Annotated in this window: 51 protein-coding genes and 2 tRNA genes (1 of these 53 running past the window's edge); 33 read left to right on the top strand and 20 right to left on the bottom strand. The window is 63.7% G+C overall.

Going from position 1 to position 57,671, the window contains the following annotated elements:
- Positions 1-1,096, top strand: the 3' portion of a protein-coding gene (locus ASF61_RS20550; RefSeq protein WP_056160404.1) for an AMP-binding protein. The gene continues 275 nt to the left of window position 1, outside the view; the window shows 1,096 of its 1,371 coding nt (coding positions 276-1,371); its start codon lies off the left edge, out of view; it ends in the stop codon at positions 1,094-1,096.
- Complete coding sequence (locus tag ASF61_RS20545; RefSeq protein ID WP_056160402.1) at positions 1,093-2,100, top strand: AAA family ATPase; 1,008 nt, start codon at positions 1,093-1,095, stop codon at positions 2,098-2,100. The genes ASF61_RS20550 and ASF61_RS20545 overlap by 4 nt, the downstream gene beginning before the upstream one ends.
- Before the next feature lie 99 nt (positions 2,101-2,199).
- On the opposite strand, the gene ASF61_RS20540 is transcribed toward ASF61_RS20545, so the two are convergent.
- The 13 genes from ASF61_RS20540 to ASF61_RS20475 form a co-directional block, all read right to left on the bottom strand.
- Complete coding sequence (locus tag ASF61_RS20540; protein WP_082491859.1) at positions 2,200-3,750, bottom strand: methyl-accepting chemotaxis protein; 1,551 nt, start codon at positions 3,748-3,750, stop codon at positions 2,200-2,202.
- Between the two features lie 155 nt (positions 3,751-3,905).
- A tRNA-Sec gene (locus tag ASF61_RS20535) sits at positions 3,906-3,998 on the bottom strand.
- A gap of 10 nt (positions 3,999-4,008) precedes the next feature.
- Complete coding sequence (selB, locus tag ASF61_RS20530; protein WP_056160400.1) at positions 4,009-5,910, bottom strand: selenocysteine-specific translation elongation factor; 1,902 nt, start codon at positions 5,908-5,910, stop codon at positions 4,009-4,011.
- Positions 5,907-7,466 carry an L-seryl-tRNA(Sec) selenium transferase gene (selA, locus tag ASF61_RS20525; RefSeq protein WP_082491858.1) on the bottom strand — a complete coding sequence of 520 codons (1,560 nt, stop codon included), beginning with the start codon at positions 7,464-7,466 and terminating at the stop codon, positions 5,907-5,909. Before selA ends, selB begins: the two co-directional genes overlap by 4 nt.
- A complete protein-coding gene (gene fdhE, locus ASF61_RS20520) occupies positions 7,463-8,476 on the bottom strand; it encodes a formate dehydrogenase accessory protein FdhE (protein ID WP_056160398.1) in 1,014 nt (337 codons plus the stop codon). The genes selA and fdhE overlap by 4 nt, the downstream gene beginning before the upstream one ends.
- A 154-nt stretch (positions 8,477-8,630) precedes the next feature.
- On the bottom strand, positions 8,631-9,311 hold the full coding sequence (locus ASF61_RS20515) for a formate dehydrogenase subunit gamma (RefSeq protein WP_056160396.1): 681 nt from the start codon (positions 9,309-9,311) through the stop codon (positions 8,631-8,633).
- Entirely contained in the window at positions 9,298-10,221 is a 924-nt protein-coding gene (gene fdxH / locus ASF61_RS20510) for a formate dehydrogenase subunit beta (protein ID WP_056160395.1), read from the bottom strand. Before fdxH ends, ASF61_RS20515 begins: the two co-directional genes overlap by 14 nt.
- Positions 10,222-10,242: 21 nt before the next feature.
- Complete coding sequence (gene fdnG, locus ASF61_RS20505; RefSeq protein ID WP_156369670.1) at positions 10,243-13,314, bottom strand: formate dehydrogenase-N subunit alpha; 3,072 nt, start codon at positions 13,312-13,314, stop codon at positions 10,243-10,245.
- Between the two features lie 185 nt (positions 13,315-13,499).
- Positions 13,500-14,978 (bottom strand): histidine-type phosphatase, encoded by a 1,479-nt coding sequence (locus tag ASF61_RS20495; protein ID WP_056160387.1) that lies wholly within the window; start codon positions 14,976-14,978, stop codon positions 13,500-13,502.
- A 2-nt stretch (positions 14,979-14,980) separates the two neighbouring features.
- Entirely contained in the window at positions 14,981-17,083 is a 2,103-nt protein-coding gene (locus ASF61_RS20490; RefSeq protein ID WP_056160385.1) for a TonB-dependent siderophore receptor, read from the bottom strand.
- 137 nt (positions 17,084-17,220) lie between these two features.
- A complete protein-coding gene (locus tag ASF61_RS20485; protein ID WP_056160382.1) occupies positions 17,221-18,126 on the bottom strand; it encodes a carbohydrate kinase in 906 nt (301 codons plus the stop codon).
- Between the two features lie 2 nt (positions 18,127-18,128).
- Positions 18,129-19,340: an AGE family epimerase/isomerase gene (locus ASF61_RS20480; protein ID WP_056160380.1), complete on the bottom strand. Its 1,212-nt coding sequence runs from the start codon at positions 19,338-19,340 to the stop codon at positions 18,129-18,131.
- A complete protein-coding gene (locus ASF61_RS20475) occupies positions 19,337-20,488 on the bottom strand; it encodes a LacI family DNA-binding transcriptional regulator (protein WP_056160378.1) in 1,152 nt (383 codons plus the stop codon). Before ASF61_RS20475 ends, ASF61_RS20480 begins: the two co-directional genes overlap by 4 nt.
- Before the next feature lie 277 nt (positions 20,489-20,765).
- On the opposite strand from ASF61_RS20475, the gene ASF61_RS20470 reads away from it, so the two are divergent.
- From ASF61_RS20470 to axe2C, 4 genes are read left to right on the top strand one after another with little or no spacing between them, the layout of a single operon-like run.
- Positions 20,766-22,124 carry a cellulase family glycosylhydrolase gene (locus ASF61_RS20470; protein WP_056160376.1) on the top strand — a complete coding sequence of 453 codons (1,359 nt, stop codon included), beginning with the start codon at positions 20,766-20,768 and terminating at the stop codon, positions 22,122-22,124.
- 11 nt (positions 22,125-22,135) lie between these two features.
- Positions 22,136-23,368: a glycoside hydrolase family 27 protein gene (locus tag ASF61_RS20465; RefSeq protein ID WP_229205953.1), complete on the top strand. Its 1,233-nt coding sequence runs from the start codon at positions 22,136-22,138 to the stop codon at positions 23,366-23,368.
- Between the two features lie 37 nt (positions 23,369-23,405).
- A complete protein-coding gene (locus ASF61_RS20460; protein WP_056160372.1) occupies positions 23,406-24,173 on the top strand; it encodes a GDSL-type esterase/lipase family protein in 768 nt (255 codons plus the stop codon).
- A 1-nt stretch (position 24,174) separates the two neighbouring features.
- Positions 24,175-25,257, top strand: a complete 1,083-nt coding sequence (axe2C, locus tag ASF61_RS20455; protein ID WP_056160371.1) for a bifunctional acetylxylan esterase/glucomannan deacetylase AxeC2 — start codon at positions 24,175-24,177, stop codon at positions 25,255-25,257.
- Between the two features lie 6 nt (positions 25,258-25,263).
- Here axe2C and ASF61_RS20450 read toward each other — a convergent pair whose 3' ends face one another.
- Positions 25,264-25,941 carry an LrgB family protein gene (locus ASF61_RS20450; RefSeq protein WP_056160369.1) on the bottom strand — a complete coding sequence of 226 codons (678 nt, stop codon included), beginning with the start codon at positions 25,939-25,941 and terminating at the stop codon, positions 25,264-25,266.
- Entirely contained in the window at positions 25,938-26,396 is a 459-nt protein-coding gene (locus ASF61_RS20445; protein ID WP_056160367.1) for a CidA/LrgA family protein, read from the bottom strand. Before ASF61_RS20445 ends, ASF61_RS20450 begins: the two co-directional genes overlap by 4 nt.
- Positions 26,397-26,473: 77 nt before the next feature.
- Between ASF61_RS20445 and ASF61_RS20440 the strand changes: the two genes are divergently transcribed.
- The 3 genes from ASF61_RS20440 to ASF61_RS20430 all read left to right on the top strand — a co-directional run bounded on the left by ASF61_RS20440 (position 26,474) and on the right by ASF61_RS20430 (position 28,985).
- A complete protein-coding gene (locus ASF61_RS20440) occupies positions 26,474-27,430 on the top strand; it encodes a LysR substrate-binding domain-containing protein (RefSeq protein WP_082491857.1) in 957 nt (318 codons plus the stop codon).
- 144 nt (positions 27,431-27,574) lie between these two features.
- On the top strand, positions 27,575-28,348 hold the full coding sequence (locus tag ASF61_RS20435; RefSeq protein WP_056160365.1) for a GIN domain-containing protein: 774 nt from the start codon (positions 27,575-27,577) through the stop codon (positions 28,346-28,348).
- 28 nt (positions 28,349-28,376) lie between these two features.
- Positions 28,377-28,985: a tetratricopeptide repeat protein gene (locus tag ASF61_RS20430; protein WP_056160363.1), complete on the top strand. Its 609-nt coding sequence runs from the start codon at positions 28,377-28,379 to the stop codon at positions 28,983-28,985.
- Positions 28,986-29,002: 17 nt separating this feature from the next.
- On the opposite strand, the gene ASF61_RS20425 is transcribed toward ASF61_RS20430, so the two are convergent.
- Positions 29,003-31,333, bottom strand: a complete 2,331-nt coding sequence (locus ASF61_RS20425) for a TonB-dependent receptor (RefSeq protein ID WP_056160361.1) — start codon at positions 31,331-31,333, stop codon at positions 29,003-29,005.
- Between the two features lie 213 nt (positions 31,334-31,546).
- Here ASF61_RS20425 and ASF61_RS20420 point away from each other — a divergent pair, with 213 nt between their 5' ends.
- From ASF61_RS20420 to ASF61_RS20305, 24 genes are all read left to right on the top strand, one after another.
- Positions 31,547-32,527, top strand: a complete 981-nt coding sequence (locus ASF61_RS20420; protein ID WP_056160360.1) for an NAD(P)H-quinone oxidoreductase — start codon at positions 31,547-31,549, stop codon at positions 32,525-32,527.
- 181 nt (positions 32,528-32,708) lie between these two features.
- Positions 32,709-33,458 (top strand): triose-phosphate isomerase, encoded by a 750-nt coding sequence (gene tpiA, locus ASF61_RS20415; RefSeq protein WP_056160357.1) that lies wholly within the window; start codon positions 32,709-32,711, stop codon positions 33,456-33,458.
- Between the two features lie 167 nt (positions 33,459-33,625).
- Entirely contained in the window at positions 33,626-34,066 is a 441-nt protein-coding gene (secG, locus tag ASF61_RS20410; protein WP_056160355.1) for a preprotein translocase subunit SecG, read from the top strand.
- Between the two features lie 250 nt (positions 34,067-34,316).
- Positions 34,317-34,401 (top strand) — tRNA-Leu (locus ASF61_RS20405).
- Between the two features lie 164 nt (positions 34,402-34,565).
- Positions 34,566-34,925, top strand: a complete 360-nt coding sequence (locus tag ASF61_RS20400; protein WP_056160353.1) for an NADH-quinone oxidoreductase subunit A — start codon at positions 34,566-34,568, stop codon at positions 34,923-34,925.
- 3 nt (positions 34,926-34,928) lie between these two features.
- Entirely contained in the window at positions 34,929-35,405 is a 477-nt protein-coding gene (locus ASF61_RS20395; RefSeq protein ID WP_019920332.1) for an NADH-quinone oxidoreductase subunit B family protein, read from the top strand.
- Positions 35,402-35,995, top strand: a complete 594-nt coding sequence (locus tag ASF61_RS20390) for an NADH-quinone oxidoreductase subunit C (RefSeq protein ID WP_056160352.1) — start codon at positions 35,402-35,404, stop codon at positions 35,993-35,995. The genes ASF61_RS20395 and ASF61_RS20390 overlap by 4 nt, the downstream gene beginning before the upstream one ends.
- Positions 35,995-37,248 carry an NADH-quinone oxidoreductase subunit D gene (locus tag ASF61_RS20385; RefSeq protein WP_056160350.1) on the top strand — a complete coding sequence of 418 codons (1,254 nt, stop codon included), beginning with the start codon at positions 35,995-35,997 and terminating at the stop codon, positions 37,246-37,248. Before ASF61_RS20390 ends, ASF61_RS20385 begins: the two co-directional genes overlap by 1 nt.
- Before the next feature lie 12 nt (positions 37,249-37,260).
- Positions 37,261-37,749, top strand: a complete 489-nt coding sequence (nuoE, locus tag ASF61_RS20380) for an NADH-quinone oxidoreductase subunit NuoE (protein ID WP_056160348.1) — start codon at positions 37,261-37,263, stop codon at positions 37,747-37,749.
- A complete protein-coding gene (gene nuoF, locus ASF61_RS20375) occupies positions 37,746-39,041 on the top strand; it encodes an NADH-quinone oxidoreductase subunit NuoF (RefSeq protein WP_056160346.1) in 1,296 nt (431 codons plus the stop codon). Before nuoE ends, nuoF begins: the two co-directional genes overlap by 4 nt.
- Positions 39,042-39,058: 17 nt before the next feature.
- Positions 39,059-41,392, top strand: coding sequence for an NADH-quinone oxidoreductase subunit NuoG (gene nuoG / locus ASF61_RS20370; protein ID WP_056160345.1), 2,334 nt, complete (start codon positions 39,059-39,061; stop codon positions 41,390-41,392).
- Positions 41,392-42,477: an NADH-quinone oxidoreductase subunit NuoH gene (gene nuoH / locus ASF61_RS20365; protein ID WP_056160343.1), complete on the top strand. Its 1,086-nt coding sequence runs from the start codon at positions 41,392-41,394 to the stop codon at positions 42,475-42,477. Before nuoG ends, nuoH begins: the two co-directional genes overlap by 1 nt.
- A 13-nt stretch (positions 42,478-42,490) precedes the next feature.
- The gene (nuoI, locus tag ASF61_RS20360; protein ID WP_019920325.1) at positions 42,491-42,979 is read left to right on the top strand and encodes an NADH-quinone oxidoreductase subunit NuoI; all 489 of its coding nucleotides are present in this window, start codon (positions 42,491-42,493) and stop codon (positions 42,977-42,979) included.
- Between the two features lie 80 nt (positions 42,980-43,059).
- The gene (locus tag ASF61_RS20355; RefSeq protein ID WP_056160342.1) at positions 43,060-43,698 is read left to right on the top strand and encodes an NADH-quinone oxidoreductase subunit J; all 639 of its coding nucleotides are present in this window, start codon (positions 43,060-43,062) and stop codon (positions 43,696-43,698) included.
- Positions 43,695-44,003, top strand: coding sequence for an NADH-quinone oxidoreductase subunit NuoK (gene nuoK / locus ASF61_RS20350; protein WP_019920323.1), 309 nt, complete (start codon positions 43,695-43,697; stop codon positions 44,001-44,003). Before ASF61_RS20355 ends, nuoK begins: the two co-directional genes overlap by 4 nt.
- A gap of 47 nt (positions 44,004-44,050) precedes the next feature.
- Positions 44,051-46,165: an NADH-quinone oxidoreductase subunit L gene (gene nuoL, locus ASF61_RS20345; protein WP_056160340.1), complete on the top strand. Its 2,115-nt coding sequence runs from the start codon at positions 44,051-44,053 to the stop codon at positions 46,163-46,165.
- A 31-nt stretch (positions 46,166-46,196) separates the two neighbouring features.
- Positions 46,197-47,696, top strand: coding sequence for an NADH-quinone oxidoreductase subunit M (locus ASF61_RS20340; protein ID WP_056160338.1), 1,500 nt, complete (start codon positions 46,197-46,199; stop codon positions 47,694-47,696).
- 36 nt (positions 47,697-47,732) lie between these two features.
- Complete coding sequence (gene nuoN, locus ASF61_RS20335; RefSeq protein ID WP_056160334.1) at positions 47,733-49,238, top strand: NADH-quinone oxidoreductase subunit NuoN; 1,506 nt, start codon at positions 47,733-47,735, stop codon at positions 49,236-49,238.
- A complete protein-coding gene (locus ASF61_RS20330) occupies positions 49,238-49,549 on the top strand; it encodes a DUF2818 family protein (protein ID WP_056160332.1) in 312 nt (103 codons plus the stop codon). Before nuoN ends, ASF61_RS20330 begins: the two co-directional genes overlap by 1 nt.
- 47 nt (positions 49,550-49,596) lie before the next feature.
- Positions 49,597-50,148 carry an NUDIX domain-containing protein gene (locus ASF61_RS20325; protein ID WP_056160330.1) on the top strand — a complete coding sequence of 184 codons (552 nt, stop codon included), beginning with the start codon at positions 49,597-49,599 and terminating at the stop codon, positions 50,146-50,148.
- Positions 50,149-50,171: 23 nt separating this feature from the next.
- Positions 50,172-50,846 (top strand): hypothetical protein, encoded by a 675-nt coding sequence (locus ASF61_RS20320; protein ID WP_229205952.1) that lies wholly within the window; start codon positions 50,172-50,174, stop codon positions 50,844-50,846.
- A 5-nt stretch (positions 50,847-50,851) separates the two neighbouring features.
- Positions 50,852-51,550 (top strand): 2-C-methyl-D-erythritol 4-phosphate cytidylyltransferase, encoded by a 699-nt coding sequence (gene ispD / locus ASF61_RS20315; RefSeq protein WP_056160325.1) that lies wholly within the window; start codon positions 50,852-50,854, stop codon positions 51,548-51,550.
- Between the two features lie 16 nt (positions 51,551-51,566).
- Complete coding sequence (gene ispF / locus ASF61_RS20310) at positions 51,567-52,061, top strand: 2-C-methyl-D-erythritol 2,4-cyclodiphosphate synthase (RefSeq protein WP_056160322.1); 495 nt, start codon at positions 51,567-51,569, stop codon at positions 52,059-52,061.
- Positions 52,061-52,363: a hypothetical protein gene (locus tag ASF61_RS20305; protein WP_056160320.1), complete on the top strand. Its 303-nt coding sequence runs from the start codon at positions 52,061-52,063 to the stop codon at positions 52,361-52,363. The genes ispF and ASF61_RS20305 overlap by 1 nt, the downstream gene beginning before the upstream one ends.
- 216 nt (positions 52,364-52,579) lie before the next feature.
- Here ASF61_RS20305 and ASF61_RS20300 read toward each other — a convergent pair whose 3' ends face one another.
- From ASF61_RS20300 to ASF61_RS20290, 4 genes are all read right to left on the bottom strand, one after another.
- Positions 52,580-54,715 carry a DUF2235 domain-containing protein gene (locus ASF61_RS20300; RefSeq protein ID WP_082491856.1) on the bottom strand — a complete coding sequence of 712 codons (2,136 nt, stop codon included), beginning with the start codon at positions 54,713-54,715 and terminating at the stop codon, positions 52,580-52,582.
- Positions 54,712-55,470, bottom strand: a complete 759-nt coding sequence (locus ASF61_RS23000; protein ID WP_156369669.1) for a DUF3304 domain-containing protein — start codon at positions 55,468-55,470, stop codon at positions 54,712-54,714. Before ASF61_RS23000 ends, ASF61_RS20300 begins: the two co-directional genes overlap by 4 nt.
- Positions 55,471-55,484: 14 nt before the next feature.
- Positions 55,485-56,306 carry a DUF4123 domain-containing protein gene (locus ASF61_RS20295; RefSeq protein ID WP_082491854.1) on the bottom strand — a complete coding sequence of 274 codons (822 nt, stop codon included), beginning with the start codon at positions 56,304-56,306 and terminating at the stop codon, positions 55,485-55,487.
- 3 nt (positions 56,307-56,309) lie between these two features.
- Positions 56,310-57,671 (bottom strand): type VI secretion system Vgr family protein (locus ASF61_RS20290; RefSeq protein ID WP_156369668.1); only part of this gene is annotated, 1,362 nt, incomplete at its 5' end.

The raw sequence follows: 57,671 nt of genomic DNA, 5'->3' as shown, positions 1-57,671 counted from the left end.
GGCCTCGGGCGCCGTGCCCGCGCAATGGTCGCAGATCGCGCCGGTCAGCCGCGCCGACCTGGCTGCCGACATTGCCGCCTTCGTGCCGGACCACGCCGACATCGCGCGCATGATCAACTTCCGCACCACCGGCACCACCGGCCATCCGCTGGTGATCGCCTCGCACCCGGTGGTGGCGGCGCGCTACCTGGCGTTCCACAAGCGCGCGCTGCGCCGCTTCGGCGTGACCTTGACGCACGGCGCCGGGCAGGTGGGCGTGGTGCTGCTGGGCTTCCAGCAGCGCTGCTTCACCTACGTGTCGGTCACGCCCACCATGGGCGAATCGGGACTGGCCAAGATCAACCTGCACCCGGACGAATGGCGCACGCCGCAGGACCGCGCCGCCTACCTGGACGCGCTGGCACCCGAGGTGGTGGCAGGCGATCCGATCTCGTTTACAGAACTGCTCGCGCTGCCGGTGACGATGCGGCCGCGCGCCTTGCTGTCGGTGTCGATGCTGCTGCTGCCGGCGCTGCGCGCGCAGCTCGAAGCCCGCTTCGGCTGCCCGGTGCTCGATCTCTACTCGCTCAACGAAGTGGGGCCGGTGGCGGTGTACGACGCCCGCGCCGGCGGCCACGTGCTGCTGCAACCGCAGCTGTACGTGGAGCTGCTCGACGCCGATGGCCATCCGGTGGCGCAGGGAGAGCGCGGCGAGATCACGGTATCGGGCGGCTTCAATTTCTGTTTGCCGCTGCTGCGCTACCGCACCGGCGACCATGCGTCGCTCGCGCTGCGGCGCGAAGGGGCGGTCGCCGTGCCCGTGCTGGTCGGCCTGTCGGGCCGCTCGCCGGTGCGCTATCGGACGCCGGGCAGGTGGATCAACAATATCGATGTTACCCACGCCTTGCAGCATTTGCCGATACCGCACTTCGGCGTGCACCAGCAGGCCGACGGCAAGGTCGTGCTGCGGCTGGCGCAGGCGATGTCGCCGCTCGGCGACCAGGCGCGGGCAGCGCTGGAAACGCTGTTCGGCGCCGGCAGCGTCACGCTTGCCGTCCTGGGCGCCGACGACAAGACCGTGCAGTACACGTCGGACCTGGCAGGAGCGCGCGCATGAAGCCATTCCATACCGGCCTGGTGGTCGGCAAATTCAGTCCGCTGCATCTTGGGCACGAGCTGTTGATCGGGCGGGCCATGGCGGCCTGCGAACAGGTGGTCATCATCGCGTATTCGCAACCGGAGCTGCCAGGCTGCAGCTCCTATCTGCGCGAACAGTGGCTGCGCACGCGCTTCCCGCACGCCACCGTGCTGGTGCTGCACAACGACCGCCACGATCTGCCCGACAACGACGCCGACGCCACCGTGCACCGGCGCCTGATGGGATGGGCATGCCTGCACCTGCTCGGTCGCCCGGTCGATGCGGTCTTTACCAGCGAAGACTACGGCGACGGTTTCGCGGCCGAACTCACGCGCTATTTTGCCAGGCACGGCCACCGGCGCGCGCCGGTACGGCACGTGCTGGTGGACCAGGCGCGCCGCCTCGTCCCTGTGTCGGGCACGGCGATCCGGCAGGATCCGCATGCCCATCGGGCGTTCTTGTCGGCCCCGGTGTATGCCAGCTACGTGCAGACCGTCTGCTTCCTCGGCGGCGAGTCGAGCGGCAAGAGCACGCTGGCCCAGGCCATGGCAGCCGCGTGCCGGACGGTATGGGCGCCCGAGTATGGCCGCGAACTGTGGGAGGCCCGGGGAGGCGAACTGGCCTACGAGGACCTGCTGCACATCGCGCAGGTCCAGCAGCAGCGCGAAGACGACCTGCGGCCCCTGGCCACGCGCTATCTGTTCTGCGACACCTCGACCCTGACCACGCTGTTCTACTCGCGCGAGATGTTCGGCCGCGCCGAGCCGGAACTGGAACACCGGGCTGGGCGCCAGTACGATCACGTGTTCGTGTGCGTCCCGGACTTTGCGTTCGTCCAGGACGGCACCCGACGCGACGACAGCTTCCGGCTTCACCAGCACGCCTGGTACATCACCGAACTCCAGCGCCGCAACATCGCCTACACCTTGCTCATTGGCCCGCCGCCCCAGCGCATCGCCACCGTGCTGCAGCACTTAAGTTAAAGTCATAAGTTCGAGCAGAACTTGGGTACCCGCCTTCGCGGGTACGACGGAGATGAAGAGGATAACTCAACGGCATGAGGCCAGAGCCGGCATGCGGGCTTACAGTTTGAAGACGCTGACCAGCTGCGCCAGGTGCGATGACTGGTTCTGCAGCGATTCGGCGGCGGCTGCTGCCTGTTCGACCAGGGCGGCGTTTTGCTGGGTCACGCCGTCCATCTCGCCGATGGCCTGGTTGATCTGGTCGATCCCGGCTTCCTGTTCCTGGCTGGCGGTGGCGATCTGCTCCATGATGTCGCTCACGCTGCGCACGCTGTTGACGATCTCGGTCATCGTGTGGCCGGCCTGCTCCACCAGTACGGCGCCGGTCGAGATTTTTTCCACCGAGTCGCCGATCAGTTCCTTGATGTCTTTGGCGGCGCTGGCCGAGCGCTGGGCCAGGTTGCGCACCTCCGACGCAACGACCGCGAAGCCGCGCCCCTGTTCGCCGGCGCGCGCCGCTTCCACGGCCGCGTTCAGGGCCAGGATATTGGTCTGGAAAGCGATGCCGTCGATGACGCCGATGATGTCGACCACGCGGCGGGACGAGGTGCTGATCGATTCCATCGTGGTCACCACCTCGGCCACCACGCCGCCGCCGCGCACGGCCACGTCGGAAGCGCTGGCGGCCAGCCGGTTGGCCTGGCGCGCGTAGTCGGTATTCTGCTTGACGGTGGACGTCAGTTCTTCCATCGACGACGCGGTTTCTTCCAGCGAGCCGGCCTGCTGCTCGGTACGCGAGGACAGGTCCATATTGCCGCTGGCGATTTCGTCGGAGGCCGTGGCCACCGCCTCGGTAGTGCTGCGCACCTCGCCCACGATGGCGGCCAGGCGGTCGCGCATGGCAGCGATGCTGTGCAGCAGGCTGCTGCGGTCGTTCGGCGCCAGGTCCACGCGCACAGTCAGGTCGCCGGCGGCAATGCGGTCGGTGATGCCGGCCGCGTAGCCGGGTTCGCCGCCGAGCTGGATCAGGACCGACCGTGCGATCCGCCAGCCCAGCAGCAGCGCCAGGGCGATCGAGATCGCTGTCACGATGGCGGTGCGGGTGATCGCCTGCACGCTGCGTTCGTGTACCGCTTTGCCGATTTCATCGATGGCAGTGCGCTGGCGCTCGGCCACGGCGCCGATGCTGGCCACATAGGTGTCGCTGGCCGGCACGAAGCGTTCGGCGATCAGTTTCCTGGTCAGTTCGACGTCGCCGGCATCGCGCGCGTCCATCACGCTCTTGCGCGCCGCCTGATAGAGATCGCGGTCGCGCAGCGCCTGGGCGTACAGCGCCTTGGCGCGGTCGTCCACCAGGCGCTCGGTGAGCAGCCGCTGCACTTCGCCGTTGCGCTGGATGGCGCGCGCCAGGCCGTCCTCGAAGTACTTGCGCTCGGCCGGTTCGGTCAGACGCGCCACTGCCTGCGCGCGCTGCACGTTGCTCTCGATGCTGCCTTTCCATTCGGTGACCAGGCGTTCGGTCTGCAGCTGTTGTTCGACCAGGTTGTCGGTGTCGTCGGTGATGGCGTTGAGCGCGCTGGAGCTGCCGATGGCCACCACCAGCAGCAGGGCCAGCGTGGTGCCGAAGCCCAGCGCCAGGCGTGCGCCCACTTTCATGTCGGAGAGTTTCATGAGGTTTCCTCGATGTACAATTATCTTTAAAGCAAATATATTGCGAATCGGAAATTATATCACCGGATGATGAAAAAGTTCCCTGTGGAAACCCCTTAGCGGGGATTGACGACGATCGCTGCACGATCGCAGAAATTGGGGGAATAAAGGATGGGCGGAAAGCAGTAGGAGTCGAACCTACGGAGGAACGGCTGACGCCCCTCACCGGGTTTGAAGCCCGGCCCCATCACCGGATGAGATTGCCTTCCGCGGACTGCGCTAGCTGCCGCTGTACGACCACGCTGTGCCGGGCCGTACCATGTGAATGTTTCCAACGCGCCGAGTATAGCCGACCCGGTTGAAGAACTCCATGATCTGGATACTTCTTTTGCGTCCGAGACCGGTGGCATCGCGAAACGCTGCTGCCTGCGCTTCCGGCAGTGCGGCCAGCAGGTGGGCCAGTTCGGCCAGCGGCTGCGGATGGTAGAACAGGTCCGGCACGATCTGACTGAGTTCGTCGCTGCGCGCCAGCTTGCGCAGCAGCCGCCGTACGTCCGCCTCGGGCATGGCGTGGGTGCGCGCCAGGTCGCGTACCCACGGCGGGTCGTAGCGCCCCGCCAGCAGCGCCGCCAGCAGCGGCGCCGCCAGCGCCTGTTCGTCCGCGCTGAGCTCCACGCTGTGCTGCGGCAGGTGCAGGCTGCGTCCGCGCTGGGCGATGCGGCCATCGGCCAGCAGTTGTTCGGTCAGGCGGCTCCACAAGCGGTCTTCCATCTCCGGCGCCACGATGCGCTTGAGGCGCCACAGCTCCGGACCGGCGTCGTCGGGCGCGCGTTCGTGGAACTGCGCCAGCGCGGCCAGGATCCGCGCTTCCAGCGCCTGCACCTGGTCGGCGCCGATCAGCAGCGCGTCGCCACCGGCCAGGGCCACGCTGACGGCGCCCGGGGGCGTGGCGATCAGCGACGGCGGCAGCTGCGACAGCCGCACCAGCGCCGACAACCGCAAGCCCAGCGCACTGTGGGCCAGCAGGGCGCCGGTATCGCCCTGTTCGACGAAGGCAGCCAGCGCTGCAAGCCATGCAAGGCGCGCGCTGCTGCGGCGCTTGCGCGCCGGGCCGAACGGATCGAGCACCATGCCACCGCCGACGGTGGCCGTCGCTTGCGCATTGCGGATGACGAAGCGGTCGCCGGGCACCGCATGCACGGGCGCATCGAGCACCAGCTGCACGCGACCGGTCTGGCCGGGCGCCAGCGATTCGCCGTCGAGCAGGACCACGTTGGCGGTGTGGTGCGCTGCGCCCAGGTGCACATGCAGCGGCGACCACGGCTTGAGCGTCAGGCCGCAGTCGGGCATCAGGGTCAGCTCGGCCTCGATCCGCTGCGAGCATTCGGCCAGCTGGGGCGCTACGACCCAGGTGCCGCGCGCGATGTCTTCCTTGGCCACACCGCCCAGGTTGAGCGCCAGCCGCTGGCCGGCGCGGCCCGCTTCCGACGCATGGTTCTGGGCATGGATGCTGCGCACGCGGGCCTGCTGACCGTTCGGCGCCAGCGTCACCGTGTCGCCCACGCGCACGGTGCCGGCCAGCGCGGTGCCGGTAACGATGGTGCCCTGGCCGGCCAGGGTAAATACCCGGTCCACGCCGAGCCGGAACAGGCGCCGGTCGTCACTGGCCGGCAAGGTCGCGGCCAGCTGCGCCAGGTGCACGCGCAGCGCACCGACGCCGGCGTCGTCGGCGTCGGTGGCGTTGGTGCGGAAGATGGCGGCGTCGGCAAAATCGGTGGTCGCCAGCAGCGCCCGGATGTCGGCTTCCACGCGGGCGACCTGCTGCGCATCGGCGCGGTCGATCTTGGTCAGCGCCACCGCGCCGCGCCGCACGCCCAGCAGCCGCAGGATGGCCAGGTGCTCGCGCGTTTGCGGCATGATGCCGTCGTCGGCGGCAATCACCAGCAGGGCGGCGTCGATGCCGGTCACGCCGGCTGCCATGGTGCGGATGAATTTCTCGTGGCCCGGCACATCGATCACGCCCAGCGACTCGCCGCCGGCCAGCGGCGCATACGCGTAACCGAGTTCGATCGAGATGCCGCGCGCCTTTTCTTCCTTCAGGCGGTCGGTGTCGACGCCGGTCAGGGCGCGCGTGAGCGTGGTTTTGCCATGGTCGATATGGCCGGCGGTGCCGATGATCATGCGCGGCCCTGCGCCGGCAGCGGCGCTTGCATTGTTTGCTGCAACTGCTGCAACTGCGCCACGAACTTTTCCTGCTGGGCGTCGTTCAGGCAGCGCAGATCGAGCCACAGCGCGTCGTGCGCGACGCGGCCGATCACCGGCAGCGGCAGTGCGCGCAGGCGCTGTTCGAGCTTGCCCAGCGCGTTGCTGGCCTTGCCGGTCGGACGGATCGCCAGGCCAAAGCTCGGCAACTGGTCCACCGGCAGCGCGCCGCTGCCGATCTGGCTCGTCATCGGCTCGGCGCTGACGGCATAAGCGGCGCCGAGCGCTGCCTGCAGCGGCGCCAGGATCGCTTGCGCCTGGGCGCGCATGGCGCTGGCGGGGCGGGTCAGCAGCTTGAGCGTGGTCAGGCGCTCGGGCAGCAGGTCGGGCGCGCGGTACAGGGCCAGCACCGGCTCCAGCGCGGCCAGCGTCAGCTTGCCCACGCGCAGGGCGCGCTTGAGCGGATTTTTCTTGATCTGCGCGATCAGGTCGGCGCGGCCGACGATGATGCCGCACTGCGGGCCGCCGAGCAGCTTGTCGCCGCTGAAGGTCACCAGGTCGGCGCCGGCCGCAATCGTCTCGCGCACCGTGGTTTCATGCGGCAGGCCGTATTGTTCGAGGTCCACCAGGGTGCCGCTGCCCAGATCGACGGCAGTGGCGATGTTGTGCTGCCTGGCCAGCGGCGCCAGTTCCGGCAGCTCCACGCTCTTGGTAAAACCGGTGATCTCGTAATTGCTGCAATGGACCTTCATCATCAGCGCCGTCTGCGGGCCGGCCGCTTCCGCGTAATCCTTCAGGTGCGTGCGGTTGGTGCTGCCCACTTCGCGCAGCACCGCGCCGGCGCGCGTCATCACGTCCGGGATGCGGAAGGCGCCGCCGATTTCCACCAGTTCGCCGCGCGAGACGATCACCTCGCGCCCCAGCGCCAGCGTGTTGAGCATCAGCAGCACGGCAGCGGCATTGTTGTTGACGATGGTGGCCGCTTCGGCGCCCGTCAATTCCAGCAGCAGCTCTTCGACCAGGTTGTCGCGGTCGCCGCGCGTGCCGGTGTCGATATCCCATTCCAGGTTCATCGGCCAGCGCAGCGCTTCGGCCACGGCCTGCACCGCGCTGTCGGGCAGCAGGGCGCGGCCGAGGTTGGTGTGCAGCACGGTGCCGGTGAGGTTGAACACGGCGCGCAGGTGGGAGCGGTTGGCCTGTTGCAGGCGCTCGGCCAGCATGACCAGCAGCCCGGCGATCTCGGGCGGAGCGCCGGCAGCGGCGCTGCTTCGCGCGACGCTGGCCTCGAAGCCAGCGGTCGCCGTGCTCGCGGGGGCGCCGGCGCCGTCGTCCCTGCGCGCGGCCAGCAGCATGGCCCGCAGTTCGGCCAGCAGCGCGCGTGCCGCGTCCGTCGTCTGCACCCGGCCGTACTGCTCGATCAGCGGCTGGCAGCCGGGATCGGACAGGATCAGGTGCACGGCAGGCAGCCGGATCGCGGGCGGTTTGTCGCCCGTTGCCGGTGCCGCTGCGGCAGGGCTGCTGGCCGGGGCGGTCATGCGGCGTTAAACCACAGCAGGGGGTTGCCGCTGGCGCGCGCGTAGCCGGCTTCGCTCACCAGCACGTCGAGGGTCAGGCTGGCCAGGTCGTCGGCCAGCGGCTCGACGTGGAAGTCGTGCTCCTGGTTGAAGATCTTGCGGTAGGTCTTGCAGTCGTCGCAGGTTTCGGCGCGGGCCACCTTGCTCGGATCGTTGGCCTTGTTCTGCTTTGCATCGGCCGCGCCTTCGACCGGCAGCTTGTCTTCACTGGTTTCCAGGCTCTGGTAGGCGATCTTGCTGGTGTGCTCGCAGCACGAGCACTTCACGCGCACCATGTGCCACTCGCTGGCGCAGCAGCTGCACTGCAGGTAGCGGTAGCCCTGCGACTGGCCGCCGATGCGGATCACGCTGGCCACCGGGTGCGACCCGCACACGGGGCACAGGGTATTGGTGACCAGCGGCTGTACGCGCGGCGAATCGAGCTGGGCGGCGCGCATGGTCCACATCACCTGCAGCGCGGCAGCCACGAACGGCGCGTGCAGCGGGTGCACGCCTTCGGTCAGTTCGGCCAGTACGGCGTCGGCGCAGCCTTCCAGCTGGGCGGTATCGAGCGCGCGCAGTTCGGCCAGCACGGCGTCGATCTGCGGCTGGTCCCTGACTGCTGCCTGCAGGTGGTCGAGCAGGGCGGCAAACACGGTGCGCCATGCTTCCGGGCGCGTACCGTTGACCGGCAGCGGCGGCATATTGTGATCGATGGCCAGCTTGATGTCGGCCGCCGGGGGCAGGCTGAACGTCTCGGCGGGCAGGGCGGCGGCAACCGCGCCTTGCGCGTCCACCACGGCAGCCATCAGTTGCAGGTAGCCCTGCATCGCTTCGCCGACCGGGATGCCCTTGATGTCGTTGTTGGCCAGCTGGCGCAGGCGCGCGGCGCGCGCGGCGAACAGGCTGCGTGCTTCGGGCAGCAGCAGGCGCGGAATGGCGGTGTGATCGAGCGCTTCGATCTGGCCCGGTTCTAGCAAGCGTTGTACCACGGGATTCTCCAGTAGCCGGCGGCAAAAGTGCAGCCGGGCAAAAGTGTATTCTAATCCGAATTCGGAACGTCGGCGCGGGATGGCCGGGGATGCGCTCCGGAGAGCGGGGGGAAGCCGGGCGCGGCGTGGCGCGCCCGGCGTAGAGCTGCTTACATCAAGACTGCTGTCCGTCGCGCTGTTTCCTGACTTCGGACTCGAACCAGCGCGGATGGTGCTTGCGCGCCCACCCATAGGTGACCGTGCCGCGCACCATGGCGCCGATCGAACCCTTGACCCAGAACGCCGCGTAGATGTGCACGACGATCGAGCAGATCAGCACAAACGCGCTGAAGGCGTGCAGCAGCGCCGCAAAGCGCACCACCTCGATCGGGAAGTAGAACGCGAAGTACGCGCGCCAGATCACGATGCCCGACAACAGCAGGCCGACCATGCTGGCGATCAGCACGAAGAACAGGATCTTCTGGCCGGCGTTGTACATGCCGATCTTCGGCAGCCGGTCTTCGCGGTTGTTGAGCACATCGCCGATCTGCTTCATCCACTGCTTGTCCGACTGGTCGATCTGGTTGTGGTGCCAGAAGCGCACCACCAGCACCGCGAACGAGACGAACATCACCACACCGAGGAACGGGTGCAGGATGCGCGTCCACTGGCCGCCGCCGAGGAACACGGCCATCCACGACGTGGCCGGGTGGAACATGGCCAGGCCGGAGACGGCCAGCAGCACGAAGCAGATCGCCGTGATCCAGTGATTGCTGCGGTCATTGGCGGTGTAGCGCTGGATCAGCGGGTGGCCGTCCTTGTCCCGCATGCCGTTCAGATCATCAGATGCGCTCATTGCTGTTCTCCCGGATGCGTTGTGCGTCGTGCAGCGCTTCGGCTTCCTCTTCCTTGCTCACCTCGTTCGGACCGACACGCGAGTAGTGGAAGAAGCCTGCCAGCGCGGTGGCGGCAATGCCGGCCAGCGCCAGCGGCTTGGTCAGCCCCTTCCACAGGCCCACCATCGGGCTGATGGACGGGTTCTGCTTCAGGCCATGGTACAGCGGCGCCTTGTCGGCATGGTGCAGCACATACATCACGTGCGTGCCGCCGACACCGAGCGGGTCGTACAGGCCCGCCTGCGCGAAGCCGCGCGACTTGAGGTCCTCGATGCGCTCCTCGGCGTGCTGCTTCATGTCTTCCTTGGTGCCGAAGACGATGGCGCCGGTCGGGCAGGTCTTCACGCAGGCCGGTTCCTGGCCGACCGCCACGCGGTCCGAGCACAGCGTGCACTTGTAGGCGCGGCTGTCCTGCTTGGAGATGCGCGGCACATCGAACGGGCAGCCGGCAACGCAGTAGCCGCAACCGATGCAGTTCTCCTGGTGGAAATCCACGATGCCGTTGGTGTACTGGACGATGGCGCCCGGCGCCGGGCAGGCTTTCAGGCAGCCCGGATCCTCGCAGTGCATGCAGCCGTCCTTGCGGATCAGCCATTCGAGGTTGCCGTCGGTGTTCTCGTATTCCGAGAACCGCATCACGGTCCACGACTGCGGGGTCAGGTCGATCGGATTGTCGTACACGCCGGTGGTTTCACCCACTTCGTCGCGCAGGTCGTTCCATTCCATGCAGGCTGTCTGGCAGGCCTTGCAGCCGATGCACTTGGAAACGTCGATCAGTTTGGCCACGGTGCCGGTGACCGGGGTGCGGGCCGCCGGCGGCTGCACCGTGGTGGCCGAGAGGCGTTTGATATCTAGCGATTGTAATGACATGTTTTAATCTCCCTCGGGCCGTCAGGCTTTTTCCACTTTCACCAGGAACGACTTGAATTCCGGTGTCTGTGAATTGGCGTCGCCTACCGTCGGCGTCAGTGTGTTGACCAGGTAGCCCGGCTTGGTGAGCCCCTTGAACCCGAAGTTGATCGGCAGTCCGACCTGGTGGGTCTTCTTGCCGTCGATGGTCAGTGCCTTGATGCGCTTGGTCACCACGGCTTTCGCCACGATGTAGCCGCGCCGCGACGAGACACGCACCCTGTCGCCGTGGACCACGCCGATTTCCTTGCCCAGCTCTTCGCCGATTTCGACGAATTGCTCCGGCTGGATGATCGCGTTCAGCCGCGCATGCTTGGTCCAGTAGTGGAAGTGCTCCGTGAGGCGGTAGCTGGTTGCCACGTGCGGATACTCTTCCTTCTTGCCCAGCTTCTTGCGGTCGTTGGCAAACATCCGGGCGGCCGGGTTGTTGAACGCGCGCGGATTGTTCGGGTGCAGCGGGTTGTGCCCGATAGGCGACTCGAACGGCTCGTAGTGCTCGGGGAACGGACCTTCGGCCATGGCGTCGCGCGAGAAGAAGCGCGCCACCCCTTCGGCCAGCATGATGAACGGACCCATGCCGTTTTCCGGCGGTTCGTCCGCCTTGTAGTCCGGCACGTCGGCGCCGCTCCAGGTGGTGCCGTTCCAGGCCACCAGCTTACGGGTCGGGTCGAACGGCTTGCCCTTGGTATCGGCCGAGGCGCGGTTGTACAGCACGCGGCGGTTGGCCGGCCAGGCCCAGGCCCAGTTCAGCGTATTGCCGATGCCGGTCGGGTCGCTGTTGTCGCGGCGGCCCATCTGGTTGCCCTGCGCGGTCCAGGAACCGGCAAAGATCCAGCAGCCGCACGCGGTGCTGCCGTCGTCGCGCAGTTGCGCAAAGCCGGCCAGCTGCTCGTTCTTCTTCAGGACGACCTTGGTCGGATCCTTCGGATCGGTCAGCTCTTTCAACGCCTTGCCATTGAATTCCATGGCGATTTCTTCCGGCGTCGGCGAATGCGGCGTGGCGTAGTTCCAGGTCAGATTGACGATTGGATCGGGGAACTTGCCGCCCTCGGTCTGGTACGCCTTTTTCAGGCGCAGGAAGATGCCCGACATGATATCGAGGTCGCTCCTGGCCTGGCCCGGCGGCTCGGCGCCTTGCCAGTGCCACTGCAGCACGCGCGAAGAACTGACCAGCGAACCGCGTTCCTCGGCGAAGCACGACGTCGGCAGGCTGAATACCTCGGTCTGGATCTTGGTCGGATCGACCTTGTGGAAGTCGCCGTGCGGTTTCCAGAATTCCGACGTTTCGGTCTGCAGCGGGTCCATGATGACCAGGTACTTCAGCTTGGACAGGCTGTCGGTGATCTTCTGCTTGTCCGGGGCCGAGGCCAGGATGTTGAAGCCCTGGCAGATATAGCCGGTCATCTTGCCCTGGTTCATCAGCTCGAACGCCTGCATCATGTCGTACGGCTTGTCCAGCTTGGGCAGGTAGTCGAAGGCGTAGTTGTTCTCTTCGGTCGCAGCGTCACCCCACCACGCTTTCATGAACGAGACCAGGAACTTCTTCGAGTTGCTGTAGTAGCTGAGCTGATTCGGACGCAGCGGCTTGAGCGCGCGCTTGGCCACGTACGCTTCCCAGTCCTGCTCCGCCTCGCCGGGCAGCGTCAGGTAACCTGGCAGCATATTGGTCAGCAGACCGAGGTCGGTCAGACCCTGGATGTTGGAGTGACCGCGCAGCGCATTCATGCCGCCGCCGGCGATGCCCATGTTACCGAGCAGCAGCTGCACCATGGCGCCCGTGCGCAGCGTTTCCGCGCCGGTCGAGTGCTGGGTCCAGCCCAGCGCGTACAGGATGGTCGCGGCCTTGCCCGGCACTGCGGTCGATGCCAGCAGCTCGGCCACCTTGTGGAATTTTTCCGGCGGCACGCCGCAGGCTTTTTCCACCATCTCGGGCGTGTAGCGCGCGTAGTGCTTCTTCATCATCTGGTACACGCAGCGCGGGTGCTCGAGCGTCGGGTCGATCTTGGCATAGCCGTCGTCGCCGATCTCGTAGTTCCAGCTGCTCTTGTCCGTGTACTTGCCGGTCGCCTCGTCGTAGCCCGAGAACAGGCCGTCGTTGAAGGCGAAATCTTCGCGCACGATGAATGGCATGTCCGTGTAGTTACGGACGTATTCGTGCTGGATCTTGTCGTTGGTGAGCAGGTAGTTGATGATACCGCCCAGGAAAACGATGTCCGCACCGGTACGGGTAGGGACGTAATAGTCCGCCACCGAAGCGGTTCGGGTAAAGCGCGGATCGACCACGACCAGCTTGGCGCCGCGATGCGCTTTTGCTTCCGTGACCCATTTAAACCCGCAAGGGTGTGCTTCTGCTGCGTTGCCGCCCATGACCAGGATGACATCTGCGTTCTTGATGTCTACCCAGTGATTCGTCATCGCACCACGTCCAAATGTCGAGGCAAGACCTGCCACCGTCGGACCGTGTCATACACGTGCTTGATTGTCGAATGCCAGCATGCCGAGACTGCGCATGGTTTTATGGGTTAAGTAACCGACTTCGTTCGATGCCGCCGACGCGCACAGCATGCCGGTGGTGGTCCAGCGGTTGACGGTTTTGCCGTCGGCCGATTTTTCGATGAAGTTCGCATCGCGGTCCGCTTTCATCAGCTTGGCGATACGGTTCAACGCCTCATCCCACGACATCGGCGACCATTCGGAAGCGCCCGGTGCGCGGTACTGCGGCGCCAGCAGGCGGTTCGGCGAGTGGATGAAGTCGATCAGGCTGGCGCCTTTCGGGCACAGCGTGCCGCGGTTGACCGGGTGGTCGGCGTCGCCTTCGATGTGGATGATCGAAGCGGTGGCGTTTTTGGCGCCATCGCCCAGGCCATACATCAGGATCCCGCAGCCTACGGAGCAGTAGGGGCAGGTGTTGCGGGTTTCGGTGCTGCGCGCCAGCTTGTATTGCCGGACTTCGGCCATGGCCGTTGCCGGCGCAAAGCCGAGAAGCGCGATGCTCGAACCCGCGATGGTAGCGCCAGTTACCCGAAGGAACTGGCGCCTGGACATCTGGTTCATAGGAAGCCTCTTGGTTGTTGAAAAGGACTCCCCAAGTTTATCACCGGGAAAACATTCGTGTCCGTAATGACCTGTATCAAACAGACGCATTACAGACACTTTATTCCATAATTGCTGATAAAAACGATAATTTTTCGCGGTAAAAAGCTAAATAGACAATATTTTATCGTGGTCTGTGGGGCTTATTACGGCTGGTAACAACGCTTCAATTGTCGATAGTCGTAATAAAAACTGTGCGCGGCGATCCGGGCGCCGTCGCAGGCCGGTTTGAAGGCGGTCTCGCGTTCGTTGTACAGCATGCGCACCAGCGTGCGGCCGGCACGGTTCTGGTACAGGTCCCACGCGATGTTGGCCGCCATCGGCGCCACCTGTGCGCCGCGCCAGCGGCTGTTGGCATAACTGTACGTCGCCGCGCGCGGCAGCTGTTCCGACATGCCGGCCAGGCCCAGGGCGCTGGCCAGGGGGATGACGATTTCGGCGTGGGCAAAACGCAGCTTGGCCGCATGCGCGCGCTTGCCGCTGTCGATGGCGTCGGCCTCGGCAAAGAAATCGGCCAGCAACTTGTCGGCCATGCGCCAGGTGACGTCGCCGTTTTCGGCAATGCCCGGGCCTTTTTCGTAAAAGGCGACGGCGTCTTCGGTCTCGGCATAGACGCGGGCCTGCGCCGGGGCGATGTACTGGCGGAAGTCGACACGCCGTTCGGCCTGCAGTTCGGCTTCCAAGTCGGCGGCGGCGGCGTACAGCTCGTACAGCGCCAGTGCAGCGCCGGTGGCGCTGGCGATCGTGGTGTCGCCGTCGCCGCTGAGGCGATTGGTGAACTTGCCGTCGGCGCTGGTGTAGCTGCGCGTGCCGTGATTGACCGCACGGATCCGGCCCTGGTCCAGCGCGGCGATGAAGGCCGGCTGGAACAGCGCGCCCAGCGTGGTCAGCGCAGCGGCGTGCAACTGTGGCTGGGCGTAAATGGCAGCCTTGCGTGCTGCCAGTTCGTCGCTGCTGTCCCAGCGCTGGTACGCCAGCGTGGCGGGCGGCACCTGCCCGTCCTGCCTGGCGTTGAGCTTGTGAAAATACAGGGTGGTGCGGTCGGTGCCGGTATCGATCAGCGCGGCCAGGCCGGGCTGCGCGGCCGCCAGCGCGCCGCTGAAGTACGCCGCGCTATCGACCGCACGGTCCTTGCCGGAACTGAGCACCACGATGCGGCGCTGCTGCGCTTGCGCATCGCGAAACAGCGCCGGCAGGCGCGCATGCAGGCGTTGCGCCAGGCCGGTATGCTCGCGCACGCCCTGCAAGGTCTCGTTGCCGTACCCCGGCTTGCTGATGCCGTCCACGCCGTAACCGAGCAGCGCGTTCGCCTTCATCATCGCTTCGAGGTCGGCGCCCAGTTGCCGGCCCAGTGGCGTCAGCGCATCCTGCTGCTGCGCCAGCTGCCACAGGTTGTACAGCGCCAGGTCCGTCTTGAAGCTGCTCAGGCCCCGCGAGCCGTGGCGCGCCAGCAGCTCGGTATAGACCGCCGTGTAGCCGGCCGGCGCCGGCTGGTAGCTGGCGCTGTCCTGTTGCGGTGCGTACGGGGTCTTGGTCTGATAAAACTGCCCATGATCGGCATGCGCGTGCGCATGCATCAGCAGCAGGGACAGCGCGGCGCCGGCCGCAAGACGGAATGGTTTCATGGTCAGAAGTCTACGCGAACGTTGACGCTGGCGGTGCGCGGTGCGCCGATGTTCAGATAGCCCTCCTGGTAATAGGTCCAGTATTTGCGGTTGGCGATGTTGGAGATATTGGCGCGCACGCTGATCATCTTGCCGAAGTAGCGGTGACGGTAGTTCAGGCCTGCGTCGAACAGCGTATAGGCTGCCAGGGTATTGATATTGGCCGCGTCCATCGGCAAGTCGCCCAGGTACTGCGACCCGGCGTGCAGCGCCAGGCCCGGGAGCACTTCGCGCCAGGTCGCCTGGATCGATGCCTGGCGGCGCGGCGCACCGACTGCGCGCTTGCCGCTGTAGCCCGGCGCGGCGTTTTCCAGCTTGGCGTCGAGCAGCATGATGCCACCCTCGATCGACAGATTCTTCGCTGCCTGCACCACGCTGTTGAGCTCCATGCCGTTGTATTTGGACTGGCCATCGGACACATAGACGTTGGCGGCATTGGTGTACTGCGCGCCGCGCTCGATGTGGAACAGCGAGGCGGTGGCGTTCCACCAGTTGCGTTCCGTTTTTACCCCGGCTTCGGTCTGCTTGCTCTTGATCGGCGCGAAGGTCTGGTTGGCGTTGGCGGTGCTGGTCGGCGCGCTGGCCGCCTGCTCCAGTGCTTCGACATAGCTGGCATAGAGCGTGGTGGCGGCGGCCGGCTTGAACATCAGCGCCACGGTCGGCGTGGTCTTGTCGGCCGGGTAGCTGGCGGTCAGCGCGCCCTTGGTCGAATAGGCGTTGTCGGTGAAGCGGGTGTGGCGCGCGCCGGCCACCAGCGACCAGGCGTCGTTGAACGTCAGCGTGTCGCTGGCGAACAGCGCTTCCTGGCGCGTGGTCTCGTCGCGGTAGGTGCCGCCGCTGTAGTTGATGGCGGCCGCGCTGTACCGGGTCGGCGCCGACAGATTGCCGGTGCCGACCTTGACCTTCGGCGTCACCACCGACGACGTCGAGACCAGGTTCTGCGACATCAGGCCCAGCACCACTTCATTACCGATGCCGGCCACGGCGAACTGGCCGTTGACGGTGGCCTGCAGCTGGTCGAAATGATAGTCGTGCAGCTCGGCGCTGATGCGGTCGTAGTAGCTGCCGGCGTTGTCGGTCAGGTAGTACTGGTCCTTCTTGTACACGCGGGAAGAGTCCGAGGTGCGGTAGGAAGCGTTGGCGGTCCAGTTCGGCGCCAGGCGGTATTCGATGCCGGTGGTGGCCAGCGAATACTCGACATCGCTGCCGGCGCCGGTGCTATTGAGCCGGGTGTCGCCAGCGAGCGGCGCCGGGATCCTGAAACCCTGCAGGATGATGTCGGTGCCGCCGACGGTGCGGCGGCGCTGGTACAGCGCGTCGTAGGTCAGCGCCAGGTCGTCGGTCACGCGCCATTCCAGATTCAGGCCGGCAGCGTTGCGCTTGAGCGAGCCGCTTTCCTGCTTGACGTCGCCGTCTTCGTGCACCAGGTTCAGGCGATAGCCGAAACCGTCTTTGTCACCGAGGCGCCCGCCGGTATCGATCTGCTCCTTGATCGCGCCGCCTTCCTGGTAACCCATGGCTGCGCTGAAGGTCGTGGCGGTGGTCGGACGCTTGCTCACGTAGTTGATGATGCCGCCCGGCGAACCGAAGCCGTACATATAGCCGGTCAATCCTTTCAGCGCTTCCACGCTCTCGAACATCTCGAGCGGCATTTCGGTGCCGCGGTTGATATTGGCCAGGCCGTTGATCTTGTAGCCGTTCAGGTCATCGAGGCGCAGGCCGCGCATCTGGATCGTGGCCGGGTGGGTGGAGATCGGCGGCGAGATGGCGGTGACGGAGGCGTCGTACTTGAGGACTTCGGAAATGCTGGTGGCCAGGCGGTCCTCGATTTCATCGCTGGAGACTGCCTTGGTGGAAAACGGCGTGTCCAGTGCCGACTTGCGCCCCAGGGCGCCGCTGCTGACGCTGTCGCCGAGTTTTTTCTTTTCGACGGTGGCTCTGACTTCGACCGTGGACAGCACGTCGCCGGCAGGTTCGGCCACGGCGGAGAAGTGGAGCGCGCACAGGCCCGCAGCGGCAAGCGCACAGTGCAGACGGGATGGAGTGAAGGGGTTTTTCGAAGACATGAAGCGCCTGAGGAGGTTGGACAACTGGTGTCGGATAGTGAAGCCCGACATCTTATTGGCCCCATATGACGCCCGTATGACAAGGCCAGACGGGGACAGCCGTTTTTTTTCCTCAGGCGTGAACGGTGTGGGCCGTTCTACAGCAGCCGCTCGATGGCGGCCAGCGATGGCGGCGAGGCGCCTTGGACCAGGCAGGCCGCGGCGCCGGCAGCGACGCAGAAGCGCAGGTGCTGCAGCGGTTGCTCGTGCTGGCGATGCATCATGCTCCACGCCAGCGCGGCGATGCTGGCGTCGCCTGCGCCGACCGTATCGACCACGTCGATCTGCGGCGCCGGCAGCGCCCACGCCGCATCGCCGATGTGCAGCGATGCGCCGGCGCCGCCCTTGGTGTACAAATAGGTCGCGCAGGGATTCCAGCTGCGCAGCGTAGCGAAGGCGGCGGCGATATCGCCGGTGCGGAACAGCCCGGCCAGGTCTTCTTCCGAGACCTTGACCACGTCTGCCAGCTCGGTCATGCGGCGCAGGGTGGTGTCGTAGCGCTCATCCATCAGCAGGCGGTAATTGGGGTCAAAGCTGATGCGCACGCCGTCCGCCTTCAGCTGGCCGGCCAGCGCCACCAGCTTGGTCGCCAGCGGCTGGCGCGCCAGGCTGATGCCGCCGAAATGGGCCCACTTGCAATGGGCGCGCCAGCCTGGCGGCAGGGCTGCCGCGTCGAAGTGCAGGTCGGCGCTGTCGTCGCCGACGAAAAAGTAGGCCGGCGGATCGGTGCGGTGAACGATGGCCAGCAGCGGCGATTTTGGCTGGCGCTGCAGGAAACGCAGGTCGAGGCGCGCCGCGGCGCTGGCCTGCCACAGGGCGTCGCCGAAGACATCGGCGCTGATGGCGCCGGCGAATGCGGTCGGCACGTCCAGCGCTGCCATGGTGCGCGCGACGTTCCAGGTGGAGCCGCCCACCTTGCTGTGCCACTGCTGCGCGCCGGCGTCCTGCACGATCATGTCGGTCAGCGCTTCGCCGGCAGCCACGAAAACGGGGAAATCGGCCATTGTCATGCCTTCACCACGTTCAGCACTTCGTAGCAGGCGCCCATCGTGTGGTAATCGACCTTGCCGGCCGGGCTTTTCTCGTCGGTGAGCTTGGCGTTGTCGGCGCCCAGGATGCGGTACCACGCGCCGTACTGGTGGTCGACGAAATGGCGCCAGCTGTAGTCCCAGATCCTGTCGTACCAGGTCCAGTAGCGCGCCTGGCCGGTGCGGTCACCGAGCAGGGCGGCGGCAGCCAGGCTTTCGGCCTGCACCCAGAAATATTTGAGGTCGTCGCAGATGCTGCCGTCGGGCGCGAACCCGTAGTGGATGCCGCCGTGCTGCGCATCCCAGGCCCGCTCCACTGCCGCGTCGAACAACGCCATCGCGCGCGGCAGCAGCCACTCTGGGCCATGCCCAAGGTGGGCGCCGTGACGTTCGAGCAGCAGCAGCAGCTTGGCCCATTCGGCCAGGTGGCCGGGCTGGTAACCCCACGGACGGAAGATATTGCTCTTGTCGTCGCGGTTATAGTCCCAGTCCACCGACCAGTCGGCGTGGTAGTGCTCCCAGATCAGGTTGTCGGCCAGCGCGGCCTGGCGCAGCGTGATGTGGCGCGCCAGCGTTTCGGCGCGCAGCAGGTAGGCGCGCTCGCCGGTGGCCTCGAACGCGGCGATCAGCGCCTCGCAGGCGTGCATATTGGCGTTCTGGCCACGGTAGCCGTCGAGGTGCGACCAGTCGGGCGAGGCTTCGTCCGCGTACAGCCCGTGTTGCGCATCCCAGAAATGGCGTTCCATCAGCGCGAACGTTTCGGCGATCCATTCCGCCGCCTGGTCCTCGCCGGCCATCAGCGCGTGGCTGTAGGCCAGCAGCACGAAGGCCAGGCCGTAACAGTGGTTGGTGCCGTCGGTGACGTGGGCCACGCCGGCCTTCCAGTCCAGGGTCCAGGCGTAACCGCCCGTGTGCGGATTGCGGTGGGCGTCGCGCACGAAGGCGAGCGCGTGACGCAGCCGCTGCTGGTCGGCGCCGTCGCCGAACTGGCGCCAGGCCATGGCGTAGTTGAAGACGAAGCGGGTGCTGCTGACCAGGTGGCGGGTACGCTGGTCATAGATCGTACCGTCGTCCTTGTAGAAGTGATAGAAGCCGCCGCTGGGATCGACGCAGCGCGCGTCGTAAAAGCGCTTGGTGTGGCGGATGTGGTCGAGCAGCGTGGCGCGGAGATGGAAGTTCGGTGCCGTCATGGTGTGCGTGTCAAGGTGGATGGGCGATCGTTGATCGAAGCGTGGGGCGCGCGCCAGCCGTCGAACACGGTACTGGCGCGCACGATCAGCTCCACCGGTGCAATCTGCTGCACCGGCAGGGCCTGCGGCAGCTGGCCGGCCTGGTGTTGCTGCGGCTGGTCTGCCGGGTTTTTCCGGGCGGCGGCGTGGGCAGTCTGGGCATCGAGCAGCAGCGCCACGCCCATGGCGCCCAGTGCCTTTTTGTCGATGCGCAGCGTGGTCAGCGGCCGGTGGCCCAGCACCGCCGACGAGATATCGTCGAAGCCGACGATGGCCACATCGTGCGGCACCTTCAGGCCCCTGGCCAGGCAGCAGCGCATCGCCACCAGGGCCGCGCTGTCGTTGTAGCAGAACACGGCGTCGGGCGGATGGGGCAGGGCCAGCAGCTGTTCCATCGCTTCCCAGGCGCCGGTCTCGAGATCGACGCCGTCGGGCAGGTTGGCTTCCAGGCGCGGGTCGGCCAGGATGCCTTCCTCGAACAGGGCCTGGCGGTAGCCGCGCGCGCGTTCGCGGATGCTGTAGTGGGCCAGCGGACCGGAGATGAAACCGACGCGGGTGCGGCCGGTGTCGATCAGATGCCGGGTCGCCAGGTAGCCGCCCATCATGTTGTCCGGGTTGACGGAATGGTAGCCGCGCAGCTGCATGTCGATCAGCACCAGCTGCTTGCCGGTCGCGCGCAGCGCCGCCAGGGTTTCGGGCTCGAAGAAGCCGGCGCACAGGATGCCGTCCGGCGCATGCATGCGGATCTGGTCGATCAGGCCATCGGCCGGACCCACTGCCATGAACGACAGCACGATGCCCTGCTTGCGGCAGGCTTCCTCGGCGCCGTGCAGCACCGGCGAATAAAACGGGCTGCTGGCGGCGGTGTTGTGCTGGCGATGCAGCAGAAAGGCCAGGCGGCGCAGGCGCTTGGGCCGCAGCTTGCAGAAGTCGTAGCCGAGCGAGTGGGCCGCAGCCTGCACCATCTGGCGCGTGGCTTCGGTCAGTCCCGGCTCGTTTTTCAGCGCGCGCGACACCGTCCCCGCCGACACGCCCGCTAGCCGGGCGATGTCGCGGATGGTGATGCCCGGCGTTGCCGGGGCGGGTGCGGTGGGGGTGGCGTCGGCCATCTGGTCTCCGTTATGCCGTAATTGTGCCGATCCTGCATCGAGGAAGTCTTGCATGCGCGTCGCGCCGTGGTCAAACGACCACGCTGGTTTGCCCGGCAGTTTAGCGCCATTTACTAAACACCGTCCGCAATGTCGGCGGAAACACGCCAGGGCCAGTGTCCGCCGGCGACGGCTTGTTTAGTGAAGACGGCTAAACTGCGTCGCCTTTTTGCCGATGATTTGACCGCTGCGACAGGTCCATGCAGAATATTTTCACAACATACAACAAGGACGAGACATGAAACAGCTGATCAGATTTTGCGCCGCCGCCATGATGGCCGGCGCCGTCGGCGTCGCCGCTGCCGCCGCTGCCGCCGACGGAGCACCGGCGACCAACGCCGCGAGGCCGGAATTCGTGACCGCGAAACCGACGCACTTCAGCCGCAAGGGCCAGGCCTACTACATCGTGGGCGCCAATTTCTGGTACGGCGGCTATCTCGGTGCGCCGAGCGGCGTAGGCCAGCGCGCGCGCCTGCTCAAGGAACTCGACACCATGAAGTCGATCGGCATCAACAACCTGCGGGTGCTGGCCATCTCGGAAAAAACCGCGATGAAAAGCGCAGTCAGTCCCGCCACGACCGCCAGGCCGGGCGAGTACGACGAAAACCTGCTGGTGGGCCTGGACTTCCTGATGGCCGAAGCGGCCAAGCGCGATATCACGGTGGTGCTTTACCTGAACAACTTCTGGCAATGGTCGGGCGGCATGACGCAGTACCTGAACTGGTTCGAAGGCACGCCGGCGCTCGACCCCAATATCACCAAGGACTACGACGACTTCATGAAGAAGAATGCGCGCTTCTACGTGAACGCCGCTGCGCAAAAAGAATACCGCCAGGCGATCGCCAAGATCGTCAGGCGCGTCAACACCATCACCGGCAAACCGTATGCGGACGATCCACACCTGATGGCGTGGCAGCTGGCCAACGAGCCGCGGCCCGGTAACGGCAAGGCCACGCAGGAAGAAAAAGCGGCTTACGTCAAATGGATCGACGAGACGGCCGGCTACATCCATAGCCTGGACCGCAATCACATGGTCAGCACCGGCAGCGAAGGCCTGGCCGGTTCCGCCCAGGACGCCCAGCTGTTCCTCGACGCCCACCGCAGCAAGCATGTCGATTACCTGACCTACCACCTGTGGCCGAAGAACTGGGAATGGTTCGACTCGCGCAACCCGGACGGCACCTGGGACAACGCCCTGACCAGGAGCCGCGACTATCTGAATGCGCACATCGAGCTGGCGAAACAGCTCGGCAAGCCCATCGTGCTCGAAGAATTCGGCCTCGATCGCGACGGTCCGTCGTTCAGCATCAAGGCCACGACCACGATCCGCGACCGCTTCTACAAGGAGGTGTTCGACGTGGTGGTAAACCGCGCCGCCAAGGGCGATCCGATTGCCGGCTTCAATTTCTGGGCCTGGGGTGGCGCCGGCCGCGCCGCCAATGCCGACTACTGGTGGAAGCCGGGGAACGATTTCATGGGCGATCCGCCGCAGGAAGAGCAGGGTCTGTATTCGGTGTTCGACACCGATACCAGCTCGCTCAAGCTGATCAAGGAGTATGGCGACAAACTCAAGTCCATCAAGCCGGCTGCGCGATGAAGGCGACTTTCGTGACCCAAGCACTCAAACCACTGTGGCTGGCTGCAACCGCGCTGGCGGGTTCGCTGGCGCTGTGGAGCGGCTCGGCCCACGCCCAGAAGTTCGACGGACTGGCGGCGACGCCGCAAATGGGCTGGAACAGCTGGAATACCTTTGCCTGCGACATCAATGAACAACTGATCCGCGACACCGCCGATGCGATGGTGGCGAACGGACTGAAAGACGCCGGCTACGTGTATGTCAATATCGACGACTGCTGGCATGGCAAGCGTGACGACAAGGGCGTGATCCATCCCGACCCCGTGCGCTTTCCGTCCGGGATGAAGGCGCTGGCCGAGTATGTGCATGACCGTGGCCTGAAGCTGGGCATCTATTCCGACGCCGGCGCCACCACCTGCGGCGGCAAGCCGGGTAGCCGTGGCCACGAATACCAGGACGCCATCACCTACGCCGAATGGGGCATCGATTACATCAAGTACGACTGGTGCGACACCAAGGGACTGAACTCGGCGGCCGCCTACACCACCATGCGCGACGCCATCCGCGCGGCCGGCCGGCCCATGTTGTTGAGCATCTGCGAGTGGGGCGACACCAGGCCGTGGGAGTGGGCGAAAGACGTGGGCCACTCGTGGCGCACCACCGGCGACATCTATCCGTGCTGGGACTGCGAATTCAGCCAGGGCTCGTTCTCGGCCTGGGGCGTCACGCGCATCCTCGACAAGCAGGCCGGCCTGCGCCAGCACGCCGGCCCCGGTCACTGGAACGACATGGACATGCTGGTGGTGGGCAAGGGCCTGAGCGAAGACGAGGACCGCGCGCACTTTTCGGCGTGGGCCATGCTGGCGTCGCCGCTCATCCTCGGCAACGACGTCAGGTCGATGCCGGCCACCACCCGCCGCATCCTCACCAACGCCGGCGCGATCGCCGTCAACCAGGACCGCCTGGGCGTGCCGGCCTGGCGCTTCCTGCAGACCGGCGACCTCGAATACTGGGCCAAGCCGCTGGCCGACGGCGACTGGGCGCTGATGGTGCTCAACCGCGGCGCGCAGGCGGCTCCCGTCAGCTTCGACTGGGGCGCGTACCATATCAACGATGACTTCAGCAAGCGCACGGCCGACTTCAAGCGCCAGCCCTATGCGTGGACCGAGGTGTGGAGCGGCAGGCGCGGCGACACCACGCGCAAGCTGTCGGCCCAGTTGCCGTCGCACGGCGTGCTACTGCTGCGCCTGAAATCGAAGACATGAGCTACACTGGGCGCCCGTTCAATCCGAGGTGAAAAAAATGAAGAATAGCCTTCGCCATCAACTTGTCGCGACACTCGTCACCAGCGCCATATTGTCGTTCGCTGCACATGCCGCCGACACCCCCGCCAAGCCCGCTGCCATCGACGGCCGCGCGTGCAGCATCACCCCTGCGCCGCGCACCGTGGAATACCCGTGGATGTCGATCGCGCGCTGGCAAGCCATGTTCCAGGAAGATCTCGAAGTCGCGGAAAGCCGCAAGGTGGATCTGCTGTTCGTCGGCGACTCGATCACCGAGGGCTGGAACAAGAAAGTGTGGGACAAATCGTTCGGCAAATGGAAAACCGCCAATTTCGGCATCGGCGGCGACCATACCGGCAATGTGCTGTGGCGTCTCGATCACGGCCAGGCCGATAAACTGTCGCCCAAGCTGGTGGTGCTGACCATCGGCGTCAACAACTTCTTCCACTGCCAGGCCAATCCGGAACAGGTGTTCGAGGGCGTGAAGGCAGTGGTGACCAAGCTGCGCACCATCTATCCGAACGCGCGCATCCTGCTCAACGCGGTGCTGCCGTACGCGCAGTCGGCGTCGGACCCCAAGCGCGCCGAGGTGATCGAACTCAATCGCATGATCGCCACGCTCGACGATGGCAAGTCCGTCATCTTCAAGGACTACGGCAAGAAGTTCTTGCAGCCCAATGGCGATATGTCGCCGACCATCATGGCCGACTACCTGCATCCGACTGCCAAGGGTTACCAGGTGTGGTCGGACGCCATGCTGCCCGATATCAAGCGGCTCATGAAATAAGATGGCGACGCTTCCGCGCCTGGTGGCGCTGCTGTTGCTGGCATGCGCGCTGCCTGTGACCGGTGGCGCCGGTGCGGCCGGCGCTGCTGCGACGCCCGGCAGCAGCGTTGCCGCCGCCGATCCGCACGTGGCCCGCACCGGCCGCGGCGAGGTCAGGGCCGACGGCGCCGTCCACTTCGCCTATCCGGGCGTGGGCTTTGCGCTGGCCTTCGACGGCACGCGCGCGAGCATGACGGTGGAGGCGGGCAGCGACAACAGTTACATCGATGTGATCGTCGATGGCAGTGCGCGCAAGGTGCACCTGGCGCGCGGCGCGCAAACGCTGGTGCTGGCCGACGGCCTGGCGCGCGGTGCCCACCGCGTGGAAGTGGTCAACCGTTCCGAGGCCTGGCTGGGCAAGGCCACCGTGCAGCGCTTCGACACCGACGGCGCCTGGCTGCCAGCGCCGGCGCTGCCGCAGCGCAAGCTGCTGATCCTGGGCGACTCGGTCACCTGCGGCGAGGCGATCGACCGCGTGCCGGGCACCAAGAAGGATGCCTCGTGGTGGGATGCGCGCGCCTCGTACGGCATGCTGCTCGCGCATGCGCTGCAGGCGCAGGTGCAGCTGGTGTGCGCCGGGGGCAGAGGACTGGTGCGCAGCTGGGACAATCGCACCGACCAGCTCAATCTGCCCGACTATTACCAGCTGACGGTGGCCGACCGGCAGCAGCCGGTCAGGTGGGACCAGCGCTTGTACCATCCGGACCTGATCCTCAGCGCCATCGGCACCAACGATTTCAACGTCGGCATTCCAGAACGCGCGCACTATGTCGACACCTATGTGCGGCTGGTGCGCACGCTGCTGGACGACCATCCGCACGCGAAAATCGTGCTCACCGAAGGCGCGATGCTGAAGGACGAACGCAAGGCGGCGCTGGTGGCGTACATTGCCGAGACGGTGCGCCGCGTGGCCGATCCGCGCGTGCAGGCAGTGCCGTCGCAAACCTATCCGGGCGACGCCCAGGATGCCCATCCCACGCGCGCGCAGCACGCCGCCATGGCGCGCGACCTGGCGCCGCAGATGCGCACCATCGCCGGCTGGTGAAGCCGCTCAGCCGAGGATGCGTCCCAGCAGGGGCGCCAGCAGCACCATCAGCACGCCGCTGAAGATCATCGTCAGGCTGGCGACCGCGCCTTCCTGCGGTCCTATCCGGCGCGCCACGCTCAGGCCGAAGCCGTGGGCGGCGGCGCCGAACGGCGCGCTGCGCGCGACCCGCCTGCGCAGCGGCAGCAGTCCGAGCAGCACCTGGCCCAGCAGGATGCCGAACAGGCCGGTGATCATCACGAACACGCCGGTCAGCTGCGCTTCGCCGCCGAGGTGGCGTGTCACCTCGAGCGCGAACGGCGTGGAGACCGAGCGCGCCAGCAGGCTGTGGGCGGCGCCGCCTTCGATGCCGAGCAGGCGGCACAGCAGCAGCGTGCTGCCCACCGAGACCACGATGCTGGCGCCACTGCCCAGGCTCAGCGCCAGCCAGTGCCGCCTGATCAGCGCGCGCTGCTGGTAGATCGGCAGCGCAAACGCCACCGTGGCAGGGCCGAGCAGCCAGGGCAGCCAGCGCGTCTCGCCGAAGTACTGTGCAAACGGCGTCGCCGTCCATTCGACCACGGCGATCAGGATCGCCGAGGTGGTGATCGCTGGCGTGAGCCAGAAATACGGGTAGCGGCGGTGCAGCGCCTGGTTGGCGTAGAACAGCGCGATGGTGAGCAGTAGGAACAGGAAGGACCTCATGCCGGCAGCTCCCGCGCTGCCCGGTCGTTCTGCCGGCCATGGCGAGCCTGGCGTGCTGCCCGCAGCTTGCGCAGCCGCAGCCGCCGTTCGAATCCGCAGACCCATTCCACCGTGTACGCGGTGGCCAGCAGCACGCACAGGAAGCCGATGCCGATGGCGGCAAACAGCCGCAGTCCCTGGCGTTCGATCAGGGCGGTGAACTGCACCACCGACACGATGAGCGGTATGAAAAACAGCAGCATGTTCGACAGCAGCCACTCGGCGCCTTGGTGGACCACCGACGGGCGCACCACGCCCGTGAGCAGCAGCGTCACCATCACCAGCAGGCCGACCACGCCGCCCGAAAAGGGCAGGTGCAACCAGGCCGCGAGGCGGTCGCAGGCATACCAGATGACAATCAGCAGGGTTATCTGCAGGAGGGTATGGCCGAGGCGGGCAAAGGTGGCTGTGTTCATGAAATCATTTTATCCACGAAGAATGAAAAGATAAAATGAATTAAAATTATCGAAATCATTCGTTCCTGGAATAGATCATGGATCTGCGCTCCCTCCGTTATTTCGTCGCCGTGGTCGATCAGCAGGGCTTCAGCCGTGCCGCCGAGTTTCTGCACGTGACCCAGCCCACCGTGAGCAAGATGATTGCCCAGCTCGAACAGTCGCTGGACCTGGTGCTGCTCGAACGCACCGGCAAGCGCTTCACCTTGACCGACGCCGGCCAGGTGGTGCTCACGCGCGGTCGCGCCATGCTGGCCATGCACGAAGAGCTGCAGGTGGAACTGGCCGACCTGCAGCAACTGCGGCGCGGCGAACTGCGGCTGGGCGTCACCCAGCAGGCGCACCAGGCGCTGGCGCCGCTGCTGGCGGCGTACAACCGCCAGTATCCGGACGTGGAACTGAAGCTGTTCGAGGACGGCACGCAAGCCATCGAAACCAATCTGCGCAACGGTACGCTGGAAATGGGCTCGCTGCTCGACTACGCGGGCAATGCCCACATCTGGACCGAGTTCGACTCGCTGCCGCTGGCCACGTCGCCACTGTGCGTGCTGGCGCCGCTGGACGCGGCGTGGCACGGCCGGCCGGCCGTGGCCCTGCGCGAGCTGGCCGACAGCTCCTTCATCTTCTACGGCGCCTCGTTCGCCCTGAACGAGATCGTCGCCGACGCCTGCGCCAGCGCCGGCTTCAAGCCCCGGATCAGCGGCCGCAGCGGCCAGTGGGATTTCGTCGCCTCGCTGGTGCGGCTCGGTGTCGGCATCGCCGTCCTCCCCAAGCTGTTTTGCGACACCCTGCCGGCCGGCCAGTTCACGATCACCACGCTGACCGACCCCCAGATCGACTGGAAACTGCGCCTGGCCTGGCGCAGCAACAGCCACCTGTCCTTCGCCGCCCGCGCCTGGCTTACCCTGGCGACCTCGCTTCAGGGGCACATGGCGACGCATCGCGCAGAACCTGGGTCTCCGCCTTCGCAGGGACGACGCAGAGGAAGACCTTGACTTGACGGCATCGCGATCTACCCCCGACGTGGAAACTGCCACCGAATTGGACGTTCATGCCGCGATTTGTGCAGTTCGTCGCAATGTGGCCGGTGAGTGCGGTGCGGACGTTATGATTGTGGAATCATCAGCCAGGGACAGATCATGAAGAGGATTTTCCAGTTCGGTTTGCTGTTTGCCGCGACCTGCGCGCTGTTCGGGCGGGCCGTTGCGGCAGACGAGGGCGGCGAGACCCGCACCGTCGACATCGATGCGCGCGTGGTGCGGATCAGGGTCGATGGCATGGTCGATGTCCGGCTGCGCCAGGGACCGGTGCCGTCGCTGACGATCCGCGGCGACAAGCGCTATATGGACCGGCTGACCTCGTCCCAGAGCGGCGACACGCTGCACTTCGACACCGACGGCGGACGCGGCATCAAGCTCGATACGGGCCACGGCGCGCGCGCCGAGATGGTGCTGCCCGACCTGCGCCAGGTCGTGGTGGAAGGGCTGGGTTCGACCGACATCAGCGGCTTTGCCGGCCAGGACCTGGAACTGGTGCTCGACGGGGCCGGCAGCATCAAGGCCAACGTCGATTACAAGTCCGTGCGCGCCAAGCTCGGTGGCGTGGGCAAGATGACGCTGTGGATCAGCGAAAACGAGCGCACCGTGCTCGACCTGGGCGGCGCCGGAAACATCGTGCTCGGCGGACGCGGCAAGCTGCTCAAGGTCGACCTGGGCGGACTTGGCAGCCTGAACGCCCAGCAGTTCAGCGCCGAGAACGTCGAGGTCGATTTGAGTGGACTCGGCAACGCCACCGTCAATGCCAGCGCCAACGCCAAGCTCGGTCTGAGCGGCCTCGGTTCGGTCACCGTGTACGGCAAGCCGCGCAACCGCGACGTCTCGGTCGATGGCCTGGGCAAGGTCAACTGGAAGTAAGTCCGCAACGCGCTCACGCTCAAACAAGATGAAAAAAATCCTACTCGCGATGTGTCTCGCCCTTGGCCTGCAACAGGCCGCGCTGGCCGGCTTCACCGAAGGCGCCACCGCCTACAACAACAAGCATTACGGCACGGCCCTGAAGGAGATCGCGCCGCTGGCCCGCGCCGGCAACGCCGACGCCCAGCACCTGCTGGGCTTGATGTACTACATGGGACGCGGGGTGCCGCAGGATTATCAGCAGGCGTTCGAATGGCACCACAAGGCCGCGCTGCAGGGCAAGGCCGACGCCCAGTACGTGGTCGGCGCCATGTACTACACCGGTAACGCGGTGATCCAGGACCACCGGCAGGCCGTGAGCTGGTTCCGCAAGGCGGCCCAGCAGGGCCATGGCGAAGCGCTGCACACGATGGGGCTGATGTACCGCTACCACATCGGCGGCGTGCCGCAGGATAACGTCATCGCCTACATGTTGTGGAACCTGGCCGCCGCACGCGGCGCGCCGAACGCGGCCGAACAGCGCGCGGCGGTCGTCAAGCAGATGACGCCGGAGCAGATCGAGGAAGGTCAGGCCTTGTCGGCGCGCTGGAAGCCCAACACGCCGTTGCCCGGCAGGTCCGTGACCGGGGCCGAGTAAGCGCCGCGCCGGCAGCGCTACAGCGTCATCGTCAGGCCCACCTGGAATGCGCGACCGGGCAAGGGCGCGATGTACTTCAACGGCGAGTTATGCGGCCGCGCCTCGTCGTCGAGCAGGTTCGAGCCGCTGACGAATACTTCCAGTCCGGTCAGGCGCGGCGTCGGCGACGCGATGGCGCGGCTGAGCTGGAAGCTGACCAGCCGGTAGGCGTCCAGCGGCACTTCCTCGCTCACGCTGCGCCCCAGGTATTTTTGCCTGGCGTAATAGGTACCGGACAGCCATCCCTTCCAGCCGCGGTTCTCCCACAGCACCTTGGCGCCGTAGCGGTTGGTGGGCATATTGGGCAGATACGCGCCATCGTTGCGGGCGCGCAGCGTATCCGGGTGGTCGGCCTTGTTTTTGACCAGGTCGGCAAGTGCAGTCACGGTCACGCTGCCGTAGGCGCCAAGGCCGAACCGCTGCGCGGCATCGACTTCGAAGCCCTCGACCGTGGTGTCGGTCTGCTTCCAGTACTTCAGGGGCAGGCGGTTGCCGGTCTGCAGGCCGGAATAGCCGAGGTAGAGGTAGTTACCGTATTTCATCACATAGCCGGTACCCGACAGCTTGAAGCCGGCAAGGCCGAACAGTACCGTGAGTTCGGTATTGCGCGACCGCTCGGCTTTCAGGTTCTGGTTGCCTTCCTCCTGCGTCATGATCGCGTAGTGGCGGTTGCTCGCGTACAGTTCGTTGATCTCGGGCGCCCGCGCAGACGCGGCGTAGCGCATCGTTGCGCCCCACAGCCGGCCCAGCGCGAAAGCGGCGCCGGCGCTGTAGCTGTTCAGGCTGAAGTCGCGGTCGGCCAGCGCCGTGTTGCTGGCATTGCGCGACGGCTTGAAGCTGCTGGCGCCGACCGCGTGCGCGACGGTTTCGTGACGCGCGCCGGCATCGAAGCTGGCCCAGTCGAGGTCGAGATGTTGCGTGAGGAAGACGGCGCTGGTGGTCGTGGTGACATCGGGCAGATAGCGCTGCGGCCCGTCGCCGGTGACGCCGCGCGTGCGGCGTGCAAAGCCCAGCTGGCCGGTGAGGGCGCCCGCGCGCTGCTGGGTCAGCAGCAGTTCGGCCTGAGTGGTGCCGAAGGCATAGGCGTTGGCCCGGGTCGCACCGATATTTTCTGCCGAGGTATTGTCAAGCCGCGCGACGCGCAGCTCGGCACTTTCCACGTACGGCATAGGCGTGCGCAGCTTGCCCTCGAGCGCGTACTTGTCCTGGCGGATATTGACGCCGACCGGCAATCCGGCGTCATAGTTGGCGCCAAACGGCTGGTTTTCCATCGAAAAGCCCGGCACGCCGTATTTGCTGTCCTTGCTGTCGAGGCTCACGCCCAGGTAGCCGCGGTCGAAGAAATAGGTGCTGCCGACGCCGACATGGGTATTGTTGGCGTAGCTGTTGCCGAGCGCGCCGTGATAGTCGGGCGTGACATCGCGGTTGATGCGGTTCTCGACGGTGCGCGGCGTGCCGGGCACATAGGCCGGGTTGGCCGGATTGACGTAGGTCTTGCCCTGCCATACCGAGGTCGGGTTGTTGGTGTAGAAGGAAAAATCGCCATCGGCCCAGTCGGGGTTGTTCTTGATGAACTGCTCGATGTACGGTTGCGACGACTTGTTGTACACCTGCTGGACGCGCGCTTCCTTCTGGCAGCTGTCGGCCAGGAAGGTGTTGACCCCGCCGCCGGCAGGGAACAGCCCGGTATTGCAAACACTGGCCTTGCTGTTGCCGGGAATGTCGTAATGGCCGATGCGCTGGAACGACAGCTCGATATTGGTCGACACCTTGCGCCCGTCGTTGACGTTCAGGCGCAAGCCCTGGGCGTCGAAGTCGTTGTGGCCCTTGCGCAGCACCAGTTCGAGTTGGTGGTCGCGTTCTTCGAGTTGGCGCGACACCAGGCCGGAATCGACCTCGACGCTGCCGCCGATGGCATGACCGCCATAGCGCACGCTGTTCGACGATTTGCTGACCGTGGCGCTGCGTGCAAACAGCGGATCGAACGGAATGTTGATATCGCCGCTGATGGCGTTCATGCCCATGATCGACTGGCCGTCTTCGAGCAGCTGGACCCGGCTGCCGCCCAGGCTGCGGATCACCGGCGCCCCGGCGTTCGGCCCGAAGGCGCTGCTCTGCACGCCGGAGACCTGGGCCAGCATGTCGCCCAGCGTGCGGTTCTGGGCACGGTCGTTGTGGATGGTGACGAGGTTGTCGCTGGCGGCCGGCTTGTAGGCGCGCACTTCGACGGTCGGGAAGGAAACGTCGTCCGCGGCATGCGCGGCGGTGACGGTAGAGAGAAGGGCAGCTGCGAGGACGTGAGGGCGCATGGTTCCTGGAACGGTGATGAGCGGGATGGTGTGGTGATGCCTTATTGCAATCGGGTTGCAATCATAGCGATTGCCTGCTATTGTTGCAAGTCAATTGCATTAGTGGCTGATTTGTCGGGTTCAGCTGCGTGCGGTCTTGCAGCGGTGCGCCGGCCTGCGCCGCCGCGTGGCCTCGCGTACAATCTTTCCCTTTAATTCACCAAAGGTTCCACCATGCGCGCGATTGAAATTACCCAGCCCGGTACACCGGAAGTGCTCAAGCTGTGCGAGCGCCCCATGCCCGTCGCCAAGACCGGCGAAGTCGTGATCAAGGTGCACGTGGCCGGCGTCAACCGTCCCGATGTGTTCCAGCGCAAGGGCGCGTACGCGCCGCCGCCGGGCGCGTCCGACCTGCCGGGGCTGGAAGTGGCCGGCGAGATCGTCGATGGCGACCTCGACTACTCCACCTTCGATATCGGCGACCATGTCTGCGCACTGGTGCAGGGCGGCGGCTATGCCGAGTACTGCGTGGCGCCGATCGAGCAGGTACTGCCGGTGCCCAAGGGCTGGAGCATGCTGGAAGCAGCCTCGATCCCGGAAAACTACTTCACCGTGTGGAGCAATGTCTTCGACCGTGCCGGCCTGCATGGCGACGAAACCCTGCTGGTGCAGGGCGGCTCGTCCGGTATCGGCGTGACGGCGATCCAGCTGGCCAGCGCCATGGGCCACCGCGTATTTGCCACCGCCGGCAGCGCCGACAAGATCGCCGCCTGCGAAAAGCTGGGCGCCGAGCGCGGCATCAACTACAAGACCGAGGATTTCGTCGAAGTCGTCAAATCGCTGACGGGCGACCGCGGCGTCGACGTGATCCTCGACATGGTGGGCGGCGACTACGTGCCGCGTGAAATGGCGTGCCTGGCCGACGACGGCCGCATCGCGCTGATCGCCACGCTGGGCGGCACCAAGGCCACCGTGGACCTGGGGCAGCTGCTGTTCCGGCGCCTGTCGATCACCGGCACCACGCTGCGGCCGCGCTCGAAGGAATTCAAGGGCGCGATCGCGCAGCAGCTGCTCAAGCGGGTCTGGCCGCTGATGGCCGAGCGCAAGCTCAAGCCGGTCATTCACCAGGTGTTTCCGCTGGAGCAGGCAGCGCAGGCGCATGCCTTGATGGAGGAGAGCTCGCACATCGGCAAGATCATGTTGCAAGTGCTTTAATGCAATTGGATCCCCGCCTGCGCGGGGATGACGGGTCAAGGCCGAGGGCGGCGCGGTGGCGACGGGCCCCTCGGCGTCGGCCATTCCTCCTTGCAACCAAAACAACAAATTCACCGATGCAAGTTTGACCCGCCTTTGGCGGGCGCGGTAAAATCACAGGTTATTGAAAATTTAGGCTACTATGCGACGCAAACTCGTTATCGGCAATTGGAAGATGAACGGCAGCCGCGCCGCCAACGCGGAACTGTTGTCCGGCATCGTCTCCGGCCTCAAGGATGTCAACGACCGCGCCGATTGCGCGGTCTGCGTCCCTGCTCCCTATCTCGCCCAGTGCCAGCAAGAATTGAACGCCACGCCGGTCGCGTGGGGCGGCCAGGATCTGTCGATCCATGCCAGCGGCGCCTACACCGGCGAAGTGGCAGCCTCGATGCTGGTCGATTTCGGCGCCAGCTATGTTTTGGTCGGTCACTCCGAGCGTCGCGCCTACCACGGCGAGACCAGCGAACTGGTCGCGCAAAAAGCCGTGGTGGCGCTCGCTGCCGGCCTGATCCCCGTGATCTGCGTGGGCGAGACGCTGGCAGACCGCGAAGCGGGCAACACCGAAGCTGTCATCTGCGCCCAGCTGCAGGCGGCCCTGGAAGCGATTCCGGCCGACCGGCTGGCGCAGGTGGTGCTGGCTTATGAGCCGGTCTGGGCGATCGGTACCGGCAAGACCGCCACGCCGCAGATGGCGCAGCAAGCGCATCATTTCCTGCGCGGTTGCGTGGCGCAGAAAAGCGCGGACGTGGCCGACAAGATGCGCATCCTCTACGGCGGCAGCATGAAGCCGGACAATGCCGGCGAATTGCTGGCCCAGGCCGATATCGATGGCGGTCTGATCGGTGGCGCGGCGTTGAAGGCTGCAGATTTTCTGGCCATCATCCATGCCTGACACGGCAGCCGCCCTTCAGGCCGATTAAGGGTTTTCCCTTAATCGGTCTGAAGGGGTGTCAATGGGGCAGGTGTGTTGTAAAAGTGTAATGCAATCAGCCGGACACCGGATCGCGTCGGGCTGGAATACAAAACGATACAAAACTATTTAATTTTGAATGGAATATCATGAGCGGCATGTACAACCTGGTAGTCATCATCCAAGTCATTTCGGCAATCGCCATTATCGGCCTGGTCCTGCTGCAGCACGGTAAGGGCGCCGACATGGGCGCGGCCTTCGGCTCCGGCGCCTCGGGCAGCCTGTTCGGCGCCACCGGCTCCTCGAACTTCATGTCCAAGTCCACCGGCGTGGCAGCGGCGATCTTCTTCAGCGCCACCCTGGCCCTGGCCTACATCACCACCCAGCACAACAATGGCACCGTCAGCGGCGGCGTGATGGATAAGGCGCTGCCGACGGCGCCGGCGACGGCGCCAGCCACCGGTTCGGCCGGTATCCCCAATGGACCAGCAGCGGGCCCAGCGGCGGCCCCGGCAGCGCCTGCAGGTCAGCCTGCTGCACCGGCTGCACAAACTCCTGCACAAGCGCCTGCAAATTCGATCCCGAAGTAATATAATAGCGGGCTGGTAATCGCGCCGTAGCAACTGCGCAGTAACATCCGTGGTGATAGGGTGGCCAGGCGCAGCGTTATGCAGTACGTTGCCCAATGTTTTAGCAGTAGCGCGTAGTAAAACGATGCACAGGCGGGGAAAAATCAAGTCCGTGCATCGCGTTGTAAAGATTTATCGTTTTTCTTCTTGTTTTTTCGCAATACGGCATTAACAAGCCGGTAAAAAAGCAGTAGAATAGCGGCCTTAGAATGCCGACGTGGTGAAATTGGTAGACACGCTATCTTGAGGGGGTAGTGGCGCAAGCTGTACGAGTTCGAGTCTCGTCGTCGGCACCAAAAATTTAGAGGCCAGCAAGGGAGTAGTGCCTGAGCTGGCTTTTTTACGAGGATGTGTCGTTCGATCCTGGTCTAAGTTGTACGATTGGGGCGAGCGTCTACAGCACCGCAGAACAACGCAGTGCAGTCCTTCAAACCGAACGTTCAACAAAAGCGCATCGATCGTGAACCTCGAAAATTATCTCCCCGTTCTTCTGTTTATCCTCGTCGGTCTCGGCGTAGGCATCCTTCCCCAGGTACTGGGCCATGTGCTCGGACCAAACAAGCCTGACTTCGCCAAACTGTCCCCGTATGAATGCGGCTTCGAAGCTTTCGAAGATGCGCGCATGAAATTCGACGTGCGTTACTACCTCGTCGCTATCCTCTTTATTTTGTTCGATCTGGAAACGGCATTCTTCTTCCCCTGGGGCGTCTCCGTGCGCGAACTGGGCTGGAACGGCTTCCTGGTGATGCTGAGCTTCATCGCGGAATTCGTGGTCGGTTTTTGGTATATCTGGAAGAAAGGTGCCCTTGATTGGGAATAAGCCATGGCTATTGAAGGCGTATTAAACGAAGGTTTCATCACTACCTCGGCTGACAAGCTGATCAACTGGGCGCGTACCGGGTCGATGTTCCCGATGACGTTCGGTCTGGCCTGCTGTGCGGTTGAAATGATGCACGTGGGCGCGGCCCGTTACGACATGGACCGCTTCGGTGTGGTGTTCCGTCCCTCGCCGCGCCAGTCCGACGTGATGATCGTGGCCGGCACGCTGTGCAACAAGATGGCGCCGGCACTGCGCAAGGTGTACGACCAGATGCCGGAACCGCGCTGGGTGATCTCGATGGGGACCTGCGCCAACGGCGGCGGCTACTACCACTACTCGTATTCGGTCGTGCGCGGCTGCGACCGCATCGTGCCGGTCGATGTCTACGTGCCGGGCTGCCCGCCCACCGCTGAAGCCCTGCTGTACGGCATCATGCAACTGCAGAACAAGATCAAGCGTACCAACACCATCGCACGATGACTATCAAACTAGAACAACTTCAAACCGCCCTCGGCACTGCCCTGGGCGAACGCGTTAGTACGGTCGTGGCGCTGGGCGAGATCACGCTCACCGTCAAGGCGGCCGACTACTACGGCGTGATGCAGACCCTGCGTGACGACCCGAGCCTGGGCTTCGAGCAGGCGATCGACCTGTGCGGCGTCGACTACTCGACCTACGGCGACGGCGCCTGGGACGGCCAGCGTTTCGCGGTCGTGATCCACCTGCTGTCGGTCAAGCACAACTGGCGCGTGCGCGTGCGCTGCTTCGCCGGCGATGATGACATGCCGGTGTTCCCGTCGCTCACGCCGCTGTGGCGCTGCCTGAACTGGTTCGAGCGCGAAGCGTTCGACATGTTCGGCATCCTGTTCGAAAACCACAACGACCTGCGCCGCATCCTGACCGATTACGGCTTCATCGGCCACCCGTTCCGCAAGGACTTCCCGGTGTCGGGCTACGTCGAAATGCGCTACGACCCCGAGCAGAAGCGCGTGATCTACCAGCCGGTCACCATCGAGCCGCGTGAAAACGTGCCGCGCGTGATCCGCGAAGAAAACTACGGGATTAAATAATGGCTGAGATTAAGAATTACACCCTGAACTTCGGTCCGCAGCACCCGGCCGCGCACGGCGTGCTGCGCCTGGTGCTCGAGCTCGACGGTGAGGTGATTCAGCGCGCCGACCCGCACATCGGCCTGCTGCACCGCGGTACCGAGAAGCTGGCCGAGCAGAAGACCTATCTGCAGTCGGTGCCGTACATGGACCGCCTCGACTACGTCTCGATGATGTGCAACGAGCACGCCTACGTGATGGCCATCGAGAAGCTGCTGGGCCTGGAAGTGCCGCTGCGCGCGCAATACATCCGCGTGATGTTCGACGAAATCACCCGCATCCTGAACCACCTGATGTGGCTCGGTGCGCACGCGCTCGACGTCGGCGCCATGGGCCCGTTCCTGTACTGCTTCCGCGACCGCGAAGACCTGTTCGACGTGTACGAAGCCGTCTCTGGCGCGCGCATGCACGCGGCCTACTACCGCCCGGGCGGCGTGTACCGCGACCTGCCGGACGCCATGCCGCAGCACAAGCCGTCGATCATCCGTTCGGCCAAGGCGATTGCCGACCTCAACGAACACCGCCAGGGTTCGGTGCTGGACTTCATCGAAGCATTTACCGCCCGTTTCCCCGGCTACGTGGACGAGTACGAAACCCTGCTGACCGACAACCGCATCTGGAAACAGCGCACGGTCGGCATCGGCGTGGTATCGCCTGAAGACGCGCTGGCGATGGGCTTTACCGGCGCCATGCTGCGCGGTTCGGGCATCCAGTGGGACCTGCGCAAGCACCAGCCGTACGAGGTGTACGACCTGATGGACTTCGACGTGCCGATCGGCACCAACGGCGACTGCTACGACCGCTACCTGGTGCGCGTGGAAGAACTGCGCCAGTCGAACAAGATCATCAAGCAGTGCGTGGAGTGGCTGCGTAACAATCCGGGTCCTGTCATTTCCAGCAACCACAAGGTTGCGCCGCCGAGCCGCGTGGACATGAAGACCAACATGGAATCGCTGATCCACCACTTCAAGCTGTTTACCGAAGGTTTCCACGTGCCGCCGGGCGAGGCCTACGCCGCCGTGGAACACCCGAAAGGCGAGTTCGGCGTGTACCTGCTGTCGGACGGCGCCAACAAGCCCTACCGCATGAAGCTGCGCACGCCCGATTACGTGCACCTGCAGGCGCTGGACGAAATGTCGCGCGGCCACATGATTGCCGACGCCGTGACCATCATCGGTACGCAGGACATCGTGTTCGGCAGTATTGACCGCTAAGAGGCAAAAAGTATGTTGTTATCAGAGCAGTGCTATCAAAAAATCGACCGCGAACTGGCCAAGTATCCGGACGACCAGCGCCAGTCCGCCGTCATGGCCGCGCTGGCCCACGCCCAGGTGGAACTGGGCTGGATTTCGCCGGAAACCATGCAGGAGCTGGCCGACTACATCCGCATGCCGGCCATTGCCGTGCAGGAAGTGGCCACCTTCTACAATATGTACAACCTGAAGCCCGTGGGCCGGCACAAGATCACCGTGTGCACCAACCTGCCGTGCGCGCTGTCGGGCGGCGAACGCGCTGCCCAGCACCTCAAGCAGAAGCTCGGCATCGACTACCGCGGCACCACCGACGACGGCGAATTCACGCTGATGGAAGGCGAGTGCATGGGCGCCTGCGGCGACGCACCGGTGCTGCTGGTGAACAATCACCGCATGTGCAGCTTCATGTCCAACGATAAGATCGACACCCTGGTCGGAGAACTGAGCGGGAGTACCAAATGACGTCACTCCACAACCGCCACATCGACCCTGTGATTCTCGCCGGCCTGAACGGCGACAACTGGCACCTCGAAGACTACGTCCAGCGCGGCGGCTACAGCGCCCTGCGTCGCATCATCGAAGAAAAGATCACCCCGGAACAGATCATCGCCGACCTCAAAGCGTCGTCGCTGCGCGGCCGCGGCGGTGCGGGTTTCCCGACCGGCCTGAAGTGGAGCTTCATGCCGCGCCAGTTCCCGGGCCAGAAATACCTGGTCTGCAATACCGACGAAGGCGAGCCGGGCACGTTCAAGGACCGCGACATCATCCGTTACAACCCGCATGCGCTGATCGAAGGCATGGCCATCGGTGCGTACGCGATGGGTATCACGGTCGGCTACAACTACATCCACGGCGAGATCTTCCAGGAATACCTGCGCTTCGAGGAAGCGCTGGAAGAGGCGCGCGCGGCCGGCTTCCTGGGCAACAACATCCTCGGTAGCGAGTTCAGCTTCCAGCTGCACGCGCACCATGGCTACGGCGCCTATATCTGCGGCGAAGAAACCGCGCTGCTGGAGTCGCTCGAAGGCAAGAAGGGCCAGCCGCGCTTCAAGCCGCCGTTCCCGGCGTCGTTCGGCCTGTACGGCAAGCCGACCACGATCAACAACACCGAGACCTTCGCGGCGGTGCCGTTCATCCTGAACATGGGCCCGGAAAAATACCTGGCCATCGGTCGTCCGAACAACGGCGGCTCGAAGATCTTCTCGATCTCGGGCGACGTCGAGCGTCCGGGCAACTACGAAGTGCCGCTCGGCACCCCGTTTGCCAAGCTGCTGGAACTGGCAGGCGGCATGCGCGGCGGCAAAAAGATCAAGGCCGTCATTCCCGGCGGTTCGTCGGCGCCCGTGGTGCGCGGCGAGATCATGATGCAAACCGATCTCGACTATGACTCGATCGCCAAGGCCGGCTCCATGCTCGGTTCGGGCGCCGTCATCGTCATGGACGAAACCCGCTGCATGGTCAAGGCCATGGAGCGCCTGGCCTACTTCTACTTCGAAGAGTCGTGCGGCCAGTGCACGCCGTGCCGCGAAGGCACGGGCTGGATGTATCGCATGATCCATCGCATCGAAAACGGCCAGGGCCGTGCTTCCGATCTGGACGTGCTGAACTCCATTTGCGACAACATCCAGGGCCGCACGATTTGCGCGCTGGGCGACGCGGCGGCCATGCCGATGCGTGCGTTCATCAAGCAGTTCCGCGAAGAATTTGAATATCACATCGAGCACAAGAATTGCTGTGTGCCCGCTTACATCTAGAGCTGGTAACAATCACCATGGTTGAAATCGAAATAGACGGCAAAAAAGTCGAAGTCCCTGCTGGTAGCATGGTGATGGACGCCGCCAACAAGCTGGGGACGTACATCCCGCACTTCTGCTATCACAAGAAACTGTCGATCGCCGCCAACTGCCGCATGTGCCTGGTCGAAGTGGAAAAAGCACCGAAGCCGCTGCCTGCCTGCGCCACGCCGGTATCGGCCGGCATGATCGTGCGTTCCGCGTCCGACAAGGCCGTGCAGGCCCAGAAGTCGGTCATGGAGTTCCTGCTGATTAACCACCCGCTCGACTGCCCGATCTGCGATCAGGGCGGCGAATGCCAGCTGCAGGACCTGGCCGTCGGTTACGGCAAGGGCGAATCGCGCTACGAAGAAGACAAGCGCGTGGTCGTGCCGAAAGACGCCGGCCCGCTGGTGTCGATGCAGGAAATGGCGCGCTGCATCCAGTGCACGCGCTGCGTGCGCTTCGGCCAGGAAGTGGCCGGCGTGATGGAGCTGGGCATGATCGGCCGCGGCGAACACTCGGAAATCACCGCCTTCGTCGGCCAGACCGTAAACTCGGAAATGTCGGGCAACATGATCGACCTGTGCCCGGTCGGCGCGCTGACGTCGAAGCCGTTCCGCTACAGCGCCCGGTCGTGGGAACTGTCGCGCCGCAAGTCGGTTTCGCCGCACGACGGCCTCGGCGCCAACCTGATCGTGCAGGTCAAGGGCGGCAAGGTCAAGCGCGTACTGCCGCTGGAAAACGACGCTGTCAACGAGTGCTGGATTTCCGACAAGGACCGCTTCTCGTACGAAGGCCTGGAAGCTGCCGACCGCCTGACCCAGCCGATGCTCAAGCAGGGCGGCCAGTGGAAGGAAGTGGACTGGCAGACCGCGCTCGAATATGTCGCGCACGGCCTGAAAAACATCCGTCACGAGCACGGCGACAACGCGCTGGCCACCCTGGCCACGCCGCACTCGACGCTCGAAGAACTGCACCTGCTGCAAAAGCTGACGCGCGCCATGGGTTCGACCAGTGTCGATACCCGCCTGCGCCAGGCCGACTTCTCGCTGGCCGGCGTGACGCCATGGCTGGGCATGTCGATCAGCGACTTCGGCCTGCTCGACCGCGCTTTCGTGATCGGCTCGTTCCTGCGCAAGGATCACCCGCTGCTGGCCACGCGCCTGCGCACGGCCGTCAAGGGCGGCGCCCAGCTGTCGATCCTGCACGCGACCGATGACGACCTCTTGATGAATGTCGCCAACAAGGTCATCGCCGCACCGTCGGAATGGCTGTCCGCGCTGTCGCAGATCGTTGTCGCTGTCGCTGCCGCCAAGTCGGTCGCAGCGCCTGCCGGTTTCGACGGCATCGAGGCATCGGACGCTGCCAAGGCAGTGGCCGCCTCGCTGATCTCCGGCGACCAGGATGGGTTAAATAAGGGTATTTTCCTCGGCAACGCTGCCGTCCAGCACCCGCAAGCGGGCGCGCTGCATGCAGCGGCCCAGTGGCTGGCCGAACAGACCGGCGCCACGTTCGGGGTGCTGACCGAAGCGGCCAACACGGTCGGCGCCTACATCGCCGGCGCCAACGGCGCCAGCGTGCCGGCCTTCACCGAAGCCAAGCAGGCCTACGTGCTGCTGAACGTCGAGCCGGAGCTGGACGCACACAACCCGCAAGCCGCGATTGCCGCACTGAACAAGGCCGAGATGGTCGTGGTCATGTCCGCCTACAAGCACGGCATGGACTACGCCGACGTGCTGCTGCCGGTGTCGCCGTTTTCCGAAACCTCGGGCACCTTCGTCAACTGCGAAGGCCGCGCCCAAAGCTTCAACGGCACCGTCAAGCCGCTGCTGGAAACGCGCCCCGCCTGGAAAGTGCTGCGCGTGCTGGGCAACATCCTGGGCCTGGCCGGTTTCGACTACGACACCTCGGAAGCGATCCGCGACGAGGTACTGGGCAAGGGCAACTTCGACGTTAGCGCCAAGCTCAACAACGCAGGCCGCCAGCCGCTGACCGCCTCGACCGCCGTGAGCGGCGGCGTGGAACGGATTGCCGACGTGCCGATCTACTTTGCCGACGCCATCGTACGCCGCGCCGAGTCGCTGCAGAAGATGGCCGACGCGGCCGCGCCGAAAGCGCACCTGTCGTCCGCACTGGCGCAGCAGCTGGGCATCGTCGCCGGCGACAGCGTCAAGGTCACCCAAGGTCATGGCAGCGCAGTGCTGGTTGCCGCCGTCGACGCTAGGCTGCCAGCGAACGCCGTGCGCGTTGCAGCAGCCCACCGTTCGACCGCTGCACTGGGCAGCATGTTCGGTGCCATCACCGTAGAAAAAGCAGGAGAGGTGAAATAATGGCGTTGCCTGAATTCGTTACGACCTTGTACGACCTGGGCGCTACCAGCCCGCTGGCCCCGGTCTGGCCGATCGTCTGGAGCCTGATCAAGATCGTGGTGGTCCTGTTACCACTGATGGGCCTGGTCGCCTACCTTACCCTGTGGGAGCGCAAGCTGATCGGTTATATCCAGATCCGCGTCGGTCCGAACCGCGTGGGCCCGGGCGGCCTGCTGCAGCCGATCGCCGATGCGCTCAAGCTGCTGTTCAAGGAAATCATTACCCCGGCCAAGGCCAACCCCGGCCTGTTCGTGATCGGTCCGATCATGACCATCATGCCGGCCCTGGCGGCCTGGTCGGTCGTGCCGTTCGGTCCGCAAGCAGTGCTGGCCAACGTCAACGCCGGCCTGCTGCTGCTGATGGCGATCACCTCGATGGAAGTCTACGGCATCATCATTGCCGGCTGGGCCTCGAACTCGAAGTACTCGTTCATGGGCGCGATGCGCGCGTCGGCCCAGATGATTTCGTACGAAATCCCGATGGGCTTCGTGCTGGTGGTGGTGCTGATGATCACCGGTTCGCTCAACTTCGGCGACATCGTCGCCAGCCAGCAGGTCGGCACCATGGCCTCGCACGGCGTGAACTTCCTGTCGTGGAACTGGCTGCCGCTGCTGCCGCTGTTCGTGGTCTACCTGACCTCGGGCCTGGCCGAATGTAACCGTCACCCGTTCGACGTGGTCGAGGGCGAATCGGAAATCGTCGCCGGTCACATGGTCGAGTACTCGGGCATGGCCTACGCCATGTTCATGCTGGCCGAATACGCCAACATGATCCTGATCGCCGCACTGGCATCGATCATGTTCCTGGGCGGCTGGTCGGCACCGTTTGCGTTCCTGGAATTCTGGGGCGGTTTCGGCGGCTTCTTCTGGCTGTTCGCCAAGACCTTCTTCCTGGTGTCCGTATTCATCTGGGTGCGCGGTACGTTCCCACGCTACCGTTACGACCAGATCATGCGTCTGGGCTGGAAAGTCTTCATCCCGCTGACCCTGGTGTACCTGGTGTTCGTGGCTGGTTGGATGCATTCCCCATGGAATATCTGGAACTAAGGAATAGACACAAATGGAACGCTTAAAAGACTTCATCGGCAGCTTCATGCTGACCGAACTGATCAAAGGGATGGCGCTGACGGGCAAGTATATGTTCTCGCGCAAGATCACCGTGCAGTACCCGGAAGAGAAGACGCCGATGTCGCCGCGCTTCCGTGGCCTGCACGCACTGCGCCGCTACCCGAACGGGGAAGAGCGCTGCATCGCCTGCAAGCTGTGCGAAGCGGTGTGCCCGGCGATGGCGATCACGATTGAATCGGAGCAGCGCGACGACGGTTCGCGCCGCACCACGCGTTACGACATCGACCTGACCAAGTGCATCTTCTGCGGTTTCTGCGAAGAGTCGTGCCCGGTCGATTCGATCGTCGAAACGCACGTGCTGGAATACCACGGCGAAAAGCGCGGCGACCTGTACTACACCAAGGAAATGCTGCTGGCCGTTGGCGATCGTTACGAAAACCAGATCGCCGAAGCACGCGCCGCGGACGCTCCTTACCGCTGACGACGGGCGGGGCAGGGGAGTATCCTGCAGTCCGCCGCAGTGGTGGTTCAAACAAAAACTGTACGTCTCTTGGGTTAGTTATGGAATTTAAAACTGCTTTGTTCTACGCCTTTGCAGCCATCATGATATTGGCTGCCACGCGCGTTATCACGGCCCGCAATCCGGTCCACGCGGCCTTGTTCCTGGTGCTGTCGTTCTTCTCGGCGGCCGGCATCTGGATGTTGCTCGAAGCCGAGTTCCTGGCCATCGTGCTGGTACTGGTGTACGTGGGCGCCGTCATGGTGCTGTTCCTGTTCGTGGTGATGATGCTCGATATCGACACCGGCAGGCTGCGCGAAAACTTCTGGAGCTACCTGCCGGTAGCGAGCTTCGTCGGCGTGATCATCGTGCTGGAAATGGCAGCCGTGCTGTGGCGCTCGTTCCTGTCGTTCGATACCCAGGCCGTGGCGGCCGGTAACATCGGCGGCACCAAGGAACTGGGCATGCTGATCTTCACCAAATACGTGTACGGCTTCGAGATCGCTGCGGCGATCCTGCTGGTGGCCATCGTGGCTGCCGTGGCCCTGACCCTGCGCAAGCGCAAGGACACCAAACACTTCGACCCGGCCGACGCCGTCCGCGTCAAGCGCAACGACCGCCTGAAGATCGTCAAGATCGCGCCGGTCACCACGCGTGGCCAGATGCCTGCAGCATCGGCAGAGACTAAGGAGACCCCATGACTTTATCGCTTGCTCACTACCTGGTTCTTGGCGCGATACTGTTCGCGATCTCGATCGTCGGTATTTTCCTGAACCGCAAGAACATCATCGTTCTGCTGATGGCCATCGAACTGATGCTGCTGGCAGTGAACATGAATTTCATCGCGTTTTCCCACTACCTGGGTGACGCAGCCGGCCAGATCTTCGTTTTCTTCATCCTGACCGTGGCGGCCGCCGAATCGGCGATCGGCCTGGCCATCCTGGTGGTGCTGTTCCGTAATCTGGACACCATCAATGTGGAAGACCTCGATAGGCTCAAGGGTTGATCCCGCGGCTTGGTTCTCATTTCGAAAAATAACGATTAAGGTTCATCATGGCGGGTATTCTCAACCCTAACCTCCTACTGGCCGTACCCCTGGCGCCGCTGGCCGGCTCCGCGATTGCGGGTTTGTTAGGAACCAAATTCTTCGGCAATGTCGTGGGACGCAAAACGTCGCACACGGCCACCATCCTCGGCGTGCTGGTTGCCTTCATCCTGTCGGCGATGACGTTCAACGAGGTGCTCGACGGCGCCACGTACAACGGCACCGTCTACCACTGGATGACGGTGGCCGGCATCAACTTCGAGGTCGGCTTCCAGATCGACGCGCTGTCGGCAATGATGATGTGCGTGGTGACCTTCGTGTCGCTGATGGTGCACATCTACACGATCGGCTACATGGCCGAGGACGAAGGCTATAACCGCTTCTTCTCGTACATCTCGCTGTTCACGTTCTCGATGCTGATGCTGGTCATGGCCAACAACTTCCTGCAGCTGTTCTTCGGCTGGGAAGCGGTGGGCCTGGTGTCGTACCTGCTGATCGGCTTCTGGTACAAGCGTCCGACCGCCATCGTCGCCAACATGAAGGCCTTCCTGGTCAACCGCGTGGGCGACTTCGGCTTCATCCTCGGCATCGGCCTGCTGCTGGCCTACGCCGGCACCATGAACTACCAGGAAGTGTTTGCCAAGCGCGAAGCGCTGTCGCTGTTGACCCTGCCAGGCACCGACTGGGCGCTGCTGACCGTGGCCTGCATCTGCCTGTTCATCGGCGCGATGGGTAAATCGGCGCAGTTCCCGCTGCACGTGTGGCTGCCGGACTCGATGGAAGGCCCGACCCCGATCTCGGCGCTGATCCACGCCGCCACCATGGTTACCGCCGGCATCTTCATGGTGTCGCGCATGTCGCCGCTGTTCGAGCTGTCGGACACCGCGCTGTCGTTCATCCTGGTCATCGGTTCGATCACCGCGCTGTTCATGGGCTTCCTCGGCATCATCCAGAACGACATCAAGCGCGTGGTCGCCTACTCGACGCTGTCGCAGCTCGGCTACATGACCGTCGCGCTCGGCTGCTCGGCCTACTCGGTGGCCGTGTTCCACCTGATGACCCACGCGTTCTTCAAGGCGCTGCTGTTCCTCGGTGCCGGTTCGGTCATCATCGGCATGCACCACGACCAGGACATCCGCAACATGGGCGGCCTGCGCAAGTACATGCCGATCACCTGGATCACCTCGCTGCTGGGCTCGCTGGCCCTGATCGGTACGCCGTTCTTCTCGGGCTTCTACTCGAAAGACTCGATCATCGAAGCCGTGCATGAAACCCATATCTGGGGCGCCGGTTTCGCCAGCTTCGCCGTGCTGGCCGGCGTGTTCGTGACCGCGTTCTACTCGTTCCGCATGTACTTCCTGGTCTTCCACGGCAAGGAGCGCTTCGGCCAGGCCCACGCCCACGGCCACGACGCCCACCACCACGCTGCGCACGCACCGAAGGTGGCCCACGCCGATCCTGCCGCACACGGCCACGATGCCGACGCCCACCACGAGGAAGAGGAAGACGACCACGGTCACCATGGCCTGGAGCCAGGTCAGAAACCGCACGAATCGCCATTCGTGGTCTGGTTCCCGCTGGTGATGCTGGCCATCCCGTCGGTCCTGATCGGCTACCTGGCGATCGGCCCGATGCTGCACGGCGACTTCTTCAAGAACGTCATCTTCGTCGGCGAAAACCACGAAGCGATGAAGATCCTGGGCGAAGAGTTCCACGGTCCGCTGGCCATGGCGATCCACTCGCTGACCAGCCTGCCGCTGTGGCTGGCCATCGCCGGCGTCGCCAGCGCTTACTACTGCTACATGATCAATCCACGCGTACCGGCCTGGTTCTACGCCAAGTTCACCGCAGTGCACACGCTGCTCGAGAACAAGTACTACATGGACAAGTTCAACGAGGTCGTGTTTGCCGGCGGCGCCCGCCTGCTGGGCAGGGGCCTGTGGAATGTCGGCGACAAGACCCTGATCGACGGCCTGCTGGTCAACGGCAGCGCCAAGGTCGTGAACTGGTTCTCGAAGCTGGCGCGTGTGGGGCAGACCGGTTACATCTACCACTACGCCTTCGTGATGATCCTGGGCATCCTGGGGTTCCTGGTCTACTTCCTGCCGTTTTGGCACGCTTAATTAGCTGATACGCATAGAGATAACGAAAACCATGATGCAGTCAACCATATCTACATTACCTCCGTACCTGAGCCTGGCGATCTGGCTCCCGATCGCGTTCGGCGCGCTGGTCCTGGCGCTCGGCCGCGACACCAACGCCGGCCTGGTGCGTATCGGCGCGCTGATCGGCGCCCTGGTCAGCTTCGCGGCGACCATTCCGCTGATCACCAACTTCGACAATGCGGCCCACGGCCTGCAGTTCGTCGAGAAATCGAAGTGGATCGACAGCTTCAACATCTATTACGCGCTCGGCATCGACGGCCTGTCGCTGTGGTTCGTGCCGCTGACCGCCTTCATCACGGTGATCGTGGTGATCTCGGCCTGGCAGGTGATCCAGTCGCGCGTGGCCCAGTACATGGGCGCGTTCCTGATCCTGTCCGGCCTGATGATCGGCGTGTTCTGCGCCACCGACGGCCTGCTGTTCTACTTCTTCTTCGAAGCGACCCTGATCCCGATGTACATCGTGATCGGCGTGTGGGGCGGCGAGAACCGCGTGTATGCGTCGTTCAAGTTCTTCCTGTACACCTTCTTCGGCTCGCTGCTGACGCTGGTCGCCATCATCTACCTGTACCGCGCCACCGGCACCTTCGACATCCTGCAATGGCACCTGGCGCCGCTGACGATGAAAGAGCAGATCTTCATCTTCATCGCCTTCTTCATGGCGTTTGCCGTGAAGGTGCCGATGTTCCCGGTCCACACCTGGCTGCCGGACGTGCACGTGGAAGCGCCGACCGGCGGCTCCGCCGTGCTGGCCGCGATCATGCTGAAACTGGGCGCCTACGGCTTCTTGCGTTTCTCGCTGCCGATCGCCCCTGACGCGTCGCACTACCTGTCGGGCGTGGTGATCACGCTGTCGCTGATCGCCGTGATCTACATCGGCCTGGTGGCCCTGGTGCAGAAGGACATGAAAAAGCTGGTCGCCTATTCGTCGATCGCGCACATGGGCTTTGTCACGCTGGGCTTCTTCATCTTTAACCCGATCGGCGTGCAGGGCGGTATCGTGCAGATGATTTCGCACGGCTTCATCTCCGGCGCCATGTTCCTGTGCATCGGCGTGCTGTACGACCAGGCCCACTCGCGCCAGATCGCCGACTACGGCGGCGTGGTCAACAAGATGCCGAAGTTCGCGGCGCTGTTCGTGTTCTTCTCGATGGCCAACTGCGGTCTGCCAGCGACGTCCGGCTTCGTCGGCGAGTTCATGGTGATCCTCGGTTCGGTGCAGTACAACTTCTGGATCGGCCTGCTGGCTGCCACCGCGCTGATCTTCGGCGCCGCCTACTCGCTGTGGATGGCCAAGCGCGTGATCTTCGGCAAGGTGACCAACCACCACGTGGCGGCGCTGGTCGACGTGAACGGACGCGAGTTCTTCATGCTGGGCGTGCTGGCGATCGCCGTGCTGTATATGGGCTTGTATCCTGCGCCGTTCACCGACACCATGCAGACGTCGGTGGCCGACCTGCTGGCCCATGTCGCGAAAAGCAAGTTGCCTTAAAATGAAATTGAACACCGGAACTTCGAGAAAATCCTAATGATTACACCTATTCCACAAGAGGCGTTCAATATCGCCCCGGCGTATGCCGAGGTCACCTTGATCGTCGGCGCCTCGCTGTTACTGCTGATCGACATGTATCTGTCGGACGCCAAGCGTTCGATCACGTACCTGCTGTCGCTGGTCCTGCTGGCCGTGTGCGCGGCCATCAGCTTCGGCGACTTCATGGCCGGCACCACGACGTACACCTTCAACGGCATGTACGTGTCCGATCCGATGTCGAACCTGCTCAAGCTGTTTACGTACCTGTCGGTGGCGCTGACGCTGATCTACTCGCGCCAGTACACCACCCAGCGCGGCATGATGACCGGTAACCTGGGCGGCGAGTTCTACGTCCTGGCGCTGTTCGCCGGCCTGGGCCAGATGATCATGATCTCCGGTTCGCACTTCCTCACCATCTATCTGGGCGTGGAACTGATGTCGCTGTCGCTGTACGCGCTGGTCGCACTGCGCCGCGACAACCACAAGGCCACCGAAGCGGCGATGAAATACTTCGTCCTCGGCGCGCTGGCCTCGGGCTTCCTGTTGTACGGCATGTCGATGCTGTACGGCGCCACCGGCACGCTGGAACTGTCGAAAGTCGCCGTCGCTGCCGCGTCGGGCACCATCAAGCCGACCATCCTGGTGTTCGGCCTGGTGTTCCTGGTGGCCGGTCTGGCCTTCAAGCTCGGCGCCGTGCCGTTCCACATGTGGGTACCGGACGTGTACGAAGGTTCGCCGACCGCGGTGACGCTGCTGCTGGGCGGCGCACCGAAGATCGCCACCTTCGCCATCTGCATCCGCCTGCTGGTGGAAGGCCTGCTGCCGCGCGCCGTGGACTGGCAGCAGATGCTGATGGTGCTGGCCGTGCTGTCGCTGGTGATCGGTAACCTGACCGCGATTGCCCAGACCAACATCAAGCGCATGCTCGCTTACTCGACCATCGCCCAGATCGGCTTTGTGCTGCTCGGTCTGCTGGCCGGCGTCGGCACCACCGTCGACGGTGGCGGCACCGTGGCTGCCTACAGCGCCGCGATGTTCTACGTGGTCACCTACGTGCTGACCACGGTCGGCACCTTCGGTGTGCTGATGCTGCTGTCGCGCGCCGGTTTCGACGCCGACAACATCGCCGACTTCAAGGGCCTGGGCAAGCGCAGCGGCTGGTTCGCGCTGATGATGACCATCATGATGTTCTCGATGGCCGGCGTGCCGCCGCTGGTCGGCTTTGCCGCCAAGTTCTCGGTGCTGAACGCCGTGCTGGGCACGGGCCAGGTGTGGCTGACCGTGGTGGCCGTGATGTTCTCGCTGGTCGGCGCCTATTACTACCTGCGCATCGTCAAGACCATGTGGTTCGACGAGCCGGCCGACAGCGCACCGCTCGACGCACCGGCCGACATGAAGCTGGTCCTGAGCCTGAACGGCGTTGCCATCCTGGCCCTGGGCGTGCTGCCGGGCCCGCTGCTGGCCGTCTGCGCCGCTGCCATGAAAGTGACGCTGGCTACCTGATGGACGTGAGCGTTGCAAGCTGGTTGGTGATCGCGATAGCCGTCGCGGCTGCCAACCTGCCGTTCTTCAATGACAAGCTGCTGGCCCTGGTGCCAGCACGTGTTTTTGTAACGGGCAAGCCGCTGTGGGTGCGGCTGGCCGAGATGGTGGTCCTATACTTCGTGGTGGGCGCCATCGGCATGGCGCTCGAAGCGCAGATCGGCACGCGCTTCCCGCAGACCTGGGAGTTTTACGCGATCTCCGCCTGCCTGTTCCTGGTCCTGGGTTTTCCGGGATATATCGTGCGCTACCTGCGCCGTCCCCATAACTAAGTCACCACTGATACACTGTTGCTCTTCGAATCTCCGTGGAGCAGCAAGTGAATCTGACCGAAACCCGCCTCGACGGCGATCTGGCCTACAACGGCCACTTCCTCAAAGTCCAACGCGACAATATCGAACTGCCCGATGGCCGCCATGCCGTGCGCGAGTACATCAAGCACCCGGGCGCGGTAGTGATCCTGCCGGTGTTCGACGATGGCCGGGTCCTGCTGGAAAACCAGTTCCGCTACCCGCTGCATCGCACCTTCATCGAATTCCCTGCCGGTAAGATCGACCCCAACGAAGACCCGCTCGACTGCGCCAAGCGCGAGCTGGTCGAGGAAACCGGCTACACCGCCACCGACTGGCAGTACGTCTGCACCATCCACAACGCCATCGCCTATGCCGACGAGCACCTCGACATCTACCTGGCCCGTGGCCTGGTGGCCGGCGAGCAAAAGCTCGACGACGGCGAATTCCTCGAACTGTTTACGGCGCCGCTCGACGAGCTGCTGCAGTGGGTGCGCGAAGGCAAGGTCACCGACGTCAAAACCGTGATCGGCGCCTTCTGGCTCGACAAGCTGCGCGCCGGCGACTGGAAGCTGGGCTGAGCGTGCGGATCCTGGCGTTTGCGTTGCTGACCAGCTTGGGCATTGGTGCCCATGCTGCCGCAGCGCGCACGCCATTCCAGGTCCGCTGCGAAGACACGATCAGCAAGACCATCTCGGTGCTCTCTACCAAGAGCAACGGTTTTACCATCAACAACCAGCTGCCGTACCGGGCCCTGACCCTCAAGACGGGCAGCATCGACGGCCGGCGCGAAACGCTGGGCCTGACCGTGACGCGGGCCCAGTATTCGGCCACGCTGGGCGGGCCGATGCTGCAGGACCCGGCCAGCGGCTACGAGTGCGTGGCGCCCAAGGTCGAGGTCAAGCTCAATTACGCGCCCGTGCTGATCTACGTCGGCAACGAATTCGCGCCCGGTACCTGCGCCTACGACGTCATCCTCGCACACGAGCAGCGCCACCTGAAAGCCTATATGGACAACCTGGTGCGGGTGGAGCAGGTGGTGCGCGCGGCGCTGGAGAAGCGCTTCGACGCCAGGCCGCTGTACGCGCCGTCGGGTACGGCGCAATCGGCGCTGCAGCACGAGATCAACAGCATCTGGTTCCCGTTCATCAAGGCCGAATTTGACAAGGGCAACGTCGAACAGGCTAAAATCGACACCCCGCAGGAATACGCGCGCCTGGGCGATGCTTGCAACGGCGACATCCGCCGCATCATCGAACAGCGTCGCCGCAGACCATAGAACACATGACCGATACCAAGCAACCCCGCTATTTCGCCTTGCTGCCCGCCGCCGGCGTCGGCGCGCGCATGGCCGCCAACGGCCCCAAACAATACCTGCCCGTCGGTGGCAAGCCGCTGCTGCGCCACGCCGTCGATGCCTTCCGCGCCAGCGCATTGATCGCCCATACCTATGTCGTGGTCAGCCCCGACGACGGCCAGATCGACGGCGTGCTGCCGCCAGACCTGGACCGCGTAACGGTGCTGCGCTGCGGCGGCGCCACCCGCATGGACTCGGTCCTGAACGGCTTGCGCGCGCTGCAGGGCGCCATCGCCGATACCGACCTGGTGATGGTGCACGACGCCGCGCGTCCGGGCGTGACCCCGGCGCTGATCGAGAAACTGGTGCACGGCGTGGGCGACCATCCGGCCGGCGGCCTGCTGGCTTTGCCGGTGGTCGATACCGTCAAGCGCAGCGGAGACCAGGTCAGCACGGTGCCGCGCAGCGGCCTGTGGCTGGCGCAAACGCCGCAGATGTTCAGCTACGCACTGCTGCAGCGGGCGCTCGCCAGTGCGCCGGACGCCGATGCCATCACCGACGACGCCAGCGCCGTGGAACGACTGGGCCTGTCGCCACGGCTGATTGAAGGCCATCCCCGCAACCTGAAAGTCACGCTGCCGGCCGACATCCGCATCGCCGAGATGTACCTGGCTGCCGGCGAATAATCTATTGAAAGAATACATGAGCAAACTTCCATTCCGTATCGGCCAGGGCTACGATTGCCACGCCCTGGTCGAAGGCCGCAAGCTGATCATCGGCGGCGTCGACATCCCGCACCACCTTGGCTTGCTGGGCCACTCGGACGCCGACGTGCTGCTGCATGCGATTACCGACGCCATCCTGGGCGCTGCCGCGCTGGGCGACATCGGCAAGCATTTCCCGGACACCGACGCCCAGTTCAAGGGCGCCGACTCGCGCACGCTGCTCAAGGAAGCGGCGCGGCGCGTGGCGGCCACCGGCTACCGCATCGGTAATATCGACGCCACCATCATCGCCCAGAAACCGAAGATGGCGCCGCACATCGCCGCCATGTGCGCCAATGTCGCGCAGGACCTGGGCGTGGAGGTGGGGCAGGTCAACATCAAGGCCAAGACCAACGAGAAGCTCGGCTACCTGGGCCGCGAAGAAGGCATTGCCGCCGAGGCGGTAGCGCTGCTGCTGGCGACCGCCGACTGATGGCGCGCGATAGCTACGCCTACCGCCAGGTCGCTGTGCACTCGGTGCAGCGCCGCGGCGCGGTGGCAATCCACCCGGTGCCGGGCCAGGCGTTTTCGCCGGCGCTGCCGGTCCAGTGTTCGCAGCGCCTGAAGGACCTGGACACCTACCCGCTGGGCACCTGCTTCCTGCTCGACGCCAAGCTGACCGACCGCCTGGGCCGCGACCAGTACCTGTATGCGTGGCATGGCGACGCGGTGCAGGTACTGTCGGCGCAACAGGTGAAGGCGTTTCTGGCCGAGTTCAGGCGCGGGCGGATTTGACGCGCCGCCAGAAAGTTTATGCCGGCCGGCCGTGGTTTTTTACCTGTTAAATTTATCGCGCGGCGTTTCCGGTCAATCCGGTGACGGCCCTCTGTTCCATCCACGGCGTTCACGTGGCTGCATGCAGTGGCGCAGGTGAACCTGGTTATGCAGAAGTCCGCCGGTTCGCCGGCATCCTGATCGTGCCGAAGAAAGCTGGTGATCGAGGTCGGCGCTTCATGCGGCAGATTCGTCCTGGGTTTGCCTGTTCACCGATGAGATCAGCACGCTGTCAAAGCCGCTGTAAATCTTCCGATAACGTAAATAGCCTGCCCGCGCAGGCATCCAGAGCGAGTCGAACGGTTCGCGGCCGGTGGTCAACATTCTCGGAATTTTCCCGGTGCGCTCAAATTCTTCGCTCGCACGGCGCTCATTGTCGGTCAACCCATCGAGCATTGGCGCAGGCGGGAGCTCGTTGTTTGCTAAGCCATCATCGCTCGTCAGTTTCCTGATCTTCCTTCTTTCGACATACTCCTTGTCCTGTTTTGCGTTGTAGGCCTGGGTGCGCTGACGCCTTTGGCTCCATTGCTTCAGCTTGACGATCAATTCCGTCTCATTGTCCGGATTGCCTGGGATTAATTTAAACCATGCACGGGAATCGTGGACGTAGTTATCGAAAAATTCCAGGACTTCCGGACCGGGTGTCGGTTCATTGTGCCACCAGCTGGCGATCTCTTCCCACTCGTCCTCGTAATCGTTGTCGAATCCAGGCGCTTGCAAACGCGGGGTAAAGCCCTTTCCCTTATCCGCAAGCCACCGTTCAAACGACTTGATTTCTTGCTCGAATTCGAGATTGGAACTATGTAAATCGTTTTGATCGAAGGTGCTGGCGCGTTTGAAGCTGGCCGTCGCTTCGATCGGGGTTTTACCACTCGCTCGGCGGGCTTTATTCCAGAGCATCCGCTTCTTGTTCTGGTCGCGCATGATCGCTGTCAGCGTGCCGCTTTTGACCTTGCAGGTGGCGATGTAGGCGTTGAAGGCTTTTAAAGTTTCCGGCAAAAGTATGAATCTAAGCTTCGCGGAATCGTTCGCGCGCTCTAGTTTGAGCGGTACGCCAGCCAGCCTGGCCTCACGATACATATAGATGAGGGGGATCCTTGACAGCATATCACCGCCATCCGCGTCGATTCCCCTGCCTTGTTCGCGGGGCATGTAGCCGCAGCCTAGGTCGGAATGGACCCCAGGCACAACGATTTCATCGGTATTGTCCGGAAGCGATTGTTTTACAGAGATCGAGTCCAGCGGAAAACTTCGGCGTATCTCGTGCGCCGCCACCAAGTGTACACAGCGCAATCCGGGAGGAATACGTAAGCTGCTTTCAGCATCCGCCCAGGCACCATGGCCGTCGAACAGTTTTCCGTACAGGGTATTGCCCAATGTATTACCGAGGCCGATGGAAGCGGCCGCGTCGAACAGTCCCAGGAAACTGAACTCCACTTCAAAACCGCCCAACGTCATCGCTGCGCCTCTTTTGGAGAGACGCGCATCCAACGAGCACAAGGCCATCATCCAGTTGGTAAAAGCTCTCGCCTGTGTCGCGCCGCGTGAGAACCCGAACGTTGAAATGAATATTTTTTTGACTATCGAAGGATCGGTTTTGGCGGCTTTCCCGCTCGCGTTCGGCCAGTGATTCGATACGGCCGAGTGCAACCGTTTGAGAATTTTCTCAAACTCCATCCGCGTACGTGCTTTAACGTCTTCGTTAGGAATTCTGGCTGCGAGATACGTTCCAGGCTTCATCACTGCCAGACGATCGCGGTCGAGAACTAACCTGTCGATGACAGATTTGGTCTCGTCGGGTGATAACAGCGGTTGCTTCAAAAAATAACGATGAACATTGTTGATGGACTGAATCATAGCCCACACAATTCTTGCTCCACCTTTATAGCCAAACGCTCCGCCTCGGTCCTTGTCGATACTTTCTCCAGTGTCATTGACCTGTTCGAACGGTGAGGCAACTCCGGGTATGTAGACTCTGAAAAAATTAGAATAAAGAGATTGATTATCTTTCCATTCGGTAGAATCAGGTAATACTCCCTTTACACTCAGCCCGGGGAAGCAATCGTACAGACGCGCGACATTTGAGTGAGTTTTGGAGGATTCTGCCAAGATATAGTTATTTTTTGTCCCGTCAAAAAAGAAACCAAAAAATAGGTTGGTTTCGCAGGATTTCCCTGGGGTGCCTAACTCTGGCTGCTCTCTTAATTCCCACTTGTGGCGTATTTCATTCTTATCGTCAATAGAAAAAAATTTTTCAAAATTAGATGCGTATAAATAGTTTTCCCTCGCCGCGGGTATTAGGGTTGTACTCATGGTCGCCTCTTTTTTAAATTGGCAACCCTTAATTTGCTTGTTTCTAGAGAATCTTGATAACTGATTTTTAGGAAATCTATGTATTTTTTATCGTCCGGCCCGGAAAATCCGGATAGAGATGACTGGTCATATTTTTTGGCGAAGTCCCAAGAGTCTTTCGCTCTCGTCTGAGGGGATTCTTCCAATTGTCTTAGCATTTCCTCGTAGAGTTCTACGCCACCTTGTTCGTGCTTAATATCCATGTCATAGAGTTTCCTTCGATACTCCAAAGATGGAACCGGCCACCCCTTGATCGCTCCAGGCCACTTTGCATGATTTGGCTGATAATCGCTGCTCACTATACTCAACGCGCCATCCTTGCCCCTCAGTACCCACAATTCTCCGGGTTTGCCGTTGACGTAGCGCGGGACCTCAACGATTTGAACGTCCGTAAATTCCTTTAGCTTCTCATCTTCTTTTTTTGGAGGCCAGTATGAAATTTTGATTCTTACTTTAATCCCGGGCTTCCATTGCGCTGGCAGTGAGAAACAACACATTGTTCCGCCTGCCGAATAAGGATCGACTGTCTCTCCACCTCCGTAGTTGCCAGTGTCTTCAGGGTCGCTAAGAAAATACTGGAACGTGTCTTCGCTATAATTCACACCGTGGATGCTTGCGGCAACCTTTGTTTTGGCGCAGGCTGACAATGTCGTTGCAAGCATCAGCGCCAGCGCCGCCGGGAAGATAAAGGATTTGAATAATTTTGATGATCGCATCGTAACCACTCCTTTTAATTGTTGGTGAGCCGGGCTTTTTTCCAGCTGGAGAATTTCGATATGATTTTTGGTGTGGAGAGTAATTGGCGCTCCAATATGCAACTTTCACACCAGTCCAATTTGTCTTGTGCGTTCAAGGAGCTCGATCGGGAGACCTTTAGCGCTTCGGAGATGATCAGATGATGCAGGTAAGGGTCTTCAGTGGTCATCACTCCCCGGTAATGCAACATGCTGGCTATCTCGTCGCCCTCGCTGTCCGCCACCAGCGCTGCAAACTGTTGCGCAGTCAATTTTGGTACATCATTGTGGATAGAGGTAATGCCAGGAATCAGCGATAAGTGTTCCCACGTGCCGTCACGCGCGATGTAAGACCATTCCGCGGCTGGTCCTGTCATTTGCTGTCTCTGCTGCTCGGTGAGCGCTGCATAGATACAGGGCAGGCGTCTCGTATCGGGAAACCTGAAATTGAATCGCTGCTGGTCGGCTTCCACGACACACCACGCCGCAAGCCGACGGGCCAATGTGGTTTGACTTTCTTGCGTAGTGATTACACTCATCATCGGAAATCCGCTGCATGGTGCGAGCCGCCTCGTATAGTAATGCGCCTCGGTGTGGGCGTAGCGGACCAGGAATGGCGATACGTCACGGGTTTCAGCCGTACACCCGGGACGGGCGTCGAACAGCAGTGACGGTGAAAGCTCGTTAAAACGACGATCCAATCCCGGAGAAAACACTGCGTCCAGTAGCAAGTAGATTGTATGCGCGGTAGCGACATATTTTGATGCCAGTGCATCGAGAAACGTTTGCCAGTCTGCCCTGTATTTGTTGATGAACATGGCTCATCCCACCATGGTGAATGCAGGCGCGGCCATCAGTGATTTCTTCAGGCATTCCACGCAGATGCTGTCGGGCAGGTCAGGCATCGAATAAGGCGCGCGGACTGGCCCATCGAAATACTTTTTGCCAGCATGGACGGTGATTTTTCCTGGGCATTGAACCGTGATATTGCCTCCCGTAATGGTGATGTTGGCGCCGCCTGCCGTCGATAACATGACGCTTTTCGCAGCGGCCCAGTCGATATGGGCGTTGGCGCTGATAACGTTGATCTGGTCACGGGCCTGGATGGTCAGTACATCATGCTGAGCTTGAAGCTCGACTGCTCCCTTGGCCGCGATCAGTTGCATGCCGACATTGCCTTCCCCTGCGTTCACCGCGCCGCCAAGCACACCGATGGCCTGGCCGCTGTGCACACGCATCTGGCCGCCGGTGGCGAACTGGCTGTCCTGGCCGCTCATCAGCGTGACCGTCTCGCCATTGGCCAGTTGCAGGTGTTCGCCGGCCAGCACGCCAAGTCCGGCCTTGGCGGCAATGGCGATGATGGCGTCGCTCGCGTGCGGCAGCTTGTCGTCAGCCGGCGTAATTGGTTTGTCGGGTGCCTCGGCCCTGGCGGTGTCCACGCTTTCCTGGCTCAGCATGCCGGACGCCGCCTTCAGCAGCGCCTTGAGCGGGGCTGCCTGGTCGTCGAGGCGGCTTGTGTCGGCCTTGGCCGCGCCCAGGTGGCTGGCGTAGGCCACCGTTTGATGGGTTTTGGCGGCGCCGCTGAAGGTCTCGCCCAATGTTGCGGCCTGCTTCAGCAGCGCCATGCCGGCCGCGTTGTCGCCGGCCGGCTCGCGACTGTCGGCGCCGTGCGTGAGCTTGTAGCTCGACACCAGCAAACCGGCGCCGGCGCGCACGGCGCCGTAGCCGTCGGTGCGCAGTTCGGCGCCGGTGCCGCGCAGGCTGCCGCGATAATTATCTGCCGCGTGGATCAGGTGGCCCAATGTCAGTTCGCTGGCGGCATGGCTGCTCTTTAAATGGATGCGGCCCTGGTTGTCRGTGTCGTCGAACAGCAGCTGGTTGTAACCGCTGCCGCCGAATTCCTTGCTGCGGATRCCCCATTGCGCGGCGCTGTTGCGGTGGCCGGCCGTGTCGGCRGCAGCGCCGTGCCACAGCGGGCTGTTGCCGCCGGCCAGGTTGCCCTGGCCGGAGATGCCGTGGTCATGCGCGGACTGGAAYACGGCGGYATCGCTGTCGCTCGCGGTCTTGCCGCCCGGTGTCGATGGCTGGCCGCCTTCGCCCTGGCCGTTGTACAGCGCGCCGACGATGACGGGGCGGTCGATATCGTTTTCCAAAAACTGCACCAGCACTTCCTGGCCGATGCG

It is taken from the genome of Duganella sp. Leaf126, assembly GCF_001423125.1.
In the GTDB taxonomy this organism is placed as follows: Bacteria; Pseudomonadota; Gammaproteobacteria; order Burkholderiales; family Burkholderiaceae_D; genus Rugamonas.
This window is presented reverse-complemented; position numbering and strand designations above follow the sequence as displayed.

Excerpts from the sequence above, each read along its gene's own strand:
- ASF61_RS20545 (WP_056160402.1), top strand. The coding sequence starts at position 1,093 with ATGAAGCCATTCCATACCGGCCTGGTGGTCGGCAAATTCAGTCCGCTG.
- ASF61_RS20540 (WP_082491859.1), bottom strand. The coding sequence starts at position 3,750 with ATGAAACTCTCCGACATGAAAGTGGGCGCACGCCTGGCGCTGGGCTTC.
- selB (WP_056160400.1), bottom strand. The coding sequence starts at position 5,910 with ATGATCATCGGCACCGCCGGCCATATCGACCATGGCAAAACCACGCTC.
- selA (WP_082491858.1), bottom strand. The coding sequence starts at position 7,466 with ATGACCGCCCCGGCCAGCAGCCCTGCCGCAGCGGCACCGGCAACGGGC.
- ASF61_RS20515 (WP_056160396.1), bottom strand. The coding sequence starts at position 9,311 with ATGAGCGCATCTGATGATCTGAACGGCATGCGGGACAAGGACGGCCAC.
- fdxH (WP_056160395.1), bottom strand. The coding sequence starts at position 10,221 with ATGTCATTACAATCGCTAGATATCAAACGCCTCTCGGCCACCACGGTG.
- ASF61_RS20495 (WP_056160387.1), bottom strand. The coding sequence starts at position 14,978 with ATGAAACCATTCCGTCTTGCGGCCGGCGCCGCGCTGTCCCTGCTGCTG.
- ASF61_RS20490 (WP_056160385.1), bottom strand. The coding sequence starts at position 17,083 with ATGTCTTCGAAAAACCCCTTCACTCCATCCCGTCTGCACTGTGCGCTT.
- ASF61_RS20485 (WP_056160382.1), bottom strand. The coding sequence starts at position 18,126 with ATGGCCGATTTCCCCGTTTTCGTGGCTGCCGGCGAAGCGCTGACCGAC.
- ASF61_RS20480 (WP_056160380.1), bottom strand. The coding sequence starts at position 19,340 with ATGACGGCACCGAACTTCCATCTCCGCGCCACGCTGCTCGACCACATC.
- ASF61_RS20475 (WP_056160378.1), bottom strand. The coding sequence starts at position 20,488 with ATGGCCGACGCCACCCCCACCGCACCCGCCCCGGCAACGCCGGGCATC.
- ASF61_RS20470 (WP_056160376.1), top strand. The coding sequence starts at position 20,766 with ATGAAACAGCTGATCAGATTTTGCGCCGCCGCCATGATGGCCGGCGCC.
- ASF61_RS20460 (WP_056160372.1), top strand. The coding sequence starts at position 23,406 with ATGAAGAATAGCCTTCGCCATCAACTTGTCGCGACACTCGTCACCAGC.
- axe2C (WP_056160371.1), top strand. The coding sequence starts at position 24,175 with ATGGCGACGCTTCCGCGCCTGGTGGCGCTGCTGTTGCTGGCATGCGCG.
- ASF61_RS20450 (WP_056160369.1), bottom strand. The coding sequence starts at position 25,941 with ATGAGGTCCTTCCTGTTCCTACTGCTCACCATCGCGCTGTTCTACGCC.
- ASF61_RS20445 (WP_056160367.1), bottom strand. The coding sequence starts at position 26,396 with ATGAACACAGCCACCTTTGCCCGCCTCGGCCATACCCTCCTGCAGATA.
- ASF61_RS20440 (WP_082491857.1), top strand. The coding sequence starts at position 26,474 with ATGGATCTGCGCTCCCTCCGTTATTTCGTCGCCGTGGTCGATCAGCAG.
- ASF61_RS20435 (WP_056160365.1), top strand. The coding sequence starts at position 27,575 with ATGAAGAGGATTTTCCAGTTCGGTTTGCTGTTTGCCGCGACCTGCGCG.
- ASF61_RS20430 (WP_056160363.1), top strand. The coding sequence starts at position 28,377 with ATGAAAAAAATCCTACTCGCGATGTGTCTCGCCCTTGGCCTGCAACAG.
- ASF61_RS20425 (WP_056160361.1), bottom strand. The coding sequence starts at position 31,333 with ATGCGCCCTCACGTCCTCGCAGCTGCCCTTCTCTCTACCGTCACCGCC.
- ASF61_RS20420 (WP_056160360.1), top strand. The coding sequence starts at position 31,547 with ATGCGCGCGATTGAAATTACCCAGCCCGGTACACCGGAAGTGCTCAAG.
- tpiA (WP_056160357.1), top strand. The coding sequence starts at position 32,709 with ATGCGACGCAAACTCGTTATCGGCAATTGGAAGATGAACGGCAGCCGC.
- secG (WP_056160355.1), top strand. The coding sequence starts at position 33,626 with ATGAGCGGCATGTACAACCTGGTAGTCATCATCCAAGTCATTTCGGCA.
- ASF61_RS20395 (WP_019920332.1), top strand. The coding sequence starts at position 34,929 with ATGGCTATTGAAGGCGTATTAAACGAAGGTTTCATCACTACCTCGGCT.
- ASF61_RS20390 (WP_056160352.1), top strand. The coding sequence starts at position 35,402 with ATGACTATCAAACTAGAACAACTTCAAACCGCCCTCGGCACTGCCCTG.
- ASF61_RS20385 (WP_056160350.1), top strand. The coding sequence starts at position 35,995 with ATGGCTGAGATTAAGAATTACACCCTGAACTTCGGTCCGCAGCACCCG.
- nuoE (WP_056160348.1), top strand. The coding sequence starts at position 37,261 with ATGTTGTTATCAGAGCAGTGCTATCAAAAAATCGACCGCGAACTGGCC.
- nuoF (WP_056160346.1), top strand. The coding sequence starts at position 37,746 with ATGACGTCACTCCACAACCGCCACATCGACCCTGTGATTCTCGCCGGC.
- nuoG (WP_056160345.1), top strand. The coding sequence starts at position 39,059 with ATGGTTGAAATCGAAATAGACGGCAAAAAAGTCGAAGTCCCTGCTGGT.
- nuoH (WP_056160343.1), top strand. The coding sequence starts at position 41,392 with ATGGCGTTGCCTGAATTCGTTACGACCTTGTACGACCTGGGCGCTACC.
- nuoI (WP_019920325.1), top strand. The coding sequence starts at position 42,491 with ATGGAACGCTTAAAAGACTTCATCGGCAGCTTCATGCTGACCGAACTG.
- ASF61_RS20355 (WP_056160342.1), top strand. The coding sequence starts at position 43,060 with ATGGAATTTAAAACTGCTTTGTTCTACGCCTTTGCAGCCATCATGATA.
- nuoK (WP_019920323.1), top strand. The coding sequence starts at position 43,695 with ATGACTTTATCGCTTGCTCACTACCTGGTTCTTGGCGCGATACTGTTC.
- nuoL (WP_056160340.1), top strand. The coding sequence starts at position 44,051 with ATGGCGGGTATTCTCAACCCTAACCTCCTACTGGCCGTACCCCTGGCG.
- ASF61_RS20340 (WP_056160338.1), top strand. The coding sequence starts at position 46,197 with ATGATGCAGTCAACCATATCTACATTACCTCCGTACCTGAGCCTGGCG.
- nuoN (WP_056160334.1), top strand. The coding sequence starts at position 47,733 with ATGATTACACCTATTCCACAAGAGGCGTTCAATATCGCCCCGGCGTAT.
- ASF61_RS20330 (WP_056160332.1), top strand. The coding sequence starts at position 49,238 with ATGGACGTGAGCGTTGCAAGCTGGTTGGTGATCGCGATAGCCGTCGCG.
- ispD (WP_056160325.1), top strand. The coding sequence starts at position 50,852 with ATGACCGATACCAAGCAACCCCGCTATTTCGCCTTGCTGCCCGCCGCC.
- ispF (WP_056160322.1), top strand. The coding sequence starts at position 51,567 with ATGAGCAAACTTCCATTCCGTATCGGCCAGGGCTACGATTGCCACGCC.
- ASF61_RS20305 (WP_056160320.1), top strand. The coding sequence starts at position 52,061 with ATGGCGCGCGATAGCTACGCCTACCGCCAGGTCGCTGTGCACTCGGTG.
- ASF61_RS20300 (WP_082491856.1), bottom strand. The coding sequence starts at position 54,715 with ATGAGTACAACCCTAATACCCGCGGCGAGGGAAAACTATTTATACGCA.
- ASF61_RS23000 (WP_156369669.1), bottom strand. The coding sequence starts at position 55,470 with ATGCGATCATCAAAATTATTCAAATCCTTTATCTTCCCGGCGGCGCTG.
- ASF61_RS20295 (WP_082491854.1), bottom strand. The coding sequence starts at position 56,306 with ATGTTCATCAACAAATACAGGGCAGACTGGCAAACGTTTCTCGATGCA.